General features: G+C 63.8%; 37 protein-coding genes (1 of these 37 running past the window's edge). 16 read left to right on the top strand and 21 right to left on the bottom strand.

All coding sequences use genetic code 11. The features are described from left to right. The 13 genes from ftrA to PQQ95_RS25490 all read right to left on the bottom strand — a co-directional run. Window positions 1-443, bottom strand: partial view of a transcriptional regulator FtrA gene (gene ftrA / locus PQQ95_RS25550; protein WP_408442151.1) — the 5' end (the start) only. 535 nt of this gene lie to the left of the window's left edge; only the first 443 of its 978 coding nucleotides appear in the window; its start codon is at window positions 441-443; its stop codon lies off the left edge, out of view. 139 nt (window positions 444-582) lie between these two features. Then, the gene (locus PQQ95_RS25545; protein ID WP_408442149.1) at window positions 583-996 is read right to left on the bottom strand and encodes a rhodanese-like domain-containing protein; all 414 of its coding nucleotides are present in this window, start codon (window positions 994-996) and stop codon (window positions 583-585) included. 270 nt (window positions 997-1,266) lie between these two features. After that, window positions 1,267-2,649 (bottom strand): hypothetical protein, encoded by a 1,383-nt coding sequence (locus tag PQQ95_RS25540; RefSeq protein ID WP_408442146.1) that lies wholly within the window; start codon window positions 2,647-2,649, stop codon window positions 1,267-1,269. Between the two features lie 91 nt (window positions 2,650-2,740). Beyond that, complete coding sequence (locus tag PQQ95_RS25535; protein ID WP_408442143.1) at window positions 2,741-11,158, bottom strand: RHS repeat domain-containing protein; 8,418 nt, start codon at window positions 11,156-11,158, stop codon at window positions 2,741-2,743. A gap of 128 nt (window positions 11,159-11,286) precedes the next feature. Beyond that, a complete protein-coding gene (locus PQQ95_RS25530) occupies window positions 11,287-12,144 on the bottom strand; it encodes a hypothetical protein (RefSeq protein ID WP_408442140.1) in 858 nt (285 codons plus the stop codon). A 622-nt stretch (window positions 12,145-12,766) separates the two neighbouring features. Beyond that, window positions 12,767-14,881, bottom strand: a complete 2,115-nt coding sequence (locus PQQ95_RS25525; RefSeq protein ID WP_408442137.1) for an HlyD family efflux transporter periplasmic adaptor subunit — start codon at window positions 14,879-14,881, stop codon at window positions 12,767-12,769. A gap of 34 nt (window positions 14,882-14,915) precedes the next feature. Then, window positions 14,916-16,358 carry an efflux RND transporter periplasmic adaptor subunit gene (locus PQQ95_RS25520; protein ID WP_408442134.1) on the bottom strand — a complete coding sequence of 481 codons (1,443 nt, stop codon included), beginning with the start codon at window positions 16,356-16,358 and terminating at the stop codon, window positions 14,916-14,918. A 5-nt stretch (window positions 16,359-16,363) separates the two neighbouring features. Further along, the gene (locus tag PQQ95_RS25515; RefSeq protein WP_408442344.1) at window positions 16,364-17,131 is read right to left on the bottom strand and encodes an efflux RND transporter periplasmic adaptor subunit; all 768 of its coding nucleotides are present in this window, start codon (window positions 17,129-17,131) and stop codon (window positions 16,364-16,366) included. A gap of 50 nt (window positions 17,132-17,181) precedes the next feature. After that, window positions 17,182-18,822 (bottom strand): TolC family protein, encoded by a 1,641-nt coding sequence (locus tag PQQ95_RS25510; RefSeq protein ID WP_408442131.1) that lies wholly within the window; start codon window positions 18,820-18,822, stop codon window positions 17,182-17,184. Beyond that, the gene (locus PQQ95_RS25505; protein ID WP_408442129.1) at window positions 18,819-25,730 is read right to left on the bottom strand and encodes a DUF4347 domain-containing protein; all 6,912 of its coding nucleotides are present in this window, start codon (window positions 25,728-25,730) and stop codon (window positions 18,819-18,821) included. Before PQQ95_RS25505 ends, PQQ95_RS25510 begins: the two co-directional genes overlap by 4 nt. A gap of 134 nt (window positions 25,731-25,864) precedes the next feature. After that, window positions 25,865-26,473, bottom strand: a complete 609-nt coding sequence (locus PQQ95_RS25500; RefSeq protein ID WP_408442126.1) for a phage tail protein — start codon at window positions 26,471-26,473, stop codon at window positions 25,865-25,867. A gap of 64 nt (window positions 26,474-26,537) precedes the next feature. Next, window positions 26,538-26,885 (bottom strand): DUF6916 family protein, encoded by a 348-nt coding sequence (locus PQQ95_RS25495; RefSeq protein ID WP_408442123.1) that lies wholly within the window; start codon window positions 26,883-26,885, stop codon window positions 26,538-26,540. Window positions 26,886-27,092: 207 nt separating this feature from the next. Beyond that, window positions 27,093-27,644, bottom strand: coding sequence for a GNAT family N-acetyltransferase (locus PQQ95_RS25490; protein ID WP_408442121.1), 552 nt, complete (start codon window positions 27,642-27,644; stop codon window positions 27,093-27,095). 732 nt (window positions 27,645-28,376) lie between these two features. Here PQQ95_RS25490 and PQQ95_RS25485 point away from each other — a divergent pair. Further along, window positions 28,377-30,446, top strand: coding sequence for a putative bifunctional diguanylate cyclase/phosphodiesterase (locus PQQ95_RS25485; RefSeq protein WP_408442118.1), 2,070 nt, complete (start codon window positions 28,377-28,379; stop codon window positions 30,444-30,446). Window positions 30,447-30,567: 121 nt separating this feature from the next. Continuing rightward, the gene (locus tag PQQ95_RS25480; RefSeq protein ID WP_408442116.1) at window positions 30,568-31,374 is read left to right on the top strand and encodes a hypothetical protein; all 807 of its coding nucleotides are present in this window, start codon (window positions 30,568-30,570) and stop codon (window positions 31,372-31,374) included. Between the two features lie 40 nt (window positions 31,375-31,414). On the opposite strand, the gene PQQ95_RS25475 is transcribed toward PQQ95_RS25480, so the two are convergent. From PQQ95_RS25475 to dapA, 4 genes are all read right to left on the bottom strand, one after another. Further along, complete coding sequence (locus tag PQQ95_RS25475) at window positions 31,415-31,846, bottom strand: bactofilin family protein (RefSeq protein WP_408442113.1); 432 nt, start codon at window positions 31,844-31,846, stop codon at window positions 31,415-31,417. Window positions 31,847-32,028: 182 nt separating this feature from the next. Further along, window positions 32,029-32,424: a hypothetical protein gene (locus PQQ95_RS25470; protein ID WP_408442111.1), complete on the bottom strand. Its 396-nt coding sequence runs from the start codon at window positions 32,422-32,424 to the stop codon at window positions 32,029-32,031. Further along, complete coding sequence (locus tag PQQ95_RS25465) at window positions 32,417-33,397, bottom strand: M23 family metallopeptidase (protein ID WP_408442109.1); 981 nt, start codon at window positions 33,395-33,397, stop codon at window positions 32,417-32,419. The genes PQQ95_RS25470 and PQQ95_RS25465 overlap by 8 nt, the downstream gene beginning before the upstream one ends. A 420-nt stretch (window positions 33,398-33,817) precedes the next feature. Then, window positions 33,818-34,750 (bottom strand): 4-hydroxy-tetrahydrodipicolinate synthase, encoded by a 933-nt coding sequence (gene dapA, locus PQQ95_RS25460; protein WP_408442107.1) that lies wholly within the window; start codon window positions 34,748-34,750, stop codon window positions 33,818-33,820. A gap of 419 nt (window positions 34,751-35,169) precedes the next feature. Here dapA and PQQ95_RS25455 point away from each other — a divergent pair, with 419 nt between their 5' ends. Both PQQ95_RS25455 and PQQ95_RS25450 read left to right on the top strand, forming a co-directional pair. Then, window positions 35,170-36,462 (top strand): aspartate carbamoyltransferase, encoded by a 1,293-nt coding sequence (locus PQQ95_RS25455; RefSeq protein WP_408442105.1) that lies wholly within the window; start codon window positions 35,170-35,172, stop codon window positions 36,460-36,462. Window positions 36,463-36,702: 240 nt separating this feature from the next. Further along, a complete protein-coding gene (locus PQQ95_RS25450) occupies window positions 36,703-38,169 on the top strand; it encodes an amino acid permease (RefSeq protein ID WP_408442102.1) in 1,467 nt (488 codons plus the stop codon). A 22-nt stretch (window positions 38,170-38,191) separates the two neighbouring features. On the opposite strand, the gene PQQ95_RS25445 is transcribed toward PQQ95_RS25450, so the two are convergent. Beyond that, window positions 38,192-39,280: a zinc-binding dehydrogenase gene (locus tag PQQ95_RS25445; protein WP_408442099.1), complete on the bottom strand. Its 1,089-nt coding sequence runs from the start codon at window positions 39,278-39,280 to the stop codon at window positions 38,192-38,194. A gap of 90 nt (window positions 39,281-39,370) precedes the next feature. Here PQQ95_RS25445 and PQQ95_RS25440 point away from each other — a divergent pair, with 90 nt between their 5' ends. The 11 genes from PQQ95_RS25440 (at window position 39,371) to PQQ95_RS25390 (ending at window position 52,485) form a co-directional block, all read left to right on the top strand. Further along, entirely contained in the window at window positions 39,371-40,282 is a 912-nt protein-coding gene (locus tag PQQ95_RS25440; RefSeq protein ID WP_408442096.1) for a LysR family transcriptional regulator, read from the top strand. 338 nt (window positions 40,283-40,620) lie between these two features. Then, a complete protein-coding gene (locus tag PQQ95_RS25435) occupies window positions 40,621-42,870 on the top strand; it encodes a TonB-dependent receptor (RefSeq protein WP_408442094.1) in 2,250 nt (749 codons plus the stop codon). A 10-nt stretch (window positions 42,871-42,880) separates the two neighbouring features. Further along, window positions 42,881-43,741: a tetratricopeptide repeat protein gene (locus tag PQQ95_RS25430; protein ID WP_408442342.1), complete on the top strand. Its 861-nt coding sequence runs from the start codon at window positions 42,881-42,883 to the stop codon at window positions 43,739-43,741. Next, the gene (locus tag PQQ95_RS25425; RefSeq protein WP_408442092.1) at window positions 43,738-44,421 is read left to right on the top strand and encodes a Fe2+-dependent dioxygenase; all 684 of its coding nucleotides are present in this window, start codon (window positions 43,738-43,740) and stop codon (window positions 44,419-44,421) included. Before PQQ95_RS25430 ends, PQQ95_RS25425 begins: the two co-directional genes overlap by 4 nt. 386 nt (window positions 44,422-44,807) lie before the next feature. Continuing rightward, window positions 44,808-45,596, top strand: a complete 789-nt coding sequence (locus PQQ95_RS25420; RefSeq protein WP_408442090.1) for a 2Fe-2S iron-sulfur cluster-binding protein — start codon at window positions 44,808-44,810, stop codon at window positions 45,594-45,596. Window positions 45,597-45,609: 13 nt separating this feature from the next. Beyond that, window positions 45,610-46,611 carry an FAD binding domain-containing protein gene (locus PQQ95_RS25415; RefSeq protein ID WP_408442087.1) on the top strand — a complete coding sequence of 334 codons (1,002 nt, stop codon included), beginning with the start codon at window positions 45,610-45,612 and terminating at the stop codon, window positions 46,609-46,611. Beyond that, window positions 46,608-48,830, top strand: coding sequence for a xanthine dehydrogenase family protein molybdopterin-binding subunit (locus PQQ95_RS25410; RefSeq protein ID WP_408442085.1), 2,223 nt, complete (start codon window positions 46,608-46,610; stop codon window positions 48,828-48,830). Before PQQ95_RS25415 ends, PQQ95_RS25410 begins: the two co-directional genes overlap by 4 nt. 166 nt (window positions 48,831-48,996) lie before the next feature. Further along, complete coding sequence (locus PQQ95_RS25405) at window positions 48,997-49,584, top strand: nucleotidyltransferase family protein (RefSeq protein WP_408442084.1); 588 nt, start codon at window positions 48,997-48,999, stop codon at window positions 49,582-49,584. A 181-nt stretch (window positions 49,585-49,765) separates the two neighbouring features. After that, window positions 49,766-51,196, top strand: a complete 1,431-nt coding sequence (locus PQQ95_RS25400) for a UdgX family uracil-DNA binding protein (protein WP_408442081.1) — start codon at window positions 49,766-49,768, stop codon at window positions 51,194-51,196. Between the two features lie 248 nt (window positions 51,197-51,444). Beyond that, a complete protein-coding gene (locus tag PQQ95_RS25395; RefSeq protein WP_408442078.1) occupies window positions 51,445-52,149 on the top strand; it encodes a PIG-L family deacetylase in 705 nt (234 codons plus the stop codon). Between the two features lie 183 nt (window positions 52,150-52,332). Continuing rightward, window positions 52,333-52,485 carry a hypothetical protein gene (locus PQQ95_RS25390; RefSeq protein ID WP_165614491.1) on the top strand — a complete coding sequence of 51 codons (153 nt, stop codon included), beginning with the start codon at window positions 52,333-52,335 and terminating at the stop codon, window positions 52,483-52,485. 40 nt (window positions 52,486-52,525) lie between these two features. On the opposite strand, the gene PQQ95_RS25385 is transcribed toward PQQ95_RS25390, so the two are convergent. From PQQ95_RS25385 to aepX, 3 genes are read right to left on the bottom strand one after another with little or no spacing between them, the layout of a single operon-like run. After that, on the bottom strand, window positions 52,526-53,593 hold the full coding sequence (locus PQQ95_RS25385) for a 2-aminoethylphosphonate aminotransferase (protein WP_408442076.1): 1,068 nt from the start codon (window positions 53,591-53,593) through the stop codon (window positions 52,526-52,528). Window positions 53,594-53,604: 11 nt separating this feature from the next. Further along, window positions 53,605-54,771 (bottom strand): phosphonopyruvate decarboxylase, encoded by a 1,167-nt coding sequence (gene aepY / locus PQQ95_RS25380; protein WP_408442073.1) that lies wholly within the window; start codon window positions 54,769-54,771, stop codon window positions 53,605-53,607. After that, window positions 54,768-56,489, bottom strand: coding sequence for a phosphoenolpyruvate mutase (gene aepX / locus PQQ95_RS25375; RefSeq protein WP_408442070.1), 1,722 nt, complete (start codon window positions 56,487-56,489; stop codon window positions 54,768-54,770). The genes aepY and aepX overlap by 4 nt, the downstream gene beginning before the upstream one ends. A gap of 158 nt (window positions 56,490-56,647) precedes the next feature. On the opposite strand from aepX, the gene PQQ95_RS25370 reads away from it, so the two are divergent. Next, a complete protein-coding gene (locus PQQ95_RS25370; RefSeq protein WP_408442067.1) occupies window positions 56,648-57,025 on the top strand; it encodes a hypothetical protein in 378 nt (125 codons plus the stop codon). Window positions 57,026-57,671 lie beyond the last annotated feature (646 nt).

The following is a 57,671-nucleotide window of genomic DNA, read 5'->3' as shown; positions in this document are numbered from 1 at the left end:
AAGGCATCCGGCTGCACGCGCAATTGCGGGTAACGCTGCTGCAATTTGCTGGCATAGCGCCAGTGCGTCGTGACAGTCTTGCCGTCGAGCACACCCGACGCGGCCAGCACGAACACGCCGGAGCAGATCGAACACAGGCGCGCACCGCGCTCGTAGGCGGCGCGAATCTTTTTCAGCAGCGGCTCGGGCGGCAATTCGTCGGCATCGCGCCAGCCGGGAATCACGATCGTGTCAGCACGGTCGAGCAGCTTGAGCGTGTACGGCGCGGCGACCGTGATGCCGCCAGCGGCGCGAATCGGACCGGGTTCGCTCGCGCACACCGCAAAGCGATACCAGTCCACGCCGAGCTCAGGACGTTCGAGCGCGAACAGTTCGGTCACGCAGCCGAATTCGAAGGTACAGAGCCGGTCGTAAGCCAGCGCAACGACAAGGTGATTGTGCATGGCGTGATGTTACCGGAGATTGACGATTGCGCCACTTATCCGGCACGCGCGGGATCGCGACAATGAAGCCCCTATGTCCCTGCACAAAAGAAGCAAGAAAAAATGCAAGAGACCCGGAGCCGGCGACTAGCGTCGCAAGTCACGCCTCACTGGCAATAGCTAGCTGGAAACCCTCGTCGAGCCAGCCTGTAATTCCGCCGATCATTACCTTAACCGGGCGGCCAAGCTGTGCGAGTTTTATTGCGGCACGCGTTGCACCGTTGCAGTGGGGGCCCGCGCAATAGGTGACAAACAGCGTATTTGCCGGATATTCGACAAGCTTCGACGCCACGATCTTCCCGTGCAGAAGATTCACGGCGCCAGGCACATGGCCGCGGGCGAAAAGTGCGGGGCTACGCACGTCGAGCAATACAAAATCGACGGAAACCGGATCGGCCCTTTCTTCAAGTGCCGCATGAACGTCGGCGCAATCTGTTTCGAACGACAACAACGTACTGAAGTGGGCGAGCGCCACAGCGCTATCGGCAGCCGGAATAGCTGAGACCGGGGACATATAAAGATCCTTGTAGGTAAATCGTTGAAACGCATTGTCCCGTTCTCATACACGATCGACCAGTGGCGCAATTGACAGATTCCAGTAACATCACGCCACGCCGTTCTCCGTGCCCAAACTTGTCGCCGCGCTCGCCCACAAAAGTCGACCTCAAGAATCCGCGCGTCCAGGTTGTGACTGGTATACAGCGCCTGGTTATAGAACCCCGTCATCGTGTCATCACGTTTGTCGAACAAAACCCCCAGTGGAGTCCGCCCTTAACCCCTTTTCTCAACCGCTCACATAACGCAATGGAAGTGCCGGTGCATCGTCAGGAATCCGTACAACACCGGTATTCAACCATCCCTGTGGCGTTCCTTGCGAAACCGCATAGGCACCGACGTAAGGCATCATCCGCGTTGTCTGATAGACCTGCGGCGTCCATCCCTCAGGTGCCAGAAAAATAGTCGTCGCGCGTTTCTCGCTGTACGGACATGAGCCGAATGTCGAAATATTCCAAAGCGTCTGCTTGTACGTGTCGTAGTCGATGTTATGGCGCTGCGAGCCGGCTTGCCATCCTTCGAGCTGGATAAACGTGTTGTAGGTGCCGGCGCCGGCGTAGGGATCGTTGACGGTGCGACCGGCGAGAAACGCCAGAATCAGCGCGCAATTCTCCGGCGCAAAATTGTCACTGACATCCAGATAATACGTGCCGGTGATGTTGGTCACGCTTGCATAGTGCGAGTTGCCCATATCATGCCGGGTCGGAAGGCTAGCCGACGTGAAGAACTGATCGAACGCGGCCATGCTCACGCCCGTCGGCAAATCGTCGTTCGCGCTGACAGCCACGAAATGCGCACCCGCTGCCAGCAAACTGGTGAACGCCGTCACGCTCGCGACGTTCCAGTTCGTGCCGTCGCTGAACGGAAACGCGCGATAGCCGCTGAGTGCGAACACCGACGGATTGGTTCCCGCCTGCCAGGTGATCTGCGGCACCCACATCGTCAGCGGCCCGTTGCTCGCTGCACCGCTCATATAACGCGCGAGCAATTCGATCAACGCCGCGTCCGGCTGCGGGCAAGCCGGATTGCTGCCACCCTCGAGCCACTGCTGAGCCCATTGCGCAGCGAAGCCCGCCATCTGGCCACCGGTGAAATCCGCCGGCTCGATATAGCCGTTCGGCGCATTATTGCCGTAGGCCGTAGTGACGACGGCCGCATCGCGTGTGCCTTCGCCAAACATGCTGTTGACGAAATCCTGGCTGTTATTGCGCGCCGGTGTATCAAGCAGACCCAGCGGCACGACCCACGCGCGATTGTTGGCGTTGACGGCCTGGTACAGATTCAGATAAGCCACCGAATCGTGGCCTGGAAACGTTGTTGCATTGGCGCCCGAGATATACCCCGTCGACGCATCCACACTCACCGTGGTCGAGCCTGCGCCAGACGGGTGCGTGTACGAGACGCCGAAATTCACATTGCTGGCAGTCAGACTGAAGCGGCCGGTGCATCCACCCGAGCGGTTGACCGCGCTGGCCACCATCTTTTGTCCACAACTGATCGCGCCAGGCTGTGCTTGCGGCACAGGTCCGTCGCTGGCTGCTGCGCTGCCGAACTCGAGCGTAAGTCCGGAAGCCCAGTTCGTAAGATTAATCGTCATCGATCGTTCTGACATAGCATCTCCTTGAGAGAGCGGGATCACTTTCAGGCGGCGCAATCACGCGCCGCGTTCAATCACGTCGTTCAATTTCCACCGGTCGTCACGCTCACGCACTCTGATTCTTCGAGGATGCGCCGTACACGCCCCACACCGTATATCCGGTGACGAGGAAATAACCGCCCGCGATATACGAGGCGATCGCCGCCTGCGAGGTCGCCTGCTGCTTGAGCGTATCGATCGCGCCGTTGATCACGCTCGAGACCCGCACGATCGCCTTGTCCGAGGCGCTGACCGCAGTCGACGCCGGCGCAGCGCTAGCCGCTTTTACGCCGCTGAACGCCCCGGAGAGCGCGCCCGTGCCGAAGCCCTGCGCCGAACTCAGCAGCAACTGGCCGACCGTTATCTTCTGACCCGTGACGGCATCGGTGAGCAAGGTCGAGACGTCCTTGCCGATCATGCCGGCCGTCGCCTTCGTCAAGGCCCGGAACGCGACACTGGCCGTGGCGCTCATCCCCTGCGACAACCCCACCGTGGCCGGCATGGTGGCCAATCCGCCGATACCGCCGCTCGCAAAGCCGGTCAGCGCGCCTGTGCCCATGGCCTCGAAAAAGCCTTTGGCCGTGAAATCCCGACCGTGCTGGATGTCGTATTGCAGGCCATTGGTACCGGCGCCGCTGATCGCGCTGGTCGTCGCGCTCCACAGCACCGACGTGGCGTTCTGCGCGACCACCTGCGCAGTCGTAAGCGGTGCGGCCGCCTCGACACTGGCGCTGGCGCCGGCGGCCACCTCGCCCGCCCCGGCGGCGGCGCCTTCTACCGCCACTTCGCCGGCTGCGGCGCCCGCCGCGGCGCCGGCTGCCTCGCCGCCCACGGCCACCGCGCCCGCCGCGGCCTCACCGCCCAGTGCCGCGCCGGCCAGTGCGCCATCCGCCGCCGCGGCCGCCGGTGCAGCGGCGCCGAAGGTCACGAAGCTCAGTGCGATGCCGGCGGCGATCACCGCGACCATCGCCGCGCCGATACCGATCTGCGCCCACAGAGAAATATTGCCGCTCGGATCCACCATGTTCAGCGGGTTATTGCTCGCAAAAACATAGGGGCTCGCAAACTGCCGGGCCGGATCGGGCGTGACGAAACGCAGCAGCGCGGGGTCATAGAGCCGTGCGCCGAAGTCATACAGACCGAGCGTCGAATCCCAGGACTTGCCCGCGTACTGGAACAGCCAGTTCGCCGCGCCGCTGCCCGCCTCGCTCAGCAAGCCGCCGAACGGCAGATAGTCGAAGCTCGCCACCAGTTCGCCGGACGTGTCGGTCACGGCCCATACCGTATTCTGATGATCGGTGACCGGATACTTCAGCGCGCCGTCGTGCACGGCGGCGAGGGCATTGGCGCCCCATATGCAGACCTGCGGCGCGCCGTCGTTCCAGATCACGAGCGGCGTATTGCCGGCGCCCTGGAAACTGATCTGCAACGCGTTGCCCTGTTGACGCAGCACGCGCTGATTGTTCAGGCCGCGCGCGTAGCGAACCACGTTCGAGCCGTTCGTCACGGCGGCGACCGTGCCGAGCGCCGCATCGTATTCCATGCTCATGCCGCGCCACTGATCGGGTTTGCCGTCGTTGCGATAGTGGAACGTGACGTTATCGCCGTTCGCGAGCGTGGCGCTGTCGAGTCGGTCGGTGCCGGCGCTGAAACTGGCCGAGAAGCTTGCGCCGTCCTGCGTGGCCTGCCAGATGTTGCCGTTCGCGTCGTACTCGGTCACCGCCTGATTGCCGGCTCCGCCGTTGGCCACCACCGCCGCGCTGAGGCGCTGCTGCCCGTCGTAGGTGTAGGCGACCGAACGCGTGTCGGCGAGCGCGCTGAAATTGAACGCGGTGTCGCGGCCGGCGATCTGCGAGTCGGGCGTATAGGTGTAGTTCTGGCTGAACACCGTCTTCGTGCCGACGCTCACCTGATGCGTCAGGATGCTGCCCGGCGAGTCGTAGCCCCATGCGTCGGCAAGTGCGCCGCGTGTCGCGGTTTGCAACTGGCCGTCGGCGGTCCACGTATAGCTGGCGATCGCGTCCGGTGTGCCGGGCACGCCGATCGACGTGATTTGCCCCTGATCGTCGTACGCGTAGACGATGCTCGGCAACGGGCTTTCGGCCGGCAGATCGATCTGCGTGATCTCGTTCAGCGCGTTGTAGTGATACGTCGCGCTGGCCGACAATTGCGCGGCCCCGGAAACCTCGAGACGCGTCGTCACGACACGGCCCAATGCGTCGTAGGTCCATTGTTCGTCAACGGTGCAGTCGCCGAGATCGCCGGCGGCCACCGGTGCCGGGTTGTACGTCACCGCACGCGTGAGCTTGCCGAGCGCGTTCGGATCCGAGCCGTCGCCGTCATAGCTATAGACGCGCGCCGCAGTGGCGCCATCGCTCGCAGTCGGCCACGCGAGGTTGTCCACCTCGGCGGTGAGTTTTTCGGCGTCCCAGGCGCCGGCTACGACGCCCTCTTCCACAATGCGCCCCAGCGCGTCGTAACGTGTATAGAGAAAGTACTGCTCGGTGCCGTCGAGCGGTACCTGAACGAAGCGCGACTGACCCTTCCCGTCGAACAGATACGACGTGTTGCCGGTATCCGGATCGCTATAGGCGCTCGGCTGGCCCAACGGATTCTGCAGGGTGGTACGCACGAATGCGGCGGGATCGGACTGCGGCCCGTTCGTGAACGCGTTCGGCAATTTCATCGTGCCGAGGATCCCGGCCGTGCCCACCGCCGCGTCATAGCTCGGGCTCACCGTGGTTTGCCCGACGTTGCTGCCGTCGGTGGCAAGCTGCACCGTCGCCACCGCGCGATTGGCCGTATCGACGAACTGCCGTCCCTCGTAACCGCCGGGCGTGGTGGTCAGCGTCGCGAAGTACTGGCCGGCCTGCACCGGGTCGTTCGCGGCGCTCGCCGTATAGACGGTGCGCGTCGTTTCGCGCTCGGCCGGGCTCGTCGTATTGACGTCGTGAATCGACAGTTGCAGGCCCGGCTTGCCGCTTTCCACGATACGGCCAAGCGCTGAGCCGCCGTAGCGCAATCCGTTGTACGGATAGTTCTGATCGTTCGAGCGCTTGACCGGACCGTCCTGTTGCCCGGCGTAATACGCCGCGACGTCGCCATCCATCTCGCAGGTGTTCTGCAGGGCGGCGAGAAAGGCCGGGACGTCGACGAAGGTCGAGCGATATTGCATCGGCGCGAACGCCGCACCGCCGCCGAACGTGCCGGGTGCAATGCGCGTCAGTGCGAGTTGCCGGTCGAGTGCGTCATAGACGACTTCCATCACGCGGCTGTCCGTGCCCTGCAATTGATGCACCTGGCGCTGGCGCGCGGCGCCGTCGGTATAAGACTGGCCGATACGCGGATTGGCGCCCGCCATCAGATTGACGATCTGCAACGCGTTCGGTCCGGTGGAAAACGTGAGCCCTTGCGACGGGGTCGCCGTGCTCGCATGACTGAACAGCAACTGGCCGTTGCCGAAGAACAGCACGGCGCCCGGCACCATGGCGAGCAGCCACTGGGTCGCCAGATGCGGCGGGTTCGCGAGGGGAGCCTGTACCGGCGTACCGCCCGCACCGCTCCATTGCCAGCCGGATCCCGGCGTCCAGCCGATCTGCTCATCGGCGCCAAACTGGAACGCTATCGTGCCGCTGCCCAGCGTAACCGGCGGCACCATCTCGATGAAAAACGCGACGGCCGGTGTCGCGTTCGCGGCGCCTTGCCAGACGAGCGAGTCGGCCGTGTTGCCGGCTTTGCTCAGGACACCGTCCGCGGTGCTCCAAAGTCCCGGATCGCCGGGCTGCCAGCGGCTGCGCCACTGCGCGCCGTCGAGGAAGGTTTCCGCGTGGCCGCCGTCGGTCATGTGCAAGGTCAGTTCGGCATTCGGACTGGCGTCGTCGAAGGCACCGTCGGACGCGCCCTGGCGCGACAGGAAGCGCACGTCCAGTTCCTGCAACTGGCCGTCGCCGCCGACCGCGCCTAGCGGCCGGTTATACGCGTCATAGAGCGTGAAGCTGACGTTGCCGCCGGCGTTCATCGTCGCGCGCAGCAGGCGCGTGTCCGCGTGCCAGCTTTGAATCGTGACGTCGGTGCCGAACGGCGTGAACAGCACGCTGTCCACCAGCACATTGCCGCTGCCGACATTGGCAAGACGCAACGCGATGCTGCTGGCCCCGCCAGCCAGAGTGACCGATGTGCTCAGGTACTGCCATTGCCCCTGCGTGTCGACGAACGCGACATGGCCCGGCTGCGCTCCGCAGTCGATGTCGATGCCCGAGCCGTCCGCGTCATAGCCCGCGGGAGTCTGATAACGCACCGCCAGCAGATACGCCGTACGTCCGGCGGCGGGCGCCACCGTCACACTTGCGCTCGCACCTTTGGGCACGCTCAGGCTGCGGGTGCCGAGCCATGCGTTGGCCGTGTCGAACGTGGTGCCCGTCAGCGTCCAACCGCTCGCGTCCTCGTAGGACTGGAAACCGTTCCATGCGCATTCGGCGAGCGCCGCGGCCTTGAACGTCGCCACCGGCAGGCCGAGCGAGGTGCCGAACAACGTTGCGCATAGCGTGCCGGCGCCGTCGGCCTGCTGCAATACGACGCCGTTGGCCGCGCGTACCTGGTTGCGCGTCGTGCATTGCCAGTCGGCGGGCGTTTCACCCGGCGCGTAGGTGGAAAATGGGAACGCGGCGGGGCCACCGGTCCAGCTGAAGTCGGCTTCTTCGGCCGGCGTCAGTACGTCGTCGCCCCATAGCGTCGGCCAGTTGCTCAGCGCAGTGACGGCCGACGACGTCGTGACGCCGGCGTTGGTCGAGGTTTGCGCCACCAGGCTGCTGACGTCGCCCAGCACGCGGCTTGCCGCGTTGACTTCGCATGCGTACACGTTGGTCTGCACGTCGGTTTCGAGTTCGCCCGCGCCGTTCATCGTCGTACGCGTGACGCTCGCCGGCTGGCCCGTGTAGGTGTACGGCAAACCCTGCGGCGCATACTGGGTCGTCTGTCCCGACGCGACCCCATCGGTCACCGAGTTCTGGGCGGTCTGCAGAACGTACGCGCCGTAAAGCTGAAGCGGCGCGGCATGCGTATCGGTCGGGTCGCCCGCGCGCATCACATACGCGTCCCACTCGTTCTCGACGCTGGTCAAGGTCGCGCCTGATGCATCGCACGTCACGACGCTGTGCAGCAAGCCGTCGAGCATGTTGTAGTAATCGTCGGGCGCGACCAGTTGGTTACCGTTCAGGTAGTAGCTCGTTACCGAACCGTTCACCGGGTTCGCGCTGCTGCCGCCCGGGTACACAGTACTCTCGAAATATTTGACGACCTCCCCGCTCGCATCGCACGCGGCATTCGCGGTGTCCTGCGCATAGCAGGTGGTCGCGCTTTCCGACAGGCCGTCGTCGATCGTGATGCTGACGACCGGCCAGTCTTCGATCGGCCCCGCTATCGCGTCGCCCGCATAGCGGTGCAGCTCGACGCTGGTAGCGCTGTCGAGATCACTCGCGGTGTCCGGGTATGTGAAGAACGCCGAAGCGCCGCCCGGATACATGCCCTGCCCGGGCAAATCGTGCTCCTGCGCCGTCCACATCTGCTGGCCGTCGAGCAGTTGGGCAGAACCCGCCACGCTGCCATTGCGCAACACGAGCGCCGACGAAGCGGTTGCATGACCGCTCGGATTCTGTGTGTCATACGCGGCACAGGCGATAAATGCCGGGCCTTCGTTGATCACCGACGCCGCGTTCAACTGATAGCGGTTGCTGGTTCCGGCGGCCTCGTTGATCAGCGTCTGGATATCGCCGATGCTCTGCGTCACCGCGAGCGACCAGTTGGTCGCCACGCCGCGGAAAAACAGCTGCGTGCCAACGCTCAGATAGTCCGGGTTGCCGCCGCTCGCCCAGTTCGCCGTGCTCTGGTTGCTCGGCGGGACGCGCAAACCGGTGATCGGAGTCGCCGTGTCGGTCCAGCTGGAGCTCGTACTGTTCGCGTCGTAGCCAACCAGTTGTGCTTTCGGCGAACCATTGCCGACGAGAATCAGCGTGCCGTAGTCGGGTCCATAGGCGTAACGCTGCTCGCCGACGATCACGCCGCCTTGCGGCTTCAGGTTGCTATTCGCAAGCCACGCGTCGCCGTCGAAGCGGATCAGGTTGCCACCCACCGCAATCATTGCATTGCCGATGCTCGCGGGCGCCCAACTGGTCGGATACGCGTTGTCGAATTTGTCGATGAACGAGAACTTCGCCGGCGCTGCGAAGCTGTAGGCGCTGTTCCATTGCAGCGCGAATACGTCGTAGCCCTGCTGACCGCTCGACGCACCGCCCGAGGTCAGATGCGAGACCGCAAGCAGCGAGACGTCCGAACTCAACGCAACCGTCGTCGTATTGTTCAGCGAAAAACCGAGCGTCACGCTACCGCCCTGCTGCCACGTGCCCGTCGGACTCAGATAGGACAGCGTGACCTGCGAGTTCATATCCAGCGTGGTGAAGTACTCGCGACCGGCCGCGAACCACGTATAGGAGGGCATCTGCTGCGTCGTATGCAGCCAGCTTTGGGTCGGCCAGCTCCAGGTGAACAGGTCATAGGCGCCCTGATTGTTCGACGTGTTCATCTGCGGCACGAGCACGAAGTTCTGTCCGGCCAGGGTCGAAACGTGTCCGTTCGCAATCGGCCACTGCCACGTCGGGCTGTTGCACCCGCCGCTGCCGCCGCCGGTAATCGACGCCGCGACCCACTGGGCCCGGCGCGCCGGGTCCTTGCGAAACAGATGCAGGTTGGTGTTGCTGCTGGTGTTGTACGTAATCGCGACGAAGTCTTCGGCGGCCAGCACGGCGACCGTCGACAGATCCGTGCCGCCGTTGCCGTCCACCAGCAGCGGGTTGGAGGGGTCCGCCTGCCAGCTGTTCCACTGTCCGTTCCAGGTAAGGATCTGCAACGACAACTGCTGCGTCGCGCTGTTGTTCCACAACGCGACCGCGTAGTCGGGGCCGAACCACACGCGCGGCATCGACTGCTGCGGCATGGGCGCCGGCGCGGCGAGCGTCAACGCGCGCTCGCAGATCGGCAGTTCGACCTGGTCATAGGCGTAGCTCGCACTGCCGCCGGTCGGATAGACGATGCGACGCAGCGCACCGAGGTTGGTGGGCTCGCCGATATCGAGGTTGTAGTCATAGCGATAGCCCGGCAAATTCTCTTCGGCTGGATTGAACAGCGCGAAGCCGGTGAGCAGCCGCTTGCAGGTGTCGCCCGATGTGCCGGCCACATTGGCAACCGCCTGCGCGCCCGGATTCGACGGGCTCGGGTCGTAGACGAACGCCAGCGAAAACAGCGTCGATCCGTCGACATGCGTGACCGTGATCCCGCTCAGAAATTGAGTCTCGTAACGGTCCTGGAAGCCGTTCGGCGTGATGTCCGGCACCGCCTTGTGCGGATCGGCATATTCGCGCGGACTCTCCGGTGTTGCATCGCTCCAGAGTTTCGGCTGATAGGTGAAGGTCGCGGTGCGACCGAACACGTCGGTGATACTCGTCAGATAGCAGGCTTTCGTGTACGGCTTGCCGCCCGCGCCGACTTGCTGTTCGGCACCCTGCGTAAGCAGGCCGTTGCCGTCGCGGGCGAAACCGTTGTAGCCGTACGAGACGTATTCGCCGAAGCGGCTATAGGCGCGCTGCAAATGCCATGCGCGCGCATATTGCTGCTGCTTGCCGGTCACCGCGCTATTGCCCTGCCACAGCGCGAAGCCGTTGTCGTCGACCCATTGCACAGCCCATTCGATGCTGTTGCCGGCACTGACGTTGTAGCCCTGTGCGGTTTGCGCGACGCCGCCGCCGAACGACATCGCCTGCCCCGTTTCGTTGGTCACGGTCCAACGCTCGTAACGCGGGTAGTACAGCACCTTCCAGAACTTGTAATTGACCAGCTGGTACGACTCGCCGCCGTCGCTGGCGTCGAGCGTTTGCTGATCCAGTTGCAGAACGAATTGCTGCTGTAGTGCGTCGTCGTCGATCCGCCAGGGACTGGCGCTGCCCGCGACCGTCGCGCTCGCCGAGAGCGGCAAACCGCGCTGCACGAACTCGCTGCGCACGGCGGCCGGCACCGGTTGCCCATCGGCCAGCGAGCCCGCCAGCGCGCCGTCCATTCCGAACAACGACGGATTGACGGGCTCGCGGACCAGTTGGCTCGACACGCCCGCCATGCTGATCGAATAGGTGGCGGCGCCCGGTGTAGGCGCGCCGCCGGTGTCGAGCGTGATCGCCGACACCGGCAACTGCCAGCCCATGCCGAGCACGCCGGTTGGCCGGTCGCGGTTCCATGTCATCGCCTGCTGGTGGATGTTGCTCTCGTACTGGATCGACAGATCGATCTGCAGGCCGTCGTTGCCATTGCGTCCCGGCATCGAGAACAGGGCCTGCGTGAGGTTCACATCGCCGCGAAACAGGTTGACGCTGCTCTTGAGCACGCCCACCGTGCTGGCGTCCATCTGGAAAGTACGAATGCTGGGGATCGAGGAATCAGACATGACGGCCGGCTCCGGAAGAGAGGCGCACGCCCGCCGCCCGCTACGAGGACGGGCGGCATGAACGTGCCGGTAAGAGGGAGCGCACGGGTGTGCGCCTGGGCATGTTGCAGATGCGGTTGCCGGCGGACTCAGATGCCGACGATAAAGCCGCTGACGTTGCTCACGCCGTCGTCCTGAACATGGCCGGAGTTGTCGACCAGTTTCGCCGCACCGGTAACCGAGACTTCGTTGCCGCTCGAGCTCACCACCGACAGGCTTACCGAGAACGTTTTCACGTGATGGTCCGAGTCGTCGCGGTACTGCACCTTGTAGCTGCTCAGAAACGGCGTGTACGTGCCGAACGGCTTGCTGAAGGTGATCTTCTGCGTGTTGTTCTGCAAGGTGTTGGTGCCGTACACGAAGTTACCGAGCGACGGGTCGCAGTTCGCCACGAGTCCCGCATCCACAGTGCCCGATACGCTTCCGTGGCCGGTGTCGTCGTACATATAGACGGTGCCGTTGATCGATGCGGCGTTAGCGCTCAAGGTCGTGCCGACCGCCGCGCATGCGGTCTCCATATGATGATCGGTGCCGCCATACGACAGGTAAAAACCCGCCAGCGCGGCCTGCAGTACGTTCGGATCGGTGCCGGGAATCGTGATCGGCGAACTCGTCCCCCCGTTGCCGATGCCGGCGACGTTGCCGAGCTTCAGATTGGAATCGTCGACGCCGACCCACGCGAGCGCGACCACATTGACGTAGGACGAAGCCGGATCGAGGTTATGGCCGTTGGCATCGACCATCGTCGCATGCGCCGTGATAGACAGTGACGACCCCGACTGATTGACGCTCAGCGAGACCGAGATCGTCTGGACGTGATGGTCCGTATTGCCATAGCTCAAGGAAAAAGACGAGATGCCGACCATGCGCTGAGTGATCTGGTCGGAGAAATTGAAGGTGTTGGTGGCGCCGGGTTTGATCTGGGCACTCTGAATCTGCAACGGCATGATATTTCTCCCGAATTGGAATACGCGCGGACAAAGCCAGTCCCCGCCATGGCGATTTATGCGCCTTGGCTAAACCAGCCATTTCGAATAAAAACAGAAGCCCCTTTCCGTAATAAACAGAAATAAAACTATTCGCTCTTTTATTTAAAAAAGTTTAAAGCTTATGCCAGATAAAAATGCAAAACGCCAAATGCCTCCCACACGCCGGCGAAGGGAAGCGGATTGCATGATTTTGAAATGCGAAGGCGCTGACTGCGCCGTCGTGGACGAACGGGAATCCCCATCCTATGGGCCTGATAACCCCGGTACTCAGTGGCCTCCTACACAGCTTCGGCATCATGAGCGGCCGATAGCCTGGTTGCGTTCAACGTGCTGTTGTGCAAATCAGTATGGTTGACGGCACGAGGAAATTCAATGATCAGATCAATTGGAAACGATATTATTATCAAAAGAAAATCGTTTCACTCAGCGTCCGGTTCGACGAGTAAGGAAAGCCGCATTCCTATTTGAAAGAGAGAGAATTTCAGCCGGTTATGGCCAATGCATTGACAACTATCGCGCGCGCATCTTTTGCCTGTGCGCGCGGGTTGGTTCGAGATGCTGAGGAAACTGAAACGTCGCTTTAGAAGCCGGCTTCCCGCTGCACGATCGCCATCAGCGTGCGAATGCCGCGGCCTGCGTAACTCTCGCGCCCCGTTCCCAAGGTGACCGTCCCGGTCAGTTCGCGGCTCAACGCGCGCTCGCCTTCGCAATCGCCGATCCGCACGCGCCACGTTGCCTGCAACGGCACGATCTGATGCGTTTTTGCGTCCTGCTCCGCGGGAATCGGACCACCATAAACGCTTGCCACCGAGGGTTCGTCGAGTGTACTCATGTTGACCTTGTCGAGCGCCATGACCTTGCACTGTACCGGCCGCATTTCGCTCAGCGACGCGACGAAAGTCGCACGATCGCCTGCCGCGATACGCGTCACATCGTTCTCGTCGACGAACGCATCGCCCTTGACGCCCGCCGGCCCGATCACATCGAACAGATGCTCGCCGCGCGGTAACCAGGTACCGGGCGCAAGCGCGTCGCCGGGAATATCGAGCGTGCCCGCAAACGGCGCACGGATCGTCAACTGGGCGATCTCGGCCTGCAACCCGGCGACGGTCTGCCGCGCCGCGTCCCAGTGTTTGGTCAGGGCGACGCCCTGCTGTCGCAGGCGATCGTCGAATGCCTGTTGCTCGACTTGCCAGCGCAGCAGTGTCTCGTCGGCTTGCGCACTTTTGAGCCGGTAGTCGAGTTCCGGCGACACCATCACGCCGAGCACCTCGCCTGCATGGACCTGCTGACCGTCATGCGCCGGCTGCGGCGCGGCTGCCAGATAACCGGCGGCGACCGCATACAGTCCTTGCGCCTGCTGTGGTCCGAACACTGCCGGTGCGCTCACGCCCGCATGCCACGGCAGGAAGACGAGGCCGAGCAGCGCCGCACCGAGCCACGCCGAGCGTTTGGTCTCTTTGCGCCAATGCAGTTCGACGCGGCGTTTCCAGCACGCGGACGCCTCGCGCATCACAGGCCGCACGATGAACCAGCCGAACTCGATACAAAACAGCACGAGCCCCAGTACCTTGAAAAACGCGTGATAAACGACCAGCGCGATCGAGAAAAACACCACCAGCCGGTACAGCCACGTCGCAAATGAAAAGCCGATCAGAAAGCGCCGCCGCGACGGCGCGCACGGTTCGGGTTGCGGATCGCCGAAACCGAACAGCCATTCGCGCAGCCACCAGCGGCCGAGCGCGAACGCGCGGTCGTGCAGGTTCGGCGTATCGAGCCAGTCGGACAGCAGAAAATAGCCGTCAAAGCGCATGAACGGGCTGGCATTGATCGCGAGCGTGCCGATCCATGTGGTGGTCGCAAGCAGAAAGGCACCCGCCTTGAGCGATCCGTCAGGCAACAGGCTCCATGCGAGCGTCGCGAACGCGGCCAACGCGATTTCGCTCAGCATGCCGGCCGCGCCGATATGCAAGCGCTGCGCGCGGCCCGGCACTTTCCACGCTTCGGTCGTATCCGTGTACAGCACCGGCAGCATGACGAGAAACGCCACGCCCATGGTCGGCACACGGCAGCCGTAACGTTGCGCGGTGAACGCATGCGCGAATTCGTGCAGGACCTTCGCGAAGCCGAGCGCGATGCCAACCGCGACGACACCTTGCAGATCGGCATAGCCATGGAACGTATGCACGAATTCGTCCCAGCGGCGCGACACGAGGAACAGGCCCGCCACCGCGCAACTCGCGACGATCACCCAGAAGGCCGGCCGGTACGCGAACGAAGCAAAGCGGGCGGCGCGTCGCAGAAACGGCATGGGATGCCACAGCGGAATCCGGATCATCAGGTAATGCTTGAGCAGCCACATTGCCTGCCCTTCACGCCCTGCTTCGGCATGTGCGTTCAGGCGCGCGGTATCGGCCGAGGTTTGCGAGATCAGCAGGTTCTGCTGCCGCAACATCCGCAACAATGCGTCGACATCGTCGTGCGACACGGTGAGCGTGGTGTCGCGATTCACGCTCGCGACGATCGCCGCGGCGTCGTCGAGCGGCCAGCGCGACAGCAGTTCGAACGCGGGCCAGCCAAGCTGGAAGAAACGGTTCGCCGCCGGATCGTGCAGCATCCACGTCGGCGCGCCTTCGGGCGAGGGCGCGCCGGCGGTCAGCGTCAGTTCCTGGCGAAGTTGCGGGAGTCGGGCCATGATGGATTTTGCGTGCGAATCGCGAAGCGCCGGCCTACCAGCCGAGCCATTGGCGCGCAAGCGTCAATGGCCGGCGCAGCACGTAGTAACAGAGCGGCACCCAGCGGCCGTGAATCCGCGCCGTGCCCATCGCGCCGAGCGGCGGCCGTGCGTTCGCGCCGGCATCGCTAAACGTGGCTTTTACGCGATACGCGAGCACGCCGTCCGGCGTCGGCTCGGCGCGATACGCGACCGAATCGATATGCGCGTCGTAAGTGGCGAGCGGCGAGCTCTTCGGATAGAGCGTGATCGTCTGCCCCGGTTTCACATCGACGTTGTCGGCCACCGGCACATAGGCCGTCAGTTCCACATGCGCCGGATCGGCCAGTAGCAGGATCTTTTCGCCGACCGCGACAGCCTTGCCGGTCCACTCGTTCGGATCGGCGAACACGGCGACGCCCGGGCGCGTCGCGCTCACGCGCACGCGCGCGAGCTGCGCGGCGGTGTAGTCGAGCTGAACGGCGCTCTGATCGAGCTTGCCTTTGCGCTCGGCCATGTCGAGGCGGTTGCGGTCGTCGGTCACGGCGAGCTGCGCGGTTTGACGATACTCTTCCTGCGCGGCGTCGAAGTCTTTGCGCGCCAGCGCATAACGTGACTGCAGCGTGGTCGGATCGAGGCCGAGCAGCGGCGTGCCGCTTTTCACCGGCTGATTCGGCTGCACGTACAACCGGTCGATGACACCATCCAGCGGCGCCCGCACTACAAACGGATCTTTCGGCGTGACTTCGGCGGGCGCCAGCACGGTCAGACGCACGGGTATCACGCACAGCACGGCCAGTGCGATCAGCGCGCGACGCTGCAGCTTGCCGGGACGCAGTACGGCGCGCGCACGTTCGAGCCATGAAGGACGCGGCCCGAACGCCGCGAAGGCATGCGCCCAGACTTGCGCGAGTTCGGCGAGCAGCGCGTAGTCGGTCGCGCTCCAGGCGATGTCGCGCGCGAACACAAGGCCGCCGAGCGGGCGCCCGTTGCGTTCGGTCAGCGGCAGCCACAGCCCATGCGCGGGCCACCATGCATCCCATTCGTCGGCGATATGCGGGGCATCGCCGCGCAGGTCCGCGGCAGTGAAGGCGTGCGGCTGCGAGACCGGCGGCACGTCCGCGCCGGCGGCCGTGCCGCGCGACAAGGCGCGACACAGATCACCGAGCCACTGCACGTATGGCGCGTTCGGGTCGCTCTGCGGCAAGCCGGATACCGCGGCCACGGAGCCCGGCGCCGTGCCGCGCCACCATGCGGCCTGCCGGTACGGAATCAGCGACAGTGTTTCGTTGACCACCGTGAAGCCGAGCGTCGCTTCGCTCGCCGCGCTACGCGCGCGCGACGCGAGTTGCCAGAGCAACGCAAGCTGCTGCGCGTCGATATGGATGTTGTCGTGCGTGCCGTTGCGCGGTATTGCGGCGGATTCCTCCGCGGCAGACGGGCCGGAAGTGGGCGTCATGCCGCTCACCGTGTCGCGAAGGTAGCCCAGCCGCTCATGCCGGGCAACAGGTCCGGCACGCTGCCGGTCAGCACGGCGGTTACGTCGACCGTTTGTGTGACCGGGTCGACTCGCGCGCCGATGCGTGCGACTTTGGCCGGATAGGTCTTGCCGACTTCATCCACTTGCACGTTCAGCGCGTGCCCCGGTTTCAGCCACATCAACCATTTCGACGGCACGATCATCTTCAGTTCGAGATGGCTGGTGTCGACGATCGTCAACAAGGGCTTGCCGGCTTCGGCGAACTGTTGCGGCGCGGCCGAGCGCTTCGACACGCGGCCATCGAACGGCGCGGTAATCACGCATTTACGCACCGTCGCCTGCATGTAGGCGACTTCGGCATTGCTCGCCTTGAGCTTGGCGGCCGCCTGCTGCACCTCGAGTTCGCCGACCGAATGCAACTGCGCAAGACGCTGGTCGACATTCAGCAGATCGCTGGCGGCCCCGGCTTCGGCCTGCGCCTTATGCAATTGCGCGGCATACAGCGAGCAATCGAGCGACACCAGTGTTTGACCGGCGCGAAACGCATCGCCGTCGCGAAACGGCAGCGTGGCGATTTTCGCGGCAATCTCGCTCGACAGATCGACCTGGTCGCGCGAGACCAGTTGAATGCGGATCCGCCCCGCATCCCCCGCTGGATCCGTTTGTGCGGAGGCCACCATCGGTGTCATAGCCGGTGCGGCGGGCGGAACAGCGGCCGGCGCGCCGAATGCGGCCTGTGCGGACAACACCATCGCTGCAATCCCAACCGGTCCTGCCAACCGCACTGCAAACTGCGACCACTTCATTGCGTCTTCACTCCGGTAGCGGCATGGACGCCGGCCACGTCACCCACCGCCGCTGCGCCATTCGGTCGGCCCAATGCGGCCCAACGCTGCTGTTCCGCGTCGATCGATTGCTGCAGCGATGCCAGATCGTGACCCTTCACGGTATCGGGCACCGGATCGAGACCCAGCGTAGCGAGCAACTGACCATATGCGTTTTCCAGTTCCCCGTAGCTCTGATACAGGCGCAGCTCGGACATCATCGCGCCGGTCGCCGCGCGAATTTCTTCAAGCTTGCCTTGCGCGTTCGCCTGAGTCGCGTTGTGCGTATGTTCGAGAATCTGCTGATCGACCTCGTTCATCTGCTTGAGCAGATCGAACTGACGCTGCCTCGCGCTCAGTTCGGTGCGCGCCACATGCACCTGCGTGAGCACCGCCATGCTCAGCGCAAGACGCTGCGTCTTCGCGACTTCGAGCTGCGCATTCGCCATGCCGCGAATGTTCTTGACGTTGAGCAGATTCAGCAGGTTCCAGCTCACGCTGATACCGGCGGCGCGCCACGCGTTGTAAACGAGGAAACTGTTGCTGTCGTAATGGGTGCCAAGACTGAACTCGATACCCGGCAGCATCTTCGCCATTGCCTTATGGGTTTCGTTGACGCTGATCCGCTCGTTATAGCTCGCCTCGACGAGCTCAGGACGGCGTTCGAGCGCGGTCTCTTCCATCTGCTCCATCGGCATATCGAAGCTTGGCGCGGCGAAGCCTTCCGGTGGCGCCAGGGTGTAATCCTGGCCCGGCTCCAGATTCATCAGCGACGCAAGACGCGGTTTGGCTTCTTCGAGCTGATCGCGAATCTCTTCGAGCTGGCGCATCAGATCGAGCAGCGCATGCTGATAGTTCAGCGTATCGAGCGGCGCGCGCAGGTTCTCGTGCTGCGCCTGACGCGAATCGTTCAACGCCGAGCGCGCCTGTTCGAGCAGCGGCGCGATACGCTCGCGCAGACGTTGCGCGCCCGTCGCCTGCCAGTATGCTTCGCGCACCTGCTGCATCATCAACTGCACGACCTTGCGGCGGCGCTGTTCGAGCACCAGCACATGATCGGCCTGCTCTTTCGCTTCGTAGTAACTGACGCCGAAATCGAGCAGGTTCCACGAGAACGACAGATCCGCGGTGCGGTCGTTCTTGTCGGTCGAATACGACGGCGCGAGTGACTGCTCGTTGGTAAACACGTTGGTCGACGACGACGCCAACGGATGATTGCGCGTCGTGTAACCCGCCTGCGCGGTGAGCTTGGGCAGCAGATCGAAATTCGACAGATCGAGTTGCTTTTGCGCGAGCGCCTCTTCCATCATCTTCAGCCGATGATCGAGGTTGTAGCGGATCGCGCGTGCCATCGCCTCGTCGAGCGTAATCGGGCCGCTTACCGGCTGCTGCTGCGCGAACATCGACGTACGGTCGGCCTGCGCCGTCTGCGCGCGTTCCTGATCGGTAAAGGGCGTGGGTTTGATCGCGCAGCCCGACAGCCAGATCACGGCAAGCGATAGCGCCAGCAGCGCGGGACGCGGTGTACGCACCGCAACGGTCGAGATGTTCACTTCGGCGGCTCTCTTTCGCAAAGTTATTGGCGTAGTGAAATAGCGTGGCGTGATGCGGGGATTCATGCGCGCCCTCCTTCTGCGCCGACGGCAGCCGGCGCAGCCAGCGCGACGGTGGGCGCTGCCGTCGGGCGCGCGACATGCAACGTCGCGTGCGCGCGGGCAAACTGTTCGGCAAGCGAGGGCTTGGCAAGCGGCGCGGCGGCGTGGGGTGCTTGTGGTGCGTGAACCGCTGGCGCGGCCGGGTGTTCGGCATGTGCCGGGTGTCCGCCGAAATCGATCGCCACCTCGCGGCGCGTCTGGTGGCCTGCCGCGTCATGCGCAATGATCGCGACATTCAGAGCGCGCTGGTTGGCCGGCACCTTGCCGCTCAGCGTGCCGCGCACCGGGTCGTAATGCAGCCAGCCCGGCAGCGGCCGGCCATCGGCGAGACGCAGTTCGACGTGCGCGTCGGCGCTGACCGGCAAGCCTTCGGCGCCGATCATCACCGGCAGCGTGAGCGTGAACGACTGATTGGCCGCGGCGTGAACCTCCAGCGTCTCGCCCGGCAAATCGATCGACACCGGGGTCGCATCCGGCGTCGGAATCGATGGCATCGACTCCACCGAGGTCTCGCTCAGCGAGCCGTGCCAATGCGTGCCGCCGCCCGAACCCGAGCCGTTGCTCGTGCCGAGTTCGCCGAAATCGCCGGTCGAAAAAGTCGCGGTATGGATGACCGGGATCGCGCCGATTTCCGGCGCATCGGCGAACGCGTCGAGCACGATGAGCGGATTCGAAATGCTGTCGCTGAGATTCGGAGGAAAGATCGGGATAGTGTCCGGCGCAGGCGCTGCCGGCGCCGGGGTGGTCGTTGACGGCGCAGGACCGCCGCCGATGAACGGTGAATGCGGCGGCAAGGTAATCAGCGTCGGCGGAGTCGGCTGCGGACCGGCAACCGGCGGCGGAGGCGGAGGCTCGGCCGGTGGGGGCGTCACCGGTCCCGCGGCGAGATTTACCGTACGCGTGAGCGCCGCACTACTCTTGCCAGCGACGTTGACGGCGAAGCTGATCGTACGGCTGCCGCCCGAGGTTTCAGCGGACGTGTCCGCATACGTCACCGCCGCCAGCGCGGCCTGCCACTGCGCGAGCGTCGCGCTCGAACCCGCCGACGTCAACGTCAGCACGCCCGTGTTCGGATCGTAGCTCGCGCTGATGTTGCCGGTCGCGGCGCTGCCCTTGAAGGCAAGCACGTCCCTGTCCGCCTGAAAATTGCCGCTGATCGACACGAGCGCGGAGCCCAGATGCGCGTTGGGATCGCGGTCGGCAATCGCGATGCCGCTGTCGATCGTAACCGGCGCCGCACCCGCGCCGCTTGCCGTAAACGTCGGAGTGCCGCCCGTTCCGGCGACAAGGCCCGGCGTCTGCGTGGTCGCCGTCAGATCGATCACGCGGGTCGCGGTGACGCTGTCCTTGGTGCCGTCGTTGACCGTGAAGCTGATGGTGCGCGACGCGCCGTCCGGCACGATAGCCGTGTCGGTGTAGGTCATTGCCTTAAGAGCCGCGGTCCATTGCGCGACGGTCGCCGTGCCGCCCGCCGAGGTGAGCGTCATCACGCCGGTCGATGCGTCGTACGATCCCGTGATATTGCCGAAACTCGACGCGTTGTTGTTGGCAAACGCGAGCACGTCCTCGCCCGCATGGAAGCCGCTCGTGATCGACACGGTGGCCGACGCGAGCGTGGTGTTGTCGAGGTCCGAAACGGTCAGGCCACTATCGATCGGAACAGGTGTGGAGGTGACGTTGTCGCCGGATACGAAGCTGCCGTCGCCGGCCGTCGTCGTGATCACCGGCGCCTGTTCGGTGGCTGTCAGGTCAACCGCCTTCGCGCCGGCCGCGCTATCTTTACTGCCGTCGTTGACGGTAAAGCTGATCACGCGTTGCGTCGTATCGGGCGTGATCGCCGTGTCCGTGTAGGTGACCGAGCGCAACGCGGCCTGCCATTGCGCGAGCGTCGCCGTGTTGCCGGCTGACGTCAGCGTCATCACGCCGGTGCTCGCATCGTACGATCCAGCGATATTGCCAAATGTGGACGCATTGGTATTTGCGAACGCCAGTTGGTCTTCGCCCGCATGGAAGCCGCTCGTGATCGACACCACGGCCGACGCGAGCGTGGTGTTGTCGAGGTCCGAAACGGTAAGACCTGTGTCGATCGCCACCGGCGTCGACGTGACGTTGTCGCCCTCGATGAACGCCGCATCGCCGCCCGACGTGGTCAGGATCGGCGTCTGATCGACGCCGGCCACCGTCACGTTGCGGCTCAACGCCGTGCTCGATTGCACGCCGTCGCTGATCGTGAAGTCGATCTGGCGCGTCGCGGTATTCGGCGTCACCGCGGTATCGGTGTAGGTCACCGCGCGCAACGCCGCGTCCCATTGCGCGTCGGTCGCGCCGCCGGCCGAGGTTAGCGTCAGCACACCGGTCAACGCGTTGAAGCTGCCGGTGATGTCACCCATCGTCGTGCCGTTGTTGATGTACGACAGCACGTCTTCACCCGCATGGAGGTTACTGCCGATCGTCACCGTCGCGCTGACGATCGGATTGCCGAGCGGATCCGCGACGCTAATGCCGCTGTCCACCGCGACCGGCGTGCTGACGGTGTTGTCGCCCGCGGTGAATGCGGCGCTGCCGGTGCTGGTGGTCGACAACGTCGGCGCGGAACTGATCACGTCGATATCGTAGGACAAGGTCGCGCTGTTCTTCACGCCGTCCGACGCGGTCACCGACACGGTCCGCGTGCCGAGCGGCGAGCCCGCCGCTGCCGAAAACTGCACGCCGTCGACGATCGCCTGCCAGTTCGCCAGCGTCAGCGCGCCACCTGTGCGGTTGATCGTGAAGGTCCCTGTGCCGGCGTCGTAGGTCGTCGTGAAGGCGGTTCCCATCGTCGCCGCGTTGTAGTTCAGGCTCAGCTGGTCGCCGTTGTGAAAACCAGCGGAGAACTGGATCGTCACCGAGGCGAGCGTCGTGTTGTCCCTATCGATCAACGTGAGGCCGCTGTCGATATCGTGCGGCGCGGCGCCCGGCAGGTAGTCGAAGCCGCTGGTCGACGCGGTCAGCACCGGGCTCTGATCGGTGCCCGCGACCGTCACAGTCTTCGTGCCGAGCGCGCTATTTTTCGTGCCGTCGTTGACAGTGAAGCTGATCGTGCGGGTCGCCGTGTCCGGCGTGATCGCCGAATCGGTGTAAGTCACCGCGCGCAACGCGGCCTGCCATTGCGCGAGTGTCGCTGAGCCCCCCGCCGACGTCATCGTCAATACGCCGGTAGCCAGGTCATACGCTGCGCTGATATTGCCGAAGAGGCTCGCGCTGGTGTTGTTGAACGCAAGCACGTCTTCGCCGGCCTGGAAATTGCCGGTGATCGACACGCTCGCCGACGACAGCGTCGCATTGTCTCGATCCGACACCGTGACACCCGCATCGACCGCGACTGGGGTCGACGCGACGTTGTCACCCTCGACAAATGCACTCGAACCGCCCGACGTGGTGAGCAAGGGTGTCTGGTCGGTATCCACCACGGTCACGGTGCGAGTCGCCGTCTGGCTCGTCTGCGTGCCGTCATTGACCGTGAAGCTGATCGTACGGGTCGCGTTATTCGGCGTAATCGCCGAATCGGTGTAGGTGACCGAGCGCAGCGCGGCCTGCCATTGCGCGAGCGTCGCCGTGCCGCTTGCCGATGTCAGCGAAAGAATGCCGGACGACGCGTCGTAGGTGCCCGCAATGTCGCCCATCGTGGCCGGGTTGTTCGAGAACAGCAGACTGTCTTCGCCCGCATGGAAGTTTCCGGTGATCGCCACCGTCGCCGAGGCAAGGGTCGATCCACCGGTTTCCGCCACGGTCACGCCGCTGTCGACGGCGACTGGCGACGACGTCGTGTTGTCGCCCGCAACGAACGCGGCCGAACCGGAATCGGTTGTCACGACCGGCACTGCGCCCACCGTGACCGTACGCGATACCGCAGCGCTGGTTTTCGTGCCGTCGTTCACCGTGTACGACACCGTGCGCACGCCGCTTGCGGCGCTAGCCAAACTGGAAAACTTGACGTTGTCGAGCTCAGTCTGCCATTGCGCGTCGCTGACGGTGCCGTTCGCGATCAGCGTCAAGACACCCGTGGCGCTGTTATACGAACCGGTTACGAAGCCGTCGTTGACGAACAACAGTGTGTCGCCCGCGTGGAAGCCGGCCGTGATCGATACCGTCGCCGACACCAGCGTCGGATTGGTGTCGCGATCCGTGACGTTGATGCCGCCGTCGATCACCGTCGCGGCGGACCCCGCGACATAGGCGGTATTGCTGCCCGACAGCGTGACAATCGGCGTCTGGTCGGTCGCGGTGACCGTGATGTTGCGGGTCACCGTCGCGCTGTTGTTGGCGCCGTCGTTGACGGTGAAGCTGACCGTGCGGGTCGGCGTGGCCGGCGATACGGCGCTGTCGGTGTACGTGATCGAGCGCAACGCGGCCTGCCACTGCGCAAGCGTCGCGGTGCCGCCCGCCGAGCTCAGGCTGAGAACGCCGGTGGCGGAGGTGTACGAGCCGGAGATGTTGCCCATCGTGCCCGGATTGTTGACGAACAGCAGCATGTCTTCGCCGGGCTGGAAGTTGCCGCTGATCTGCACGGTCGCCGAGGTCAGCGTCGTATGGCCCGAGTCAGCGACGGTCAACCCGGAGTCCACCGCGACCGGCGTCGACGTCGTGTTGTCCGCCGACACGAACGATGCCGAACCCGAATCCAGCGTCACCACCGGCACCGCCGTCACGTCGACGGTTTTGGTCATCGCCACGCTGTTCTTCACGCCGTCGTTGACCGCGAATGTGACGGTGCGCGCGCCGCCCGCCGTCCCCGCGGCGGACGAGAACTGGATGTGGTCGAGCGCGGACTGCCATTGCGCGTCGGTCGCCGTGCCGCCCGACGACGTCAGTGTCAGCACGTGGCCACTCACGTCATACGACCCGGTGATGTTGCCCATCGTCGAGCCGTCATTTGTAAACAGCAGTATGTCGCCGCTGCCGGCGCCGCCGCTGATCGCGACCGTCGCACTCGTCAGCGTCGTGTTGTCGCGGTCGCTGACGGTCACGCCGCTATCGATCGTCGTCGCGCCCGCGCCGGCCACGTAGCTGGTGCTGCCGCCGGTGGTGGTCACGATCGGCGTTTGATCGGTGTCGGTCACGGTCAGAGTGCGCGTCGCCGTGCCGGTCGCGCCGCCGCTATCCGTAATCGAGAAATTGATCGTGCGAGTGGTGGCGTCCGGTGTGATCTGCGAATTGGTGAACGTGACTGAATCGAGCGCGGCCTGCCACTGCGCGAGCGTCGCGCTGCCGCCGGAAGAGCTCAACGACAGCACGCCGGTGCCCGAGTTGTAGGTGCCCGTGATGTTGCCCATCGTGGCCGGATTGTTCGTGTAGGCGAGCACGTCGCCGGCTTTCACGTTGCCGATCGTCACGGTGGCCGATTGCGCGGTGGTTGCGTTCGAGTCGGTGAACGTCAGGCCGCTGTCGACCTGCACGGGGGTCGACGTGACGTTGTCGCCCGCCGTGAACGCGGCGCTGCCGGAACTCGGCGTCAGCGTCGGCGCAAGGACCGTGTACGCCAGATTGTCGAGCGACGGTACGAAGTTCGCACCCGGGTCATCACCGACATCGGCGATCGTGACGGAGGTCAGATTGGCGAAATCAGGATTGCCGCTCAGATTGACCGTGCCGGTATACGTACCGCCATTTCCGTCGCCCGGGCCCGTGAAAATCAACACTTCCTTGCTGGTGTCGCCGTTCGGAATCAGATAGATCTTGCCGTCCGATACAGCATCGAGGTCGAAGCTCGACAGCGAAAAATGCGCGCCGTTCGCCAGCTCGATCGTGACCCGGCTCATCTGATTGCCGTTGAAATTCAGCATCAATGTGCCGTCGCCCGCGCCGGACGACAGATCCGGCGCGCCGAACGGATCGTTCGCCGCCGTATAGATGTCGTTTTCGATCGGACCGGTTGCGTCGGTCACATAGGTGATGCCGTCGAGCGTGAAGGTCGCCGACGTGTTCTGATAGCCGCCCGCGGCCTGTGCATCGTAGGTTTCCACCGTCACGCCCAGCAACGCATCGAACTGCTGCCGCGCTGCCGCCGATTCGATCACCGGCGTATGCACCGCGCCGACCTGGTATTCGAGCGTCCAGTTACCGCCGAGCGCCGTCGCACCGGTTGCGTCGGTCGATGCCGCGAGGTTCAGATGCGTCAGCGCCGCGACCTGCTGCACCAGCATCTGGCCATCGGCGTTCTGCGCGACGTCGCAACCATAGATCAGGAAGTCCCCGCCCGGCTTTATCGCCGCGCCGATCTGCGCGAGTTCGCCGCTGTACGCGGACAGATCACCCGCATTGAGCCACGTGGAGCCCGCCTGGATTTCACCGTCGGCGCCATGCGAGATCAGGTGGATCGAGTCGACGCCCTTGTGCGTTTGCAGATAGCCGGCGATCTGCGCGAAACCGTCGGTGGTCGCGTTGAGCACCACGTATTGCGTGCCGGCCGGCAGGCCCGCGATCAGCGCCTGGTAGTCCGGCACGCTCGGGTCGATGAACACCACCGCATGCGGCGCGGCATCGGCAGCGGCGGGGGCTCCCGACTGCACCGCTTTCTGCGTATCGGTGTTTTGCGCTTCATTGTCGTTGAGCGGCTTGACGTGGCGGACGTCGTGTTCGGCCACGGTCTTCGGCGCCGCGTGCGGGGTCGCATTGGTCGCTGCAGCCACGCCGGCATGCGTGTCGGCCTCCGCGCCGTGTGCATGCGCATGCGGCGCGATCGCGGCCACCGACGCGTCGTAGACCACCCGCGGCTCGAGCGCCATCAGCAACGGCGCCGGCGTCACGGCCGCGCGTGCGCCGCTCTTTCGCACGTCGATAGGCGTATCGCGCGCGTCGCCGAAACGGTTGAGGAATTGCTGGATGATCTTCATGACACGCGCTCCACCGGGCCACCATTTCGCCCTGCTGTTAATCGACTGCTATTGCAGCTGCCGCGACGATCTCTGCCAGGACATCGAAGCGGCCACGCTTACGACTTCTCCCGTGACGGCCGGTTATTTGCCACCTAACCGCGCGACGGGAAAACGCCCACCAGGGCGATGGCGAAATTCATGCCGAGGTACGGATTACGCAACGGCAGCGGCAAACCTGAACCCGTCATCGACACCGCCACCGGCGCCGCAGGCGCGCTCACGTTGACGTTGAATGGCGCAAGGTTCGTGTTGGCGGTGCTGGTGTTGTACAGCGTCGCAGGATGCCCCGACGCCGCTGCCGGCCCGAGCACCGTGTTGGCGGCTGGCGCGACCACGCTGCCGGTGGCCGTCGTCGTCGCCGGAATGCTGACCGATGCGGTCAGCGTCGCCGCGCTGGTGGTCGCCGCGTGCGTATGCGCCGGCAACTGCGCGTTCGTCAACGTGAAGTTCTCCAGCCCGTCCACCTGGCCAAGTTCGACCGGCGTCAGATTCAAGCCCGTGCCCGTGCCCACCGGCGAGCGGCCAGCCAGGTTGGGCAGGTTGAACGTCTGCACGCCGTCGCCGCCGTAGGTCGTTCCTAGCAGCGCGAACAATGCCTGATTTTGCGAAATCGGCACGGTTTGCCCCTGACACAACGCCCAGCCGTTCGGCGCAAAGGTGAAAGCCACCATACGGATTTCGCCTACAAACGGATCGCTCATGTGATTCTCCTCAAGAGACAGCTGTTGTATCGAAGGGAAAAGTCGTGACTGCCCGCTGTCGGCCTCATGCCGCGCCTGGGTTCCGGGTGTTGGGGCGGGTGTTCTCGTGCGGTTTCGCGCAATGGATCACGATGCACATCGTGCCGGCACCGTTGGCTGCCGGACGCGTCGGCGTGGCAAGCAGATCCCAGGCGGCGCCGTCCGGCGCACTCACGCGATACATGTCTTGAGGAAGCCGGATGCCGGCCGGTAACTCGAAGAACGCCGAATAGCAGAGGAAGCCCTCGTCCATTGGCGTTTCGGTGGGCGCAGCAGTAAGCCGTGCTTCAACGGCGCCAATCTGCGCGCTCGCGAGCGTGAAGGTGCGGCCGACCGCGTTGGTCAACTCGGCATGACTCGGTATTGCTGACACCCCGCCCCCCGGCAGTAAGCGCAAAGCGCACCGTGAAATACCGACGCGACATGTGCCGTGCCGGCCGGCGACTACATCCGATTTTCTCGATGCTGCGGTTAACGACGTTCGCCGAACCGTATTTGAGCGATTCCTTTATGGCCTGACGGAGTGGGATCCCCACCCCGCCTCTATTTACTTTTTAATGTCACATCGACTAAACAGCACTCACAAACCCGCTAGTGTTACCGGCGCGCCATCGAACGGCGCCGGCTCGCGGTGGAACTGCTCGTATATGCCGTTTTCGCCTCGCTTTCTGAAACCCAACCGCTGGTAAAGCGATTTCACCGGATTCACCGCTTCGACATAAAGCGTCGCCGGCAATCCGCGTTGCGCCGCTCGGGTAATCAACGCGTGCACGATCTGTGTGCCGATCCGCGCGCCGCGATAGTCCTGCAATAACGCAATATCGATAATGCGCAATTCGCCGCCGCCCCAATAGTGATAAAGGCGCCCTACCGGGATATCCCCCTTCATCACGACATCGAAACGAGCCGCCGGATAATGCCGCCGGTAATAGCCGTCCTGGAGTTCGAACTGTTCCGCGAGCAACGCGTTGATTTGCTGCTCGCTCAAACCAGAGCCGACGAACTCCGCCTCGCGCGTGCTGATGAATACCTCACGCAGAAACACGCGGTCGGCAGGCGTGGCCGCACACAGGCATAGGGCGTCGCCGTCCGCCGCCGGGATTTTGCTCCGCGCGGGTTGTGTAGGGCTCATGAAAGCTAATAAGGCATTAATGAGACGAATATGCGAACGGATCGTAGCGGGTTGCCTTTAGCCGCGCAATCGATAAATCAGAAGAAATAGCAAGGGATTACCCGAATTACCGAAGCAGAAGTCCCCGCAAAGTACCTGCGCAGTAAAGGCGAACATTGGAATGAACAACGAAACGCACGCGGGTTAACAATGAAATATTCGCAGAATGCAGGTTCCCACGGAGATAGATGTTATTTTTTATTCGACACCGATAGCGACAAAACGCATATTTTCAGGGCTGCGTAAATACAGGCGATGCGTACAGACGATGCGTGAATCATGGAAAAGCACGACTGTGTTAATACTTGGATTAGTCTTGATGATATTCATAATGCATTAAATGACTCTCTCAATCTGACTCGGAGTCATGTTTCCGAGTCAAAGCGATGACACCTGCACGCCCGATTAATGCTTCGCCAGAAGATCGCTCAACGACCTGGCGGAACCGTCGCCAAGCCGCCTCCCCCTCACCGCCGACAATGCCGTCACCCCCCTAGCCCACTTCCAGGTATCGCTGCAATTCGAAACCGATTGCCCGGACGTGTCCGGGGCACTGGCACACGCCACCGCCAGCGCCACCGCCCGCGCCGAAATGCTCAACACCCACGACTAACATATTGAAAATCAATTAAATAAACGCCGCCAACGGTCGATAACAAGTTCAGCCGCGTCCCTCTCGCGGTTGGACTTAACATGCAGAGCTCATACAATTTTTGGCTGGTTGCCATCTCGTTCGTCGTGGCGGCGCTGGCGTCGTACACCGCGCTCGATTTGACGGGCCGGATCTTCCTGCTGGTATCGTCCGGTCTGCGGCACGCGTGGCGTCTCGGCGGCGCCGCGGCGCTCGGTGTCGGCATCTGGTCGATGCACTTCATCGCCATGCTGGCCTTCTCGCTGCCGATTCCGCTCGGCTACGATTTCGCGACCACCGCTGGTTCGCTTGGACTCGCGATCGGCGTGTCGTATCTGGCGCTGGTCGTGACGACCCAGGCGCGGCTTACGCCGCTTCGGCTCGTGGGCGGCGGTGTGCTGATGGGCGCCGGCATTGCCGGCATGCATTACACCGGCATGGCAGCGATGCAAATGGAGCCGGGCATCCGCTATCAACCGGCCTGGTTCACAGGCTCGCTCGCGCTCGCGATCGGCGCGTCGACCGCCGCGCTGTGGATGGCGCGTGCACTCAGTAAGGACGACGAACGCCACGTCTTGCGCAAACGTTTCATCGCGGCGCTGGTGATGGGCATCGCGATCAGCGGCATGCACTACGCCGGCATGGCGGCCGCCGAGTTTCCGGCCGGCGCCGTATGCGGCGCAGCCAAGGGCGTGAACGCCAACTGGCTCGCGACGTCGGTGATCCTGTTCACGTTCGCGATTCTGATCGTCACGCTGATCCTGTCGCGTTTCGATGCGCGCACCAGTTTTCTGGCCGGCGCGGTGTCGACACTGAACGGCCAGATCGTGCGGCTCGCCACGCTCGACGCGCTGACGGGACTGCCCAACCGCAACACGCTGACCGAACGCATCGAGCGCGCAATCCATCGCGCGCGCCAGCAGCGCTCGCTGTTCGCCATCCTGTTCATGGATCTCGACGGCTTCAAGACCATCAACGATTCACTCGGCCATTCGGCTGGCGACGCAGTCCTGTCCGCGTTCGCCCAGCGCCTTCTGCTGTGCGTGCGGACGAGCGACACCGTCGCGCGTCTCGGCGGCGACGAATTCGTCGTGCTGTCCGAGAACCTGGCGTCACGCGAAGACGCCGGCACGATGGCCGAAGACGTGCTCGACCGGATGCGCCAGGGCGGATGGACCGACTCGCAGCCGCTGCAGGTGATGCCGAGCATCGGTATCGCGCTCTTTCCCTACGACGGCGAGACCGTCGACACCTTGCTCAAACATGCCGACGCGGCCATGTACGAAGCCAAGCGCGCGGGCCGCAGCACTTATCGCTTCTTCGAACAGAGCATGAACGAAGCCGCGACGCGCACGCTGCAAATTCAAAGTGCGCTACACGAAGCGCTCACCACCGGCCATTTCTCGCTGCACTTCCAGCCGAAATTCCACGGCAGCGGCAACTCGCTGGCGGGCGCCGAAGCGCTGATCCGCCTGAATCATCCACAGCTCGGCATGCTGACGCCGCTCGAGTTCATTCCGATTGCCGAGCGCTCGGGCCAGATCGTCCAGATTGGCAACTGGGTCCTGCGCGAGACGTGCCGGCAGATTCGCCGCTGGGTCGAGCAAGGCCTGCCGGCGATGAAAGTGGCGATCAATCTGTCGCCGCGCCAGTTGGCGCAACCGAACCTCGTCGCGACGATGCTCGAGATCGTGCAAACCGAAGGCGTGCATTGCGCGCAGATCATGTTCGAAATCACCGAAACCGTCGCGATGCAGGACGCGCCAAAAACCATCGAAATGATCCGCGCGTTCCAGGCGAGCGGCTTTGAAATCGCCATCGACGATTTCGGCACCGGCTATTCCAGCCTCGCTTATCTGCAACGCTTTCGCGTCAAACAATTGAAGATCGACCGCTTCTTCACCAACGGACTCGACGAGCACGGACCGGAAGGCAGCGCGATCGTTTCTGCGATCATTGCGCTCGCGCACTCGCTGGAAATGGACGTGGTGGCTGAAGGCGTCGAAACCGAATCGCAGCTCGACAAGCTCAAGTCGATGATGTGCGACGAGATGCAAGGCTTCCTGTTAGGCAAGCCGCTCACTGCAGACGACTTCGGCGAGTTGCTGCGGGCAAGAATGGTGGAGGCATAAGCATCCTGATCTGTTTGAAACGTATGGACCTTGGCGACTCAGTTCGCCTATCATGGCGCGCTCGCTGCGTCGCCTCGTTTTACCTATAAGCAGGAAAGACAGATTGGTTGCTGGAGACTTCATGAAAATTGACGTAGCGACGTTCCAAACGGTGTGGCTGATCACGTTTCTGTGCAGCGCCTTCATCACGACAGCGCTTTCACGTATGTTTGCGCAGGTCAGCGCCTTCCGTTTCTGGGCCGTCGGCTTTTATCTGCTTGCCGCCGCCACGGCATGCTTCGCGTTGCACAAGATCTGGCACAACGATCTGCTGTTGCTGGCCACCGCGACGCTGGCATTGCAGAGCCGCATTCTGATCTGGTCCGGCACGCGCGATCTGTTCGGCGCATCGGCGCCGTGGCGCGCGGGCCTCGTCGTTACTGCCGTATTCTGCGTGCTGTATGGAAGCGTGCTCGCATGGAATGCACCGCTCGTGGTCCGCGCCGGCCTGCTGGCGCTGTTTTTTGCGCCGTGCCGCGCGGCGACGCTATATGAAGTGTACCGGCGGCGGCGTCCGCAGCTCGGGCCGGCACGGATTCTGGTGGCCGTGGGCAGCGGTATCGCGACGCTCAATGCCATCGTGCCGCTCGTGCTCGTGGCGCTCGACCGCTCCAACATGACGCTGCTTTACGGCGACCCTCGCGCCACCTCGGCGCTTTACGCCGTCGTGTTTGCCGGCGATCTGCTGTTGACCATCGGCCTGATCGTGCTGGCCTTGCACCATCTGATTGTCGAACGCGACCTACTCGCCACGCTCGATCGCGGCGCGCTGGAGCGTCTCGCCGTGTCACGGGAAATGCGCGGACTACACGAATCGCGCGCGCCGCGCAGCGACGCGCTGGGCCACGACACGTCCACGCAACGCCAGTCGCTGCCGGGGCCGGTTTGATGCGGCGCGCGGCTGTCTAGCTGATTGGCTGCTTGGCCCTTTAATCGGCTTTGCGCGTCTCGCGTGCGGAATCGGCCATCGACTCGAAAGCCGGCGCAGCCTGCGTGGCTTCACGCCTCGTGAGCTTGCCATCCACCGACGCGCCGCAATCCATCCGCAACTGCTGGTAGTAGATGTTGCCGGTCACGTGCGCGTTGCTCTGCAACTCGACGAAGTGATCGGCAATCACGTCGCCGACGATCCGGCCGTTGACCACCACGTCATAGCCGTGCACGTTGCCCTCGATCGAACCGCGATCGCTCAATACCAGCAGCGTCTGGGTGCCTGACTCGCCACTGACGTTGCCCTTCACGTGGCCGTCCATGCGCAGACCGTCGCTGAATACGAGGTCGCCCGTGATCCGCACGTCGTGTGCAATGAGGGTAGCGAGCTTGGTCTGCCGGATGCCCGCGGTTTTTTTCTTGCTGAACATAAGTAATCCTGGAAATGAAAATGTTCGTCGCGTGATGCTGTCCGGGCGACGAGCCGGGAGTGGGTTGCTCAGTCGGTCGATCAATTGCGGCGCTTGCCGCGTTGTGAGGCTGCCTGTGTCGGCTAGGTACGGCATTGGCTATGGTTCGGCGCAAGGTCGCTCACGGGGCCGTTCATCCGCGGTTAGCGGCGTGGCGCCCCCGCTTGCGCCGGCGGCTTCGTTTTGCTCTGGCCGCGCAGGAACTGCACTTCGGCGTTCAATCGCGCGACGTCAGCAGCCGCGCCGTCCGCGGTTTTTTGCACTGCGGCGCGCGCCGCCGATTCCTGCGCCAGCGCAAGCCGCGTGCGGGCGAGTTCCGTTTGTTCGCGGCCTGCGTCGACGGGCGCCGCGTTGCATTGATTGGCCGGTGCGCCGCCGCGCTGCGCGTGCCACGCCGCAACAGCCGCCGCGCCGCCTGCCGCGCCGAGCGCGCACACTAGCGCCCACAGGGTGATGCGCAGGACGAGCGGCCGCGTCGGTTGCAACGTATAAACGCGCTGAGTCAGACTGCCCGCGCGGGAAAAACGTCGTTCAACCATGGGGCGTAGGCGCGAATAGCGCGAGGTAGGCAGCCGGGTCGACCGGCGCGCCATTGACCAGCACTTCGAAATGCAGATGCGGACCGGTGGAGCGGCCGGTCGAGCCGACATCGGCGACATACTGCCTCGGCAGCACCAGATCGCCGACATGCACGACAATGCGCGACGCGTGGCCATAGCGGGTCACGAGGCCATTGCCGTGATCGATTTCGACGGCATTGCCATAGCCCGATTTCTCGCCGGCGAAGATCACCCGGCCGCCCGCTGCCGCAAGAATCGGCGTACCGGTTTTGGCGACCAGGTCGATGCCCGGATGAAAACTCAAACGATGCGTAAACGGGTCGGTGCGGTTGCCGAACGGCGAGCCGAAGCGCGCGCCATCGGCAGGCATGCGGCCGGGAAAAGCGGCGTACGCGATCGCGTGGTCGGCGGTTTGCTGCTCGAGCGCCGACAACGTCGTGGCGATGCACTCCAGTTGTTGCCGGGTGCGTGCCGCATCGGCATGGGCCTCCGGTTGCGGCATGACGTCTGTACAGCGACGCGGCGGTAATGAAGGGCCGCCCTCGCCTTCGCTGTCGGTAGCGTCGGGCTCGGAGGCAGAGCCCGGGGTGGCTGGCATGGCTGACGTGGCCGAGGCGCGCGGCGCCGGCCGTGGTGTATTCAGGCGTGCTTCGAAATCGTGCAATGCGCCGACCTGCATCGTCAGGCGCGCGATGCGCGGTTCGATCTGCGCCATGGACGCGTTGAGCTTGCCGAGTTGATCGATTGCATAGTCGTGCTCGACGCGCTTCGCCGCCTGATCGCCGGAGCCGCCGTGCGCCGGCCAATGCATGCCGATCGCGATGCCGGCGGCGAGCGCCAGCGCAGCGGTGCCGAACGCCGCGACCACCGCGATGGTCAGCGCGGTGCGGCGCGTAACGAAACTGAGCGAGCCGCTGGAAAGCTGACGGCCGGCGCGAAACATGGAGGACATCAGCGACTCCAGGCGCGCGCCATGCGGCCCGTGCAGGGTCGCGTACGGGCCGCATGACTCACGGTCGGGGTGTTGGACGCGTCCGGCTTGCTGAGCTTGCTGAGCTTGCTGGACGTGCCAGATATACTGAAGCGGGACAGGAGATTGGTGGACAAGGCTAACTGCATGCGGCATCGACCGGACAAAATACCGGTGGCGATAATGAACAAAGGGCGCCGATTATCGCCTGGCATCACGAACCATCATCTCAAATACAGACGGCAATACGAGATGTCACGATGTCACATAGTATGCGGACGCGGTTTCCAGACGCAGCGAACTTGCCGTGCGCGTTGCGCATCGACGCGCACGGCAAGCTCAACCGCACGTGCACCTGCATCCCACCTGCACTCGCATCCGCACTCGCACCAACACGCGCACTCAAACCGACGATGCCACCGCGTGCGCCCCGCTCCGATCCAGCCCTTCCAGCGCCCTGAGCCGCGCGACCAGCGCGTCGCCGGCACGCGTCATCGGCATGCGCAACTCGTCGCGTATCAGGCCTTGCGCGGCGAGCAGGGCCTTCACCGGCGCCGGATTCGGTTCGACGAACAGCGCCTGGATCAGCGGCGCGAGCTCATGAAAAACACGCCGTCCTTCGTCGAGCCGTCCGGCTGACAACGCGTGATACAGCGCGACGAACCGTTCCGGCCGCAGATGCGCCGAGGCCGCGATCGCCCCGCTCCCACCCAGACACAAGGTGTTGAACATCGTGATGTCCTCGCCGGTCAGCACCTGCAAGCGGCCGTCCCGAATCAACGCGAGCGTGGTGTCGAGCGAACCGGCGCAATCCTTCACTGCCTGAATCCGCCGATGCGCGGCGAGCGTGAGCAGCGTCTCGAGTTCGAGCCGCACACCGGTTCGATAAGGAATGTCGTACAGCACGACGGGCTTGTCGCTCGCATCGGCCAGCGCCATGAAATGCCCGACGATGCCCGCTTGCGAAGGCCGGATGTAGTACGGCGCGGCAATCAGCACACCAGCGATCGGCAACGCGTTCAGCTGCTCGATGCGCTCCTTCATGCTCGCCGTATGATTGCCCGACACGCCGACCAGCACCGGCAGCGCTTGTGCTTGTGCATCCACGCCGCGGGCGGCGCCGTGCGCTTGGACTTCGTCGAGAATCGTCGCCAGCACGGCGTCCTGTTCGGCGGCGTCGAGCGCAGCCGGCTCGCCGGTCGTGCCGAGCGCGACCAGACCGGCAATGCCCGCATCGGCATAGCGGCGCACCAGCGCGCGCAACGCGGCGTGATCCACCTCGCCATCGGCGAACGGTGTGATGAGCGGAACCCAGATACCCGAAAAAATAGACATGTCTTTACCTCGATGACGACCGTATCGATTCCGATCAGCGGTGCGAGGAGGAAAAACAGGGGATGCCGCGGAGGGCGTTGACCGGCTGTTCCGTCGCAACATCTGACGGAACAGCGGCTCCGGTCAGATGAGCGGCTGTTTTTTGGCGTTGGCGCTAACGCTCGGGAAACCCGCGCGTGCGGCCACGACGCTCGCAAAAGCGAGACGTGCGAGGGTTGACGGGCGGAGTCGGAGCGTTTGGCCAGAATGCATGACACGCAGTGTAACCGCGCCCGGCTCGACTTGGCAAAGGCGGCGAGTCACGCCAGTTTCCCGATAGTTGCCCAAACTCGCAAAATTGCTTGACTTCTGTGGCAGGGAAACTAATATACGCACCGCGTACATATCCAGTACGCAACCCATTCCCCACAGGTGCCCGCATGAGCGTCCCGCAACAAGCCTTCCTACGCGATGCGATGCGTCGCCTGAATATGACCCGCGACACGTTCGCAAGCCGCATCGGCGTATCGCGCCGGGCACTCGACACATGGCTGCTGCCGGACGACTCGCAGGAATCGCGGGCCATGCCGGAGATCGTGGAGCGTTTCGTGTCGGAAATCGTGGTGCATGGCGAGCCGGGCGAAAACTATACGCAAAGCGTAGACGCACAATCTCTGGCAAGCCAGATGCTGTTCGAGGGCAAACCACAGTTGCTCTCGGTCGATCAGTTCTCGCGCGACTCGGTCGAGGCGCTGTTTCGCGTCGCCGACATCATGCAGCCGATCGCCCGGCGCCGGAAAATTTCCCGCGTGCTCGAAGGCGCGGTGCTCGGCAATCTGTTTTTCGAAGCCAGTACGCGGACGCGCGTGAGCTTCGGCGCGGCCTTCTGCCGGCTCGGCGGTTCGGTGTGCGACACCACCGGTTTCACGTTTTCGTCGATGGCCAAGGGCGAGTCGATCTACGACACCAGCCGCGTGATGAGCGGCTATGTGGATGCGCTGGTGATCCGCCATCCGGAGCAAGGCTCGGTGGCCGAATTCGCGCGCGCCACCAATGTGCCGGTGATCAACGGCGGCGACGGCCCGGGCGAGCATCCGAGCCAGGCGCTGCTCGACCTGTACACGATCCAGCGCGAGTTCTCGCGGCTGGGCAAGATTGTCGACGGTGCGCATATCGCGCTGGTCGGTGACCTGAAATATGGCCGCACGGTGCATTCGCTGGTCAAGCTGCTGGCGCTGTATCGCGGCATCAAGTTCACGCTGATCTCGCCGCCCATGCTCGAAATGCCGAGCTACATCGTCGAGCAGATTTCGCGCAACGGTCACGTGATCGAGCAGACTCACGATCTGCCTGGCGGCCTGCGCGGCGCCGACGTGGTGTATGCCACACGCATCCAGAAAGAGCGCTTCACCGACGAATCCTTCGAAGGCTATACGCCGGATTTCCAGATCAATCAGGCGCTGATGGACAGCGTGTGCGGCCCCGACACGCTGATCATGCACCCGCTGCCGCGCGATAGCCGGCCCGGTGCGAACGATCTGAGCGTCGACCTGAATCACGATTCGCGCCTCGCGATTTTCCGGCAAACCGACAACGGCATCCCGGTGCGGATGGCGATCTTCGCGGTGCTGCTGGGGGTCGAAAAGCTGGTCCAGCATTCGATGCGCGACGCCGCATGGCGCCCGCCCGCGTATCTCGGTCCGGACGATGCGGTGTTTCACGGCATCGATTGATCAGGATTCCATGAATGAGTTGAAAGACGGCCTTGCGGCTCACCCGCAAGGCCGTTTTAGCATGGGCAGCACCGATCCCCAGTACCCACGCGATTAAATCCGGACTAGACTGAATTCGTTAGTTCTCTTTTCAATCGCACTATCAACAATGTCAGTCGCCTTAAAAGCAGTCGCTTATTGCAGTGCGTCACGAATCGATTCGATTCCGGATTCACCTACATACGAACGGGACGACTCATCATGGCTGATACAGGTTATATGGCGCGTAAATCCGTCGCGGATATTGTTGCAAGCGCGGAAGGCGGCGAACACCATCTGTCGAAGTCGCTAGGTCCACTCAGCATTACGGCGATGGGCATCGGCGCGATCATCGGCGCCGGCATCTTTGTTCTGACCGGCACGGCCGCGGCGCATTATGCGGGGCCGAGCATCATTCTTTCTTTTATCCTCGGCGGGATTGCCTGCGCCTTTGTCGGACTCTGCTACTCCGAACTGGCTGCCATGCTGCCGGTTTGCGGCAGCAGTTATACCTATACCTATGCCACGCTCGGCGAATTATTCGCGTGGGTCATCGGCTGGGATTTGATCCTCGAGTATGCGATGGGCGCGGCGACCGTCGCGGTGGGCTGGTCAGGCTACATCGTGAGCCTCTTGCACAACGTCGGGATCAATATTCCGCCCACCATGGCGGCTGCACCCGGCACCACGGTGACGCTCGCCGACGGCAGCACGGTGGCCGGCGTCGTCAACTTGCCGGCCGTCTTCATTATCGCCGTGCTGACCCTCATGCTCGTGCTCGGCACCAAGGAGTCGGCGCGGCTCAACAACATCATGGTGGCGATCAAACTGACCGTGGTGCTGGCGTTCATCGTCATCGGCGCCTTCTTCGTGCATCCGGACAACTGGCATCCGTTCATTCCGCAGAATACCGGTGAATTCGGCAATTTCGGCGCGAGCGGCATTCTGCGTGGATCGGCCGTCGTGTTCTTCGCTTTCATTGGCTTCGACGCGGTGTCCACCGCGGCCCAGGAAGCGCGCAAGCCGCAGATCGACATGCCGATCGGCATTCTGGGCTCGCTGGTGATCTGCACGGTGCTCTATATTGCGGTCGCCGGCGTGCTGACCGGACTCGTTCCGTATGCCCAGCTCAACGTCCCGGATCCCATCGCGAAAGGTGTCGATGTAATCGGCGTCACCTGGTTTTCCGTGCTCATCAAGATCGGCGCGCTGACCGGATTGACGACTGTGATACTCGTGCTGCTGTATGGCCAAAGCCGCATCTTCTTCACGATGTCGCAAGATGGCCTGCTGCCGCACCTGTTCGCGCGCGTCCACCCGCGTCTGCAAACACCGCATCTGAGTCAGATGATGATCGGCGCCATCGTCGCGATTGTGGCTGCGTTCACGCCGATCAACGTGTTAGGCGAAATGGTCAGCATCGGCACCCTGTTCGCGTTCATTCTCGTCTGCGGCGCGGTGATCTATCTGCGCCGCAGCGACGCGGGCGCCTCGAGGCCGTTCCGCGCGCCGGGCGTACCGGTGATCCCGATCCTCGGGATTCTGTTTTGCCTGCTGTTGATGGCCGGACTGCCGCTCGTCACGTGGTTACGGCTCTTCGTGTGGCTCGTGATCGGGCTCATCATCTACGGAGTCTACGGTCGCAGTCATTCGCGTCTTCGTCATCCGGAGCGGGCGCCCGACTTATAGCGTCGTGCGTCGTGCGTCGTGCTTAACCCCACGCCTCGCGGGACGTGCCGCCCACCACCGTGCATTGCAGCCCCGACATGCGGCCGGCAGCGTCGATGGCCGCCTCCAGTTCGGCAAACGGATAGGACGTCAACTCGACCGCATCGAGCGGAATCTGCCCGGACGTGACGAGCGCAACCAGCGCGAGATAGTCAGCGCGCGTGTACATGAAGTGGCCGATCAATTCCCAGTTGTTCAGCAGCATCTCGCTGTACGTAACCGGCAAATCCGCTTGCATGCTGCCCATCAGCACGAGCCGCCCGCCACGGCGCAGGCTGCGCAACGTGGCAAGGGTCGCGTTGGCGTCGGCGGCCTGCCCGACCATGTCGAACGCGAGGTCCGCGCCACCCCCACTGGCGGCGCGAATCGCCGCCGTGTCCTGTAGGGCATCGCCCGTCAGCACAACGGGCACCACGCGCCCACGGCCTTGCTCGACCAAGGCCCGCAGCGGCGCCAGGCGCCTGCCAAGCGCGACGACCTTGCTCGCGCCCAGCGCCAACGCGGCGAGCACCGCCGCGGAGCCGAAGTACCCGCTTGCGCCGTTGACCACCACCGTCTCGCCCGCCGACAAACGGCCGCGTCGCAAACCGCCGAAGGGCACCGCGAATTTGCCCAGCACCGCGAGACGGGCTGCGTCGACCTCATCGAGACCATCCAGCGCGATCAGCGTCGAGGCCGGGAATTCGGCCACTTCGCGCAATGTGCCGTGCGGAAACTCAGCCAGCAGCGCGCCGCTGTCGGCGCTGATGGCCGTGAGCCCCAGCAGCGCTTGCGCCGGTTCGCGCACCGTTTCGTCGGCAATCCAGTACGGATTCACGGCGACCCGTTGACCGGCGCGAAACGCCACCACACCCTCGCCGGCCGCGACGATCCGGCCGACCCCGTTGGTGCCGGGCGAAAACGGCGTCGGCGGATAGGCGTACGGCAACTTCCCTTCGACATAGTCGCGCGTGTAACTGAGTAGCGGCACTGCCTCCATTCTTACCAGCACGGCGTTACGGCGCGGTTGCGGCTGGGCCACGTCGCGCAAGGCCAGCGGCTTGCCGGGTTCGTCGAGCATCCAGGCTTTCATGTTGAGCTTCCTTCAGTTCGTTTCGGTGCTTGAACTGTAGTAGCGCGGTACGTATTCTTGAAATCAATTACTGATATGCGACCTATCAACATGATTGATCTGCGCGGTATCGATCTGAATCTGCTGGTTTCGCTCGACGCGTTGCTCGCCGAGTCGAACGTCACGCGTGCGGCCGAGCGGCTGCACCTGACGCAACCGGCCGTCTCCACGCAACTCGCGCGCTTGCGGCAAATCTTCGGCGATCCCCTGCTGCTGCCCGCCGAAACCGGCCGCGGCATGACGCGCACGGCCAGGGCGCTGGAATTGATGGCGCCGCTTCATGCAGCGTTGAAGAATCTCGAAGCGGTGGTGCGCCACCAACCCGCCTTCGATCCCCATACCGACACGCGGCGCTTCGTGATTGCCGCGCACGACAACGCCACCACGGTACTCGGCATGCGCCTGATGGAGCGCTTGCCGACGGCGGCAGGGCCCGGTGTGCGCGTGGCGTTCGTGATCGGTGATCAGCCCACCGCCGCATCGCGCCTCGAAAGCGGCGAAATCGATCTGCTGCTCGGTTCCGACCGGATGATTCCGCCGTCGATGAAGGTCCGCAAACTCTACGACGAGCATTTCGTGTTCGTGCAGCGCAAGGGCCACCCGCGCGGCGACGCGCCACTCGATCTCGATACCTACTGCGCGCTCGATCACGTGCTGGTGTCGACCAGCGGCGGCAGTTTTCATGGCTTCATGGACGAGCATCTCGACGAACTCGGCCGTGAGCGGCGCGTCGCGCTGTCGGTCCAGCACTTCGCGCTGGTGCCGGAGCTGCTGTCGAAAACCAACTACGTTTCGACACTGCCGTCGCGCTTCGCGGCACGTTATGCCGACCAGCTCGATATCTTTGCGCTGCCGTTCGAGGCGCGCGGCTTCACGTTGTACGCGGGCTGGCATCCGCGCAACCAGGCCGATCCGGCCATCGTGTGGCTGCGGGAGACGCTAGCCGAATTGGCGGCACGGTAGGAAATCGGGCGGACCGATCTGCCGCTTGATCAGAAAACGGGCATCACGCGAGGCAAAAACCGCTTGCAGGAAGGGGGAATAACCAGCCGCAGCCACGCCCTGCCGAAACCGTAAAAATTACCCCTTCCTCGCCCATCCTCTCCGATTACCCATCCAACTCCACGAATTAGCGCGCGCACGCAAGTTTGTACCCGAATAATTTATGGTGAGAACGCTTCTCAATTACAGTTTGATTGCATAGAATGCACGCCGCAAACATTTTGTAATAAACATGGAATGCCGGGGTAAGGAAAATGATGTTGCCTACCCGGCCGCCAGCACTCACGACGGGGATAAAAATGAAGTTGCGGTCCGACGAACCGAAGCTCGGCAAAATCAGCACGACGCTGTGCAGCATGTTGGCGGCAGGTCCCGCGCTCGCGCAGGGTACGGCCGGCACGGCGCCGCCTGACAAGGAGCGCCAGCTCGCGCCGATCGCCGTACAAGGCCAGACGGACGACGGCTTCAAGACCGACCGCTCGGCGTCGGTCAAATTCACCGCGCCGTTGGTCGATACGCCGAAATCGGTGACCGTGATTCCGCAGGAATTGATCAAAAGCACCGGCGCCTCGACGCTGACCGAAGCGCTGCGCACCGTGCCGGGCATCACCTTCGGCGCGGGCGAAGGCGGCAATCCGCTCGGCGACCGCCCGTTCATTCGCGGCTACGACGCGCAGGGCAGCACCTTCGTCGACGGCATGCGCGACATCGGCGCGACGACTCGCGAAGTGTTCAACGTCGAAAGCGTGGAGGTGACCAAGGGTTCGGACGGCGCCTACGGCGGCCGCGGCGGCGCGGGCGGCAGCATCAACCTGATCACCAAGACCCCGCATCTGGGCAATTCGGCCGACGGCAGCGCAGGCCTCGGCACCGACCGCTACCGCCGCTTCACCGCCGACGGCAACTGGCAAATGGCCGATCACGCGGCCTTCCGCCTGAACGTGATGAGCCACAACAACGACGTGGCCGGCCGTGACGCGGTCAACAACGAGCGCTGGGGCATCGCGCCGTCGTTCACGTACGGCCTCGGCACACCCACCCGCGTCACGGCGAGCTACTACCACCTCACGACCGACGACCTGCCCGACAGCGGCATTCCGTACTTCTACACGACCACCAACAAGCCGGCCAACGTCGACACGATCTATCCGGCCAACGTGGACCGCCACAACTTTTACGGCCTGATCGACCGCGATTTCCGCAAGACGACCTCGGACGTCGGCACGGTGCGCATCGAACACGACATCAACAGCGATCTGACGATCCGCAACACCACGCGTTATACAAAGTCCACCCAGGACTACATCTGGACGCAGCCGGACGACAGCCAGGGCAACGTCGTCAACGGCATGGTGTGGCGCCGCGCGAATACGCGTGCGAGCGACGTCTACAGTCTCGCGAACCAGACCGAACTGTTCGGCGAATTCAAGACCGGCTTCCTGAAGCACAGCTTCACGACCGGCCTCGAACTGTCACGCGAAACGAGCGTGAACGATTCGTATGCCGTAGCAACGGCGACCGGCGCAATCTGCAAGACCAAGGGGATCGGCGAGGCGTCGGGTTACAACTGCACGAGCCTGTGGTCGCCGAATCCGAACGATCCGTGGGCCGGTTCGGTCAAGCAGGCAAACGATCCGAACGAGCAGCGCACCACCACCCGATCGCTGTATGCGTTCGATACGATCGAACTCACCAAACGCTGGCAGGCCAATGTCGGCTTGCGCGTCGACGATTACTCGACCGATTTCCGCAATACCGTTGCCAACGGCGGCAAGCGCACCTCGCGCGACGACACGCTGTTCAACTATCAGTTTGGCCTCGTCTTCAAACCGGCTTCCAACGGCAGCGTGTATGCGTCGATCGCCACCTCGTCGACGCCGGCCGGCGCCCTGCTCGGCCAGGGCAGCGAAACGCAATCGCTGACGCCGGGCCGCGGCGGGGTCGGCGCGAACGCGGACCAACTCGCGCCGGAAAAGAATCGCAGCGTCGAACTCGGCACCAAGTGGAATGTGCTGAACAACCGCCTCTCGCTGACGGGTGCGCTGTTCCAGATCGACACGACCAACGCCCGCGTCACGTTGCCGAACAACGAATACGCGATGGTCGGCAACAAGCGCGTACAAGGTTTCGAATTCGGCGTGGCCGGTCAGTTGACGAACCAGTGGCAGGTGTTCGGCGGCTACACGTACATGAAGAGCCAGTTGCGCGACAACGGCAAGACCACCTCGGATAACGGCCACCAGTTCCCGAACACGCCGAAGAACAGCATCAGCCTGTGGACCAGCTACGACGTGCTGCCCAAGTTCACGATCGGCGGCGGCGCGTTCTACATGTCACAGGTGTACGGCGACACGGCGAATCTGCGTGCAGTGCCCTCGTACTGGCGCTTCGACGGTATGGCGACGTACCGGATCAACAAGAAGGTCGATCTGCAACTGAACGTGCAGAACATCTTCAACCGGACGTATTACGACCAGGCGTATCCGGCGCACTACGCGTCGATCGCAGCCGGCCGTTCGGCCTTCCTGACGCTCAACGCGCATTACTGATCCCGGCATGATGGAACAGGTGACGCTGAAGGCGCTGGCGAGCGTGTCGCATGACGAACTCACCGCGATTCTCGCCGGGCCGCCGGCCAAAGCCGCCGCGTGGGTCGCGGCGGCCGCGCATAACGGCATCGTCGAAGCGCAGGCCGTGTACGGGCAGTATCTGCTCGACGGTCACGGTGTCGAACGCAACGCCGACGAGGCGCTGACCTGGTTCAAGCACGCGGCCCGGCAAGATCATCCGATGGCGATGAACATGCTGGGCCGTTGCTACGAACACGGCTGGGGCACCCCTGCGTGCGCGCCGGTGGCGGTTTACTGGTACCGGCTCGCGGCACAGGCGGGGCTCGACTGGGGCATGTATAACTATGCGTCGGCGTTGGCGCTCGGCAATGGTGTGGCGCGCGATCGCGCGCAGGCCCTGCAGTGGTTCCGGCGCGCCGCCGACATGGGTCACGTGAAGTCGATCAACTTTATCGGCAGCTTTTACGAAGACGGCTGGGAAGTCGATGCAGACGCAAGCATCGCGCTCGACCATTACCGGCGCGCCGCGGTGGGCGGGGATTTTCGCGGCCAGTTCAACTATGCGCGGCTACTGGCCCAACGCGGCGAGATCGACGCCGCGCTCGAGTGGCTGCAACGTGTGCCGAATTCGGCAACACCAGCGTTCGTCGCAAAGATGCAGGCGTGGCTTGCCGCTTCGCCGGTTGGCGCATTTCGTGCGATGGCTGACCACCTGAATACAGACATACGTGCACACGTAGCGACGACGATGAGCGCGAATCCGGGCATGGCTCCGGGCACGAACGCAAGCAGGAACACAGGCACGGCGGCAGGCACGATGATGTCCCATGCTCAGGAGTCGCGCGCATGATGCTGCATCTGCAAGGCATACTCAGCAAACAACAGGTCGCGCAATGCCGCGAAATCCTCGATGCCGCGCAATGGATCGACGGCAATGCGACTTCCGGCGCCCAGTCGGCACAGGCCAAGCGCAACCAGCAATTGCCCGAAGGCTCGGCCGCCGCGCGCGCGGTGGGCGATGCGATTCAGGACGCGCTCGGCCGCAACCCGCGTTTCTTTTCGGCGGCATTGCCGCTGAAAGTCTTTCCGCCGCTCTTTAACCGCTACGCAGGCGGCGACGGTTTCCGCACGCATGTCGATAACGCGATCCGCCAGTTGCGCGGCACCGACTTCCGCATCCGCAGCGATCTGTCAGCCACGCTCTTTCTGACCGAGCCGGACACCTACGACGGCGGCGAACTCTGCGTTGAAGACACCTACGGCGTGCATCGCTCGAAACTGCCGGCCGGCGACATGGTGCTCTACCCCGCTTCGAGCCTGCATCACGTGACTCCGGTCACGCGTGGCGTGCGGGTCGCGTCGTTTTTCTGGATTCAGAGCATGGTGCGCGACGACGGCGAACGCGCCATGCTGTTTCAACTCGACAACGACGTGCAACGTCTGGCGGCCGAAAAAGGTTCGAACGATGCAACCGTGGTCAGTCTCACCGGCATTTATCACAATCTGCTGCGCCGCTGGGCCGACGCCTGATCGGACGGACTCCTCGTCCCACGCAAAACAGTCTTTCTTTCGGCACGCAGAAAGAAGGCGCCTCCCCGTATTTACTTTCCTGTTCGTTAAGCGCAACGTCCGTGGTTGACGCATGCTGCGGGATTTCCCGTTGCACTGTCCACGATTCGATCCGATTCACCGTGACTCGCTGCCGGGTCACGGTGAATCCCGTTGCGCCGCGTCGACGGACTGCTGCATTCGCAACGGCACCGAAATTGCTGAGTGTGATGAGCTAGACCGCGACGCTTCGGATGCCAGCGCATCGGGGACCCGCATGTCGGTTACCCGCATGTCGAGTGCGTGAATGCCGAAGACTCACACGTCGCCAGCCTGCATTGACCTTTCAATGGAGCCAGCAGATCGTCATGTCCACGAAAAACGAACGTCAGGATTCGGGCGACGAGGCCGCCGCCACGCTACCCCAACCTTCGCGCCGCCGCTTTCTGCAATCGGCCGCTGCGGCCGCCACCGTCGGCGCGGCGCCGCATCTGCGTGCGCAAACACAAACACCGCCCGCGCCACCGCCCGCCGAAATCCATGCACCCGTTCCGGGCCGCCCGGTCACACTGACCGTCAACGGCCGCGCTTACACGCTGCAACTCGAACCACGCGTGACCTTGCTCGATGCGCTGCGCGAGTATGCGGGCTTGATGGGGACGAAGAAAGGCTGCGACCGCGGGCAATGTGGCGCATGCACGGTGATCGCCGACGGCCGCCGCATCAATTCCTGCCTGACGCTCGCCGTGATGCACGAAGGCGAAAACATCACGACGGTTGAAAGACTCGCCAGCAACGGCGTGCTGAGTCCGATGCAACGGGCTTTCATCGAACACGATGCGTTCCAGTGCGGCTACTGTACGCCCGGGCAGTTGTGTTCCGCGACTGCCCTGCTGAACGAATTCCGCAACGGCACGGCCAGCACCGTGACCGCCGATGTCCGCAGCCGTCCGCCGCAACTTTCCGACGACGAAATCCGCGAACGCATGAGCGGCAACATTTGCCGCTGCGGCGCGTACGCGAATATCGTCGCGGCGGTGCGCGCCGTGCATGAAGGTGGCGGGCAGAACAGTGCAGGCGGCATCGGTAATGCCAGCAGTGCCGGCACGGCTATTCAAAACGGCAGCAGCGGCAGTAATAACCGCCACGACGCCTGACGGAGCGACCAGCATGGATGCGATCTCTTACGAACGCGCCGGCGACGTCGCCGGCGCCGTGCGCGCGGCGCAGCAACCGGGTGCGGTATTCATCGGCGGCGGAACAAATCTGCTCGACTTGATGAAGGGCGGCGTGGCGCGGCCGATACGGCTCATCGATATCACGCATATCAGCGGACTGGATACGGTCACCACGCGGGCCGACGGCGGCATCCGCATTGGCGCCCTAGTGCGCAACAGCGATGCAGCCAATCACGCGCTGGTGCGCGAGCAATACCCGTTGCTGTCGCAAGCATTTCTGGCGGGTGCGTCGTCACAACTGCGCAATATGGCGACCGTGGGCGGCAATCTGTTGCAGCGCACGCGCTGCGGCTACTTTTACGACACCGCCTTCACCCAGTGCAATAAACGTATGCCCGGCAGCGGCTGCGCGGCGCTCGACGGCCACAATCGCACGCACGCGATTCTCGGTGCGAGTCCGCAATGCATTGCGGTGAACCCGTCGGATATGAGCGTGGCGCTCGCCGCGCTCGACGCCGTGGTGCTTGTCAGCGGTCCCGCAGGCGAGCGGACGATTCCGTTTGCGGATTTTCACCGGCTTCCCGGTGACCGGCCCGACGTCGATACGACTTTGCAGGCGGGCGAGCTGATTACCGCCGTCGATTTGCCGCCACCTTTATTCAGCGCGAACGCTCACTATCTGAAAGTGCGTGACCGGGCCAGTTACGCCTTTGCGCTGATCTCGGTGGCCGCCGCATTGCAGATGGATGGCGACCGCGTGAAAACCGCACGTATCGCGTTAGGCGGCGTCGCGCACAAACCATGGCGCGCGAGCGCCGCCGAGCAGATGCTCAATGGCCAGCCGCTCACGCAGGCCACGTTGCATAACGCCGCTGCCGCGGCGCTACGCGATGCCAGGCCGCAACATGACAATCGTTTCAAGGTACAGCTCGCGCAGCGCGCGATCGTGCGCGCAGTGAACCAGGCCGCGGGCCGCGCCGGAGGTGTCGCATGAATCTGATCGGCCAACCGTTGGACCGCATCGACGGTCTGCTAAAAGTTACCGGCGAAGCGCGCTACGCCGCCGAGTTCCCTGAGGCACGGCTCGCGCATGCGGTGCTCGTCACCAGCACGATTGCGCGCGGCACGATTGCGTCGATCGACGCGAGCCGCGCGCAGGCGTTGCCCGGCGTGCTGCTGGTAATGACGTACCAGAACGCGCCGCGCCTGCCGAACGGCGGCCGGCCCACGTTGGCGCCGCCGGCCGGCAGGCGCCTCTCGCTGCTGCAGGACAACCAGATTCACTACAACAACGAGCCGGTTGCGGTGGTCGTCGCCGATACGCTCGAACATGCCACGGATGCCGCGCGTCAGTTGCACATCGCGTATCAGAGCAGCGCCGCGATACTCGATTTCACCCAAGCGAAGCCGAACGGACACGCGCCCGACAAACCGCAAGGCCGCACCACGGATACGCAACGCGGCGACTTCGAGGACGGTATGCGCAGCGGCACGGTCCACGTCGACGCCGTTTACACGACGCCCATCGAGCATCACAACCCGATGGAGCCGCACGCCACGATGGCGCACTGGGACGGCCCGCAACTCACGCTCTACGACTCGACGCAGGGCGTGAGCGGTGCGGCGCAGGCCGTCGCCAAAACGTTCGGCATGGCGCCCGGCGACGTGCGCGTGATTTCGCCGTTTATCGGCGGTGGCTTCGGTTGCAAGGGATCGTCGTGGTCGCATGTGTCCTTGTGCGCGATGGCGGCGAAACAGACCGGGCGTCCGGTGCGCCTCGTACTCGAACGGCCGCAGATGTTCGGGCCCGTCGGCGCGCGCCCGCATACCGAGCAGCATTTCACGCTTGCCGCGCGGCACGACGGCACGCTGACCGCGATGCGCCACGACAGTACTTCCAGCACGTCGACGATCGAAGACTGGACCGAGACCTGCTGCATGGTCACGCGCATGTTGTACGCGGTGCCCAATCAGGTAACCACGCACCGCATCGTGCCGATGAATCTCGGCACGCCGACCTTCATGCGCGCGCCCGGCGAGACAACCGGCTCGTTCGCACTCGAATCGGCCATGGACGAACTCGCGGTGGCGTTGAAGATGGACCCGCTCGCGCTGCGCCTGAAGAATTATGCCGACGCCGATCCGCAGGAAAACAAGCCGTGGTCCGGCAAATCCTTGCGCGAGTGCTACCAGATCGGCGCGGAGAAGTTCGGCTGGTCGCGAAGGTCGAGCGCGCCGCGTTCCATGCGTAACGGCAACACGCTGATCGGCATGGGCATGGCCACCGCCACCTATCCGGCCAATCGGAGCGAAACGTCCGCCATCGCGCGGATTCTGCCGGACGGCAGCGCAATGGTCGCCTCGGGCACCCAGGATCTTGGCACCGGCACCTATACGGTGATGACCCAGGTTGCCGCAGATGCACTCGGTTTCGCGCCGGAAAATATCCACTTCGCGCTCGGCGATTCGTCGTTGCCGAGGGCGCCGGGGTCGGGCGGCTCACAATCGGCGGCAAGTGTTTCGCCGGCCGTACACGATGCGGCAGCCCAGGTGCGCAGCCAGTTGATCGCCCTGGCCCTCGCCGACGAAGCCTCGCCCGTGCACGGCATCGCGCTCGACGACATCACGGTCGAGAACGGTTGGGTCACGAGCCGCTCGCAACCGGCGAAGCGCGATCCGGCGGCGGCGATCATCGCGCGCTCGGGCGGCAAGCCGATCGAAGCCACCGCCACGGTCAAGCCGGGCGACGAAAAGCAGAAGTACTCGCTCCACTCGTTCGGCGCGGTATTCGTCGAAGTCCATGTCGATGCCGACCTCGGCACGATTCGCGTGCCCCGCGTGGTCGGTGTGTATGACGTGGGGCGCGTGCTGAATGAGAAAACCGCGCGCAGCCAGTTGATGGGCGGCATCGTTTGGGGCGTGGGGGCGGCGCTGCAGGAAGAGACCTCGCTCGATACGCGCTATGGGCGCTTCACCAACGCGAATCTCGCCGAGTACCACGTGCCGGTGAATGCCGACATCGGTTCGCTCGACATCACGTTCATCGATCGGCCTGATCCCTACATCAACTCGCTCGGCGTGCGCGGCATCGGTGAGATCGGCATCACCGGCGTGCCGGCGGCGATCGCGAATGCGGTGTATCACGCCACCGGCGTGCGCGTGCGCGATCTGCCAGTGACGCTCGACAAGGTGATCGGGACAATGCAGGTGTGAGGCACGGCGGGTCAGAGCGGCGAGGACGCTCTTTTGATGTGAGGTATGCAGGCCGCTGCATGGGACACACGAACGCAGCGCCGCAGGGGCGGCTTACGCATTGCCGCTTGCCTGCTGATGCGTTGCATCGCACAATCGGTCTCATCCTTTCTACCGGTGCCCGCCCATGGCCTACGCTTCGCTCGCCACCGGCGTGTTGCTCGCCGCCGGCTTCGGCTCCCGCTTCGACCCGGACGGCCTGCACAACAAACTGCTCGCGCGCATGCCCGACGGCACGCCGGTCGCGCACGAAGCCGCGCACCGGCTGCTGCGGGTCGTCTCGCATGTGCTGGCCGTGGTGCGGCCTGGGTCGGACGCCCTTGCCCGCCTTCTGAACGAGGCTGGTTGTGAAGTCATGTTCGCCCCGGCCGCCGAACGCGGCATGGGCGCGAGCCTCGCCGCCGGCATCGAAGCCAGCGAAGACGCCGAAGGCTGGATCGTCGCGCTCGCCGACATGCCGCGCATCGCCACGACGACGATCGAAGCGGTGGCGCGTGCGCTCGACGGCGGCGCTTCCATCGTCGCGCCGTTTTACCAGGGGCAGCGCGGCCATCCGGTCGGCTTCGGCATCGAGCATCGAGACGCCCTGATGACACTCGACGGCGACACTGGCGCGCGCGCGCTGCTGATGTCGCAGCGTGTGATGCGGCTGGACGTCGATGACCCCGGGATTCTGCGCGACGTGGATACGCCGGAAGATCTGCGCAACGTTTAGCTTTAACGCGTGCCCAGCCACTGTCTACCGGTGGGCAATTAGACGAATCAAGCGTACCGGAATGATCACCGGGCTTGCTCCCGCCCGGCGTTTAGGCGGATACTGTATATCCATACAGTATTTTTAAGGCCGGGATTGGCGCATGACGGCATAACGCTGCGTGCATCCACGGCGCGTCAGCATGAAACGCCTTCTGATCGAACCGTCTTTCGCCGCATGGCGGCGCGCCGCGCGGGCGCTGCTGCGGCAAGGTGTCGAGCCGTCGCAGATCGAATGGGTTGAGTCTGGGTCAAACGCCGAACCCACCTGCACTGCTGCGGGCAGCGGCGACACAGGTACCTACGCCGCGCCCGCCATCCCCCGCGAACTGCTTTCCTGGCTGAAAACGGCTGCATGCTTTCGCGCGCCAGACCGCTGGTCGCTGCTGTATCGCGTCCTATGGCGCTGGACGCGCGGCGAGCGCACCGTCCTCGATCTCGGCGACCCTGACGGCTCACTGCTGGATCAACGCATTCGGGCTATCGAGCACGAAACCGAGGATTTACTAACACTCACGCGGTTCAGACGGCGTGATCCATCGACGATGGGGCTGCCCGAATTCGTCGGCTGGTACGAGCCGCGTCACGATCTGCTGGAACGCGCCGCCGTGCGCTTCGCTGCTCGCATGGGCGATTCCACGTGGATGCTCGCCACGCCGCACGGCGCGGTGTTCTGGAACGGCATGCTGCTGCGCATCGACCAGCCGGCGATGGAGGAACCCGAGCAGGCCGCAGAGGCGCTGCCGGCAAGCGCCATGACCGGCGAAGCCATCACCAGCACGCCCACCGAAGCACTCTGGCTCGCGTATTACGCCAGCGCCTTCAATGGCGCGCCGTTACCCGTGCCGTTGCGCTACTGGAGAATGCCGCCCGCGGGTCCGCCGTTGCCGGCACGCCTTGCACGCGAGCGCAGCCGTCTCGGCGCGCAAAACGCCACCGTCACCGTTCCCCATGCGCCACCCGTCGAGTATTCGGCGGTGACGCCGCCGTTGATTGAGCCCACTGGCCCACTCGCCACCTGCCGGCGCTGCGCGTTATGGCGCAATGCGAAACAGGCGGTGGCGGGCGCCGGACCTGCCACCGCGGCGATCATGGTGGTCGGCGAACAACCCGGCGAGCACGAGAACCAGCACGGCGAGCCCTTTACCGGCCCGGCCGGCCAACTGCTGGACGTCGTGCTGGCACGCGCCGGTCTGAAGCGGGAGGCACTGTATCTGACTTACACCGTCAAGCATTACAAATGGGAAACGCTCGATCACCAGCGCGTCCACCGCACGCCCGCGTGGCGCGAAGTCGAGGCTTGCCAGTACTGGCTGGAAAAAGAACTGACGCGGATTGCGCCACGCGTGGTCGTCACACTGGGAGCGACTGCGCTGAAAGCGCTGACCGGCGCGCACGTCAATCTGTCCGAATACCTCGGTCAAACCATCGCCCACGAGGGGCGCCTGATCGTGCCGGCCTGGCATCCGTCGTATGCGCTGAGAACGGTCGACGCCAGGTTGCGCGACGACATCGTGGCAACCATTGCGGCGGCATTCGGACGCGCAGCGGCGCTGGCGGCCGGTGGTACGTAGCCCGCGGCAAAAACAACGCCCAAAGGTGAGCAAGTTCGGGGCATGCTCGCTGCGTAACGGTGAGCCTCTGCGGGAGACCGCGGCAGAATCGGCCCGGCCAGGCATACGGTTTGCGTCGAGCGCAGCGGTAACACAAGCCGCGCCAATTCCGCCTAAGCTGATGTGACGCCGCCAATCCAGCAAGATTGTTTCGCGCAATATTGAGCTTCGAATGTGGCCCCGAGCGTTTCAACCTCACCCTACCTCCCATGAGCGAAACCAGCCCACGCCTTTTCATCGTCTCGCCCCATTTCGACGACGCCGTCTTCAGTTGCGGCGCACTCCTCGCCGCCCATCCTGACGCCGCGGTCTGCACGGTGTTTGCCGCGCCGCCCGAGCAGGAAATGCATACCGAATGGGATCGAAGGTCGGGTTTCGCGAGCGCCCATGAGGCCATCCACGCCCGCACGCGCGAAGACAACCTCGCGCTAGAGGTGCTCGATGCGATTCCGCTACGCATGCCGTTTCGCGACGACCAATACAGGGACTCGCCATCGATCAGCAAATTGGCGGCGGAACTCGAGGAGACCATCTACCGCACGACCGCGAACACGCTGCTGATGCCGCTCGGGCTGCATCACGAAGATCACGTACGCGTGTTCGAGGCCTGCTGCGAAATCCTGCCACGCCTGTCGCATCTCACGTGGTTCGCCTATGAGGAAGCGATTCACCGCCGCACGCCGGGTGTCGTGCAAGCGCGGCTCGCGGACCTCGCGCAACGTGGCATCGTCGCGACGCCGGCTTATCCGAGTGCGGGTCATACAATTGATCTTGCGCGCCGCACGCAACTCAAACGCGAAGCGGTCAACGCCTACGAAAGCCAGCTGCGGGCGTTCGGCGCGGGCGATTACGACGATGTTTTCGCCGCCGAACGTTACTGGCAATTGAGCGTGGGCCGCCGCGTGAAAAAGTGAGGGCCGCACCGCGCGCTGGATCGTCTACGCTTGAAGGGAATAACCGGAGTGCGTGCAGGCAGCGACATCCGGGCGCTATCGTGGGCCGTGCCGCCCGCGTTACCGCCAGCGTCTCGACCCGATCCTCTGCGCGTTTTCCGGCTGTCTTCTTTTCAGCCCGCCTCTCAACTCACAGGTGTTGCAATGAGCTACGACATGCATACCAGCCCGATTCCCGATCCCAATGCCGATCCGAACCGGGACCCGGAAGCCGATCCGCTAGTGCCGCCGTCGCCCGGTCATCACACTGAGGAGCCGCAGCGGCCCGATGGGCCGCCGGATAAAGACCCGGTGTGACGCCCGTGCGGTTGCTACCGGACGCGTGTGGACCCGTGCCTTAGCGTGTCAGCTCGGTAAAGCCTTGCAAGAGACGGTCGATGTCGGCGGCGTGGATGTTGCCCATCGTCGAGATGCGGAACAGTTCGGCCGACAGTCCGCCCTGGCCCGCATAAATGACGAAGCCGCGCGCCTTCAGCGCGTCGTGCAGTTGCGGATACGCCACGCCGTCCGGCAAGCGATACGCACGCAGCACCACCGACGATTGCGCCGGCGGCAACACACTGCCGATGCCCCGCTCAGCCAGGCCCGCGCGAGCCTGCTCGGCGAGGGCTGCGTAACGCGCGTGGCGTGCCTTCCAGCCACCTTCGTCGGCGAGTTCGCGCAGCGCTTCGACCAGCGCGTAATACGCATGGACCGACGGCGTGAACGGCGTATTGCGCTGGTCCTGCAAACGCGCAAGGCGGCCGAGGTCCAGGTAATACGTGCGGCTCGCCGCCTGCGCGAGCGCCGCGCGCCGCACCAGCACGAACGACGCGCCCGGCACGCCATGCAGGCACTTGTTCGCGGTCGCCGCGACGGCGTCGAGACTGGCGTCGGCGAAATCAATCGCTTCCGCGCCGAAGCTGCTGACGCCGTCCACCAGCAGGCGCAGACCACGTTCGCGGCACAGCGCGCCGAGCGCCTGCAGATCGTTCAGGCGGCCGGTGGTCGTTTCGTGATGGATCACCGCGACGTGCGTGAACGCTTTATCCGCGTCGAGGCGTTCGGTGATCTTCGCGAGATCCGGCGCCTGCATCCAGTCGTGCGTCAGCGACTCGTGCGCGATGCCGTATTGCATGGCGATCTGCGAAATACGTTCGCCGTACACGCCGTTTTCCACCACCAGCAGCTTGCCGTTCTGCGGCACCAGCGCGGCGGTCATGCTTTCGACAGCCGCCGTGCCGGAACCGGTCATCAGTACCGCTTGCCATTCGCCGGCGTCGAGGCCATACAGATCGACCAGACGCGTGCGCGCTTCTTCCTGCAAGTCGAAAAACTCGCTTTCACGGTGGCACAGATCCGTTTGCAACAGGCTGTTGCGGACGCGTTCGGTGAGCGTCACCGGACCGGGATTGAGCAGCAACATAAACGCACTCCTTAAGCGGCGCCGATGTGGCGCATCAGGCGCGTCTTCACATCGGGCGGGGTGATAGTGGGACGCGGCAGGCCATCGGGCGTGCCGCGGCGAATCGCCAGTCGCGCGAAACGCGGGCCATGGGGCGATGGTGCGGTTTCGAACAGTTCATCGATCACGTTGACGTCGTCGCTTTCGACCGCCGACGCGTAACCGCACGCCGCGGCGACACCCGCAAACGAGACTTGCGACGACACCGTGGCCTGACCGCCTGTCGAGTCGTGCGCGCCGTTATCCAGCAGCACGTGCGTGAGATTCGACGGACCGTACGCGCCGAGCGTTGCGAATGCACCCATGCGCATCAGGGCGGCGCCGTCGCCGTCGAGCGCCACGACGTGCAGATCCGGACGCGCAAGCGCGAGACCCAGCGCGAACGGCGTCACGCAACCCATCGAGCCGACCATGTACAACTGGTTGGGACGGTCGTCGATGGCATAGAGTTCGCGGCCGCAAAAACCGGTCGACGCAAGCACCACCGTCGATTCGAGCGGCGTGTGCGCGATGACTTTCTGCAGCGCGTCGTGACGCGAGGCCAATTCATTCGTCGCGACGTTCCTGAATGGCGAACGCGGCGCTACCGGCACGCGGCGGGCACTTGCGGCGCCTTCTTTCAACTCGTACGGCGCCACACTGCCCTTTTGCATCACGAGCGCGTACGGACGGCCGGTTTCATCCATGTGAGCGATCGCGCGATCCAGCGCCGGGCCGATCGCGTCGGCTTCGGTCGGGAAGGTTTCCCACGGAATTTCCATCGTATCGAGCATCGCCGGCGTGACCGGGCCCATCAGCGCGTGCTGCGGTTCGTCCGCGACGCCGGGTTGCCCACGCCACGTCACGATCAGCAATTGCGGCAGACGGAAGGTCCACGTGAGCGAGGTCAGCGGGCTCACGGCATTGCCGAGGCCCGAGTTCTGCATCATCGTGATGCCGCGCCGGCCGTTCTGCGCGCCAAGCGTGACGCCCGCGATCAACGCGACCGCATCGCCTTCATTGGCCGCCGAGACGTAGTGCAGCGATTCGTCCTGCAACACGTAGTTGATGAACGGCGTCAGATACGAGCACGGTACACCTGCATACCAGTCGAAGCCGCGTTCACGCGCCGCCTCGACGAACTGTGCTGCCTCGATCATTGCGCGGCTCCGCTGGCAGCGTCCGTCTGGTTGCCGACCGTTGCCGCGAACGGCGCCTGTGCATGCGCGAAATCGCCGGCGCGGCGGAAGTCTTCCAGATCGTTCACACCGCGCCAATGACCGTGCACGTATTGCACTTCGATCGATTCACCTGCTTCGATCAGCGCGTTCAGCAGCGCAGGCATATCGAGCAAATCGAAATCCGGGCGCGCCTGCAGTTTGCCGAGCACCGCTTGCAAACGCTCACGCCCCTCGCCGCGCACATTCAGCAGACCGACCCAGCGGCCATGCGGCGTTTGCGAAGCGATGGCCGAGCTTGCCTCCTGCCCGCTCGACACATGACGCAGCGTAACCTTGTTGCCGAACAGCCCGCGATCGTCCGCTGCCGAGCACCATGCGAAGTCGCGCACGCTGGCGTTTTCCGCATCGGTCAGCGACGAATCGACCACCACGCTAAACGCGGCTTCGCTTTCGACCAGATCGCGCAAGATGTAGCTGCGGAACAGCAGATCGCCGTAGGAGATGACCGTGTCGCCCGCAAGCTTATCGACCGCGCAGGCGAGCGACGCCAGTTCGCCGGTTTGCGCGTGACGTTCGTTGACGACCAGCTTGATACCGGCCGTGTCGATCGCATCGGCGCGATAGCCGCCGACCACGGTGATGTCGTTGACGCTTTGCTTCTTGAACGCATCGATAAGCCAGCGCAACAGCGGCTTGCCGGCGATCGGCAGCATGACTTTCGGACGATCTTCGGTGACGGCTTCGAGCCCCTTGCCGCGGCTTGCTGCGAGCACGATAGCGGAGCCCGCCGAGCGGCCGCTCGACAGATAGCGGTCTTCGGCTTCCGAGTATTCGTCGGCGTCTTGCAAACGGAAAATCTCGTTGACGGCGGCGATGCTGTCTTCGACGTTGACGAGCGTTTCGCTCGAATGAATTTCCTTGGCGACGGCCTGCATGGCCGAGGTCGCGGCGCGGATCAGATGATTCGCCCAGATGACCGTGCTGATGCCGGCTTCGCGGAATACTTCCGTCGGCGTGCTGTAGTACTTGGTCGGCACGATGACGAGCGGCGCGCGGCCGGCCCATTCGCGCGCGAACTCGAGAATTTCATCGGGACGCGAGAGCTTGCTGTGAATCAGGATCGCGTCGGCGCCGGCTTGCCGATAGGCTTCGGCGCGACGCAGTGCTTCGTCCATGCCCCAGCCGGCGATCAGCGCTTCGACGCGCGCAACGATCGAGAAGTTTTCATCGGACTGCGAGTCTTTGCCGGCTTTGATCTTGCCGCAGAACTCATCCATATCGGCGAGCGGCTGCGCTTCGCCGTTGATGAAGCTATTCGTTTTCGGGAATTGCTTGTCTTCGATGCAGACGCCGGCGATGCCGCGTTGTTCGAGCTTGCGCACGAGACGTCGCACGTTGTTGAAATTACCGTAGCCGGTATCGCCGTCGAGGAGGATGGGCAGATCACTGGCATCGGCCATGAATTCGAGGGTATCGACGACTTGCGTCCAGCTGGCTTCGTTGTTGTCGCGCACGCCGAATTGGGCGGAGATCGCGAGGCCCGAACCCCAGATCGCCTTGAAGCCGGCTTCGCGGACGATGCGGGCGGAGAGACCGTTGTGGGCCTCCATCATGAATTCGAGTTCGTTGCTGACGAGCATCTGGCGCAGACGCGCGCTGCGGGAAGCGGAGACGAAAGCAGGTTCGCGGGCGTTCATTTTCTTTACTCCTGGTGGCGGGCTTATTGGGGCTCTTTCGGTGCTCTTTTTTTGCCCGGCTGGCGGCTGGAAAATGGCGACTATAGCTGAAATCGTTTTTATTCGGTGTGTGGGTGATATTTGGGTTTTCTGATGTTGTTGTTAAGTGGGGAAATGTGTTGTTTTTTGCATTCCATGCAGGGGGGTTGGGGTTTGGGGTTTTTTGGCGTTGTGTGGAGGAATGTGATTGGGGCCTGCGGGGCTTGGGTTTTCAGGGGTTTTGTTTTTATTTTTTATTCTGTTTAATTTGGTTTGTTTTTTTGGTTTTATATCTGGTTTTGTTTATTCTGCTTCTGCATTTATTTGTTTTTTGTATTTATTATGTTAGTGGTCTATTAGCGTTGCCCCTATGCGGGGCGGCACTTACTTTCTTTGCCGCCGCAAAGAAAGATAAGCAAAGAAAGCGGCTCAAACCGCTAATGCTAAGTGGGTTCCGTGGTTTACAAGCGGTAGTGGTGCATCTGGAATCCGTGCCCTCGCACATTCGGCACCAGTGACAAAGGATTCTTCAACTCCCACTCCGCACTACGTGCGTCGCGGACGGGTCTGCCACGGAAACCAGAGGCTTCGGTTCAGTCTGCGGAGGCCGTCGGCTTCGCCTCGGCAACGCACCTCTGCATTCCCCCAAACACCCCACTTCAAACGATAGGCCGGTGGACTCCAACCACCATCTCAAGCCAAAACCCAGTCACGATTATGGTCCCGGCCTTGGCCCCTGTTCCTGTTCCTGTTCCTGTTCCTGTTCCTGTTCCTGTTCCTGTTCCTGTTCCTGTCACGGTCACGGTCACGGTCACGGTCACGGTCACGGTCACGGTCACGGTCACGGTCACAGCCACAGCCACAGCCACAGCCACAGCCACAGCCACAGCCACAGCCATTGTTGCAGTTGCAGTTGCAGTTGCAGTTGCAGTTGCAGTTGCAGTTGCAGTTGCAGTTGCAGCGGCGATGCAATGACGAGGCATGGTTCAAGCGGCGAGACGGGAGCGCCAAAACACTGTGTGGGTTTTATGAAGTACGTTTCGGCGCGCGCAGCGTCGCCGGAAGTATGACTCCTTTGTCACTTGCGCCGAATGCGCGAGGGCACGGATTCCAGATGCACCACTACCGCTTGTAAACCACGGTTCCCGCTTAGCATTAGCGGTT

Origin of the sequence: Paraburkholderia caffeinilytica (genome assembly GCF_046030355.1) — a bacterium.
In the GTDB taxonomy this organism is placed as follows: Bacteria; Pseudomonadota; Gammaproteobacteria; order Burkholderiales; family Burkholderiaceae; genus Paraburkholderia; species Paraburkholderia caffeinilytica_B.
The sequence above is the reverse complement of the archived record's forward strand: the minus strand, read 5'-3'. Positions and strand labels throughout refer to the sequence as shown.

Bases quoted from the DNA above. Each gene is read 5' to 3' on its own strand.
- PQQ95_RS25545 (WP_408442149.1), bottom strand. From the start codon at position 996: ATGTCCCCGGTCTCAGCTATTCCGGCTGCCGATAGCGCTGTGGCGCTC.
- PQQ95_RS25540 (WP_408442146.1), bottom strand. From the start codon at position 2,649: ATGTCAGAACGATCGATGACGATTAATCTTACGAACTGGGCTTCCGGA.
- PQQ95_RS25535 (WP_408442143.1), bottom strand. From the start codon at position 11,158: ATGTCTGATTCCTCGATCCCCAGCATTCGTACTTTCCAGATGGACGCC.
- PQQ95_RS25530 (WP_408442140.1), bottom strand. From the start codon at position 12,144: ATGCCGTTGCAGATTCAGAGTGCCCAGATCAAACCCGGCGCCACCAAC.
- PQQ95_RS25525 (WP_408442137.1), bottom strand. From the start codon at position 14,881: ATGGCCCGACTCCCGCAACTTCGCCAGGAACTGACGCTGACCGCCGGC.
- PQQ95_RS25520 (WP_408442134.1), bottom strand. From the start codon at position 16,358: ATGACGCCCACTTCCGGCCCGTCTGCCGCGGAGGAATCCGCCGCAATA.
- PQQ95_RS25515 (WP_408442344.1), bottom strand. From the start codon at position 17,131: ATGGTGTTGTCCGCACAGGCCGCATTCGGCGCGCCGGCCGCTGTTCCG.
- PQQ95_RS25510 (WP_408442131.1), bottom strand. From the start codon at position 18,822: ATGAATCCCCGCATCACGCCACGCTATTTCACTACGCCAATAACTTTG.
- PQQ95_RS25505 (WP_408442129.1), bottom strand. From the start codon at position 25,730: ATGAAGATCATCCAGCAATTCCTCAACCGTTTCGGCGACGCGCGCGAT.
- PQQ95_RS25500 (WP_408442126.1), bottom strand. From the start codon at position 26,473: ATGAGCGATCCGTTTGTAGGCGAAATCCGTATGGTGGCTTTCACCTTT.
- PQQ95_RS25490 (WP_408442121.1), bottom strand. From the start codon at position 27,644: ATGAGCCCTACACAACCCGCGCGGAGCAAAATCCCGGCGGCGGACGGC.
- PQQ95_RS25485 (WP_408442118.1), top strand. From the start codon at position 28,377: ATGCAGAGCTCATACAATTTTTGGCTGGTTGCCATCTCGTTCGTCGTG.
- PQQ95_RS25480 (WP_408442116.1), top strand. From the start codon at position 30,568: ATGAAAATTGACGTAGCGACGTTCCAAACGGTGTGGCTGATCACGTTT.
- PQQ95_RS25475 (WP_408442113.1), bottom strand. From the start codon at position 31,846: ATGTTCAGCAAGAAAAAAACCGCGGGCATCCGGCAGACCAAGCTCGCT.
- PQQ95_RS25470 (WP_408442111.1), bottom strand. From the start codon at position 32,424: ATGGTTGAACGACGTTTTTCCCGCGCGGGCAGTCTGACTCAGCGCGTT.
- PQQ95_RS25465 (WP_408442109.1), bottom strand. From the start codon at position 33,397: ATGTCCTCCATGTTTCGCGCCGGCCGTCAGCTTTCCAGCGGCTCGCTC.
- dapA (WP_408442107.1), bottom strand. From the start codon at position 34,750: ATGTCTATTTTTTCGGGTATCTGGGTTCCGCTCATCACACCGTTCGCC.
- PQQ95_RS25455 (WP_408442105.1), top strand. From the start codon at position 35,170: ATGAGCGTCCCGCAACAAGCCTTCCTACGCGATGCGATGCGTCGCCTG.
- PQQ95_RS25450 (WP_408442102.1), top strand. From the start codon at position 36,703: ATGGCTGATACAGGTTATATGGCGCGTAAATCCGTCGCGGATATTGTT.
- PQQ95_RS25445 (WP_408442099.1), bottom strand. From the start codon at position 39,280: ATGAAAGCCTGGATGCTCGACGAACCCGGCAAGCCGCTGGCCTTGCGC.
- PQQ95_RS25440 (WP_408442096.1), top strand. From the start codon at position 39,371: ATGATTGATCTGCGCGGTATCGATCTGAATCTGCTGGTTTCGCTCGAC.
- PQQ95_RS25435 (WP_408442094.1), top strand. From the start codon at position 40,621: ATGAAGTTGCGGTCCGACGAACCGAAGCTCGGCAAAATCAGCACGACG.
- PQQ95_RS25430 (WP_408442342.1), top strand. From the start codon at position 42,881: ATGGAACAGGTGACGCTGAAGGCGCTGGCGAGCGTGTCGCATGACGAA.
- PQQ95_RS25425 (WP_408442092.1), top strand. From the start codon at position 43,738: ATGATGCTGCATCTGCAAGGCATACTCAGCAAACAACAGGTCGCGCAA.
- PQQ95_RS25420 (WP_408442090.1), top strand. From the start codon at position 44,808: ATGTCCACGAAAAACGAACGTCAGGATTCGGGCGACGAGGCCGCCGCC.
- PQQ95_RS25415 (WP_408442087.1), top strand. From the start codon at position 45,610: ATGGATGCGATCTCTTACGAACGCGCCGGCGACGTCGCCGGCGCCGTG.
- PQQ95_RS25410 (WP_408442085.1), top strand. From the start codon at position 46,608: ATGAATCTGATCGGCCAACCGTTGGACCGCATCGACGGTCTGCTAAAA.
- PQQ95_RS25405 (WP_408442084.1), top strand. From the start codon at position 48,997: ATGGCCTACGCTTCGCTCGCCACCGGCGTGTTGCTCGCCGCCGGCTTC.
- PQQ95_RS25400 (WP_408442081.1), top strand. From the start codon at position 49,766: ATGAAACGCCTTCTGATCGAACCGTCTTTCGCCGCATGGCGGCGCGCC.
- PQQ95_RS25395 (WP_408442078.1), top strand. From the start codon at position 51,445: ATGAGCGAAACCAGCCCACGCCTTTTCATCGTCTCGCCCCATTTCGAC.
- PQQ95_RS25390 (WP_165614491.1), top strand. From the start codon at position 52,333: ATGAGCTACGACATGCATACCAGCCCGATTCCCGATCCCAATGCCGAT.
- PQQ95_RS25385 (WP_408442076.1), bottom strand. From the start codon at position 53,593: ATGTTGCTGCTCAATCCCGGTCCGGTGACGCTCACCGAACGCGTCCGC.
- aepY (WP_408442073.1), bottom strand. From the start codon at position 54,771: ATGATCGAGGCAGCACAGTTCGTCGAGGCGGCGCGTGAACGCGGCTTC.
- aepX (WP_408442070.1), bottom strand. From the start codon at position 56,489: ATGAACGCCCGCGAACCTGCTTTCGTCTCCGCTTCCCGCAGCGCGCGT.